Below are 54,080 nucleotides of genomic sequence, written 5' to 3' on the forward strand. Positions count from 1 at the left end.
TCGCCGACAAGAACGACTCGGTCCCCTCCGTCGGCCGGTGATACATCCACGACAACAAACCCAACGCGAACATGTTCTTGCTGCGCTCCGCCTCCTTGCGGGAGAGCCCGAACTCCTTGAGCGCCTCGACGGTCAGCGTGGTCAGCGGCACCGGATGGACACTGAACCCGTCCAGGGTGCCGTCCTCCAGCGGGCTCGACGCGTAGCCGACCTTGGTCATCGCCCGTCTGGTGAACTCGTCCGTGTTGACGATGATCTCCGCGCCGCGCGGCACGTCCGCCATGTTCGCCTTCAGTGCGGCCGGGTTCATCGCGACCAGGACGTTGGGCGCGTCGCCCGGGGTGAGGATGTCGTGGTCGGCGAAATGCAGCTGGAAAGACGAAACGCCCGGCAGGGTTCCTGCGGGCGCGCGGATCTCGGCGGGGAAGTTCGGCAGTGTCGAAAGGTCGTTCCCGAACGACGCCGTCTCGGAGGTGAAACGGTCTCCGGTGAGTTGCATACCGTCACCCGAGTCCCCCGCGAACCGGATGATCACCCGATCGAGCCGACGTACGTCCTTGTCGGCCGCCGGTTTGCGCTGTTCTCCTACGACGGCTCCGTCGGCCTGCTCAGCTGGCCTGCTGACCTGACTGGTCACTGAAGTGAACCTCCTTCGAGGCGGCTGTCCGGGGGCGGCCCTCCCGCAGGCCATCCCAGGTCCAACCCTACGTCGGGAAGGGGCGCTCGCCCCGGGACGCTCGCATGATGGACGTCGTTTCGGGACAGCTGTACATCCGTTTTTGTCACGATTGCTCCGCCCCCCCGGCGTTACCTGTGAAGACGCTCCGTGCTCATCCTTTGGTTCTCGCGCTCGCGTGCACCGGATTCCGGCCAGATTTCTGACGTGCTGTCAGGTCGGGTGCCGGGTCCGGTCTCAGACCTGGTGTCAGATCGTCAGATCTTTGCGAAACATCAGCTCGTCATCGACTCTTCGGTCCATCAGTTCGTCAGTCCGTCAGTTCGGCAATTCGTCAGCTCTTCAGGTAGGTGAGGACCGCGAGGACACGGCGGTGGTCCCCGTCGCTCTGGGACAGGCCCAGTTTCATGAAGATGTTGCTCACGTGCTTCTCGACCGCGCCGTCGCTCACCACGAGTTGCCGGGCGACCGCGGAGTTCGTCCGGCCCTCGGCCATGAGCCCCAGGACCTCCCTCTCCCGCGGCGTCAGCCCCGCGAGGACGTCCTGCTTGCGGCTGCGTCCGAGCAACTGCGCGACGACCTCCGGGTCGAGCGCGGTGCCGCCGCGGGCCACGCGGACGACCGCGTCCACGAACTCCCTGACTTCGGCTACCCGGTCCTTGAGGAGATAGCCGACGCCGGTGCTGGAACCGGCCAGCAGTTCGGTGGCGTACTGCTCCTCCACGTACTGCGACAGCACCAGGACACCGAGGCCGGGGTGCTGCTTGCGCAGTTGAACGGCCGCCTTGACGCCTTCGTCCGTGTGGGTCGGCGGCATCCTGACGTCCGCGACCACGACGTCCGGCAGCGCGTCCTGCGCCGCGAACTCGGTGATCGTCTTTATCAGCGCGTCCCCGTCCCCGACACCGGCGACCACGTCGTGCCCGCGGTCGGTCAGCAACCGGGTCAGGCCCTCCCGCAGCAGCACTGAATCCTCGGCGATGACCACGCGCACTCTGTCCTCCACGATTTTCGGCCCCCCAGCCCATCCCGGACCGCGCACCGGGTCGATCCCGCCGCCCACGCCCCGCACCCACACGCATACACACATACGCCAGCACCCAGCATCCCAGCATCGCCCCCCGAACGCGCCATGTTTCGAGGGGCAGGCCGTGGCCGCGCCCCGGGGACAGAAGGCTGCTCCTGATAAGCGATCGGGGTCCGTGTGTGACCTGACGTTCAGAGCCACGACAGGCGACCGGACATTCGGCTTTGAGGGCCGCGGCGGCATGAGGCCGGGTCCCGGGCGTTCAGCGTTCACGGCGTGCGGCCGGGTCTTTGGCGTCGAGGGGCACGGGCCACGGCCCGTCTCCCGGCGTTCAGGGTCGGGGCGTGCGGCCGGTGCTTGGGCTCTGAGGCTGCGGCATGAGGCCGGATCTCCGACTTCAGGAACACAGGCGACGGCCGGCCTTTGGCTTTTCGGGACGCGGACTTCGGCCGGCCCTTGGCTTTCGGGGGCGCGGGCTGCGGCCCGGTCTGCGATTTCCAGGGTCACGGCGTGCGGCCGGGTCTTTGGCGTTGAGGGGGATGGGCTGCGGTCCGGTTCTTGGCTTTCAAGGGTGGGGCGTACGGCCGGTTTTCGGCTTTGCGGGGCGTGGGCCGCGGTCCGGTCTTCGGCTTCAGAGGTGGGGCGTGCGGCCGGGTCTTTGGCTTTGCGGGGCGTGGGCTGCGGTTCGGATCTTCGGCTTCAGGGGCGTGGGTTACGGCCGGTCTTGTGCTTTTAGGGGCGCGGGGAACTGCGCGCTCAGCCACGAACGACCCGCACCTCCATCACACCCCGCAGCCAGCCGCCCCCGTCCAAGCCCGCAGCCAAGCGCCCCCCGTCCAAGCCCGCAGCCAAGCGCCCCCCGTCCAAGCCCGCAGCCAAGCGCCCCCCGGCCAAGCCCGCTGCCAAGCGCCCCGCAGGGGAGACCGCAGAGCCACAGAGCCAGCCCCCTTCAAGCCGCCCGCCAGGGCAACTCCGCAGTCACCCGCGTCGGCCCCGCCACCGGCGAATCCACCACCAGGATGCCGTCCACCGCCTCAAGCCGCCCGGAGAGCCCCGTGAGCCCGGACCCCGAACCGGCATCCGCACCCCCCACCCCGTTGTCGACCACCTGGATCATCAGCCGGTTCTCGATCCGCCACACATCGACCGTCGCCCGCGTGGCCCGCGAGTGCTTGCTGATGTTCTGGAGCAGCTCGGACACGGTGAAGTACGCGATCCCCTCGATGGCCGGCGCCGGCCGAGCCAGCAGATCGACCTCGACCTGCACGGGAACCGTGCAGCGGGAGGCGACCGACGACAGCGCCGCGTCGAGCCCTCGGTCCGTCAGCACGGCAGGATGGATGCCACGAGCCAGGTCCCGCAGTTCCTGAAGAGCCGTCTTCACCTCACCGTGCGCCTCGCCCACCATCCGCGCCGCCGCCGCCGGATCCTCCGTGAGCTTCTCCTTCGCCAGCCCCAGATCCATCGCCAGCGCCACCAGACGGGCCTGCGCCCCGTCGTGCAGATCCCGCTCGATGCGCCGCAGGTCGGCCGCCGCCGTGTCGACCACGACACCCCGGTCCGACTCCAGCTCCACCACCCGCGTGGCCAGCCGCGAAGGCCCGAGCAGCCCGCCCACGAGGAGCCGGTCCACCAGGGTCAGCGCCCGTACGATCCACGGCGTCGCCAACGTGAGCAGCAGCCCCACCAACGCCGTCACGGTGATCTCGAAGGGGTTGTCCAGGTAGACCCGGTGCGTCTCGTCCCCGTACAGCTGGATTCCGTCCTGCCCGGCGTACATCGGGAACACCCAGAACCACAGCGGGTACGTCAGCAGCGTCCAGCCGGTCGTCCAGAGGGTGACGGCCACCGAGAAGGCGAACACGGCCCACGGGAAGTGCAGCACCGTGTAGAGGAGGTGCCGCCAGGACGCACCGCTCTTCAGCGTCGCCCCCATCCACCCCATCACGCCCCGCTTGCGCATCCGCAGGGGTTCCGGCGCGGCGACGTCGAGGCCCAGCAGCCCCCGCGCCCGGCCCCGTTCCAGCGCGCCGAGCCCGCGGCAGCCCGCGAGCCCCGCGGCGAGCACCGGGACACCGAGGAACGTGATCAGCAGTCCCGCGCCGAGCGACATCATCGTCACGGCGAAGGTGAAGGCGACGATGCTGATCGGCAGGTTCAGCACCAGGTAGGCGAACTCCCGCAGGCTGCGGCCCTCGACCGGCGCCCGCAGCGCGGCGGGGAGCCGGTGCCACCGCTCCCCGGTACCCTCCCCGCGGAATCCGGGGCCGTCGTCCCACCCGTATCCCTGTCCGTACTCCGTGACCATGGCCGCCGTCCGTTTCTGCTCGTCCTAGTCCGCTGGTGCAACTCCACAGTGCTCTGTGCGCCGCTTCCGGACCATGGAGTGGGTCGGCGTCTGGGACGGGGGGTTTTCCCTACCTCACCTCGCCCCCGGTGCGCCGCACATCACGCGGCCCCGCACACGTGTGTACGGGGCCGCGTGATGTGGGTCGTACGGGTCATGCGGGTCGTACGACGCTACTTCCTGCCGGAGCCGGAGCCGGAGCCCTCCGTCCGGTCCCGCCACGGCAGCTCCGCCGTGATCGTCGTCGGTCCGCCGGCCGGCGAGTCGATGACGAACAGGCCGTCCACCGCGCCGAGCCGGTCCGCGAGCCCCGCCATCCCCGTACCGCCGTCGAGGGCGGCACCGCCGCGGCCGTCGTCCCAGACCTGTATGAGCAGGCGGTCGTCCGACCGCCACACGTCGACCGAGGCGGACCGCGCACCGCTGTGCTTGCTGACGTTCTGCAGCAGCTCGGAGACCGTGAAGTACGCGATGCCCTCGATGGCCGCGGCCGGCCGCGTCGGCAGTTCGGCCGTCACCTTCACCGGCACCGTGCACCGGGAGGCGACCGAGGAGAGCGCGGCGTCCAGGCCGCGGTCGGTGAGCACCGCGGGGTGGATGCCCCGCGCCAGGTCCCGCAGTTCCTGCAACGCCAGTTTCACCTCGCCGTGCGCCTCGTCGACCATCGCGGCGACGGTCTCGTCGGCCTGCCCCTCCAGCAGCTTCTCCTTTGCCAGACCGAGCCCCATCGCGAGGTTCACGAGCCGGGCCTGTGCCCCGTCGTGCAGGTCCCGCTCGATGCGCCGCAGGTCCGCCGCGGCCGTGTCGACGACCACTCCCCGGTCCGACTCCAGCTCGGCGATCCGCTTCTCCAGCTCGTCGGAGGGCGACAGCAGCGCGCGCACCATTGCCCGGTCCGCGTTGGCGAGGCCCCGCGCGATGAACGGCAGCACGGGCCACAGCACGAACAACGAGGTCAGTGTGATGGTGAAGGTGACGATGCTCCACGGCAGCCGGATGAGCTCGTACAGGAGCGTCCGCCAGCCGACCGGATCCTTCAGGGCCAGCCACAACCGCGTGAAGAACCCGCCCCGCCCGAGGAACGGCAGCCGGCTCGGCTCGTCCACCCGTACCCCGAGCAGAGCCCTGGCCCGAGCCCGCTCCAGCTTCCCCAACTGACGCGCGCCCACCAGCCCGAGCGCCAGCACGGGCAGCCCGATCACCGTCACCGTCAACCCTGCTCCCAGGAACAGCACGGTGACCACGTACGTGAATCCGACGATGGAGGCCGGCAGGTTGGCCAGGAGATGCGCGATCTCCTTCCAGGTGTGCCGGCCGTAGGCGAAGCGCGCGGGCGGCGGGCGGTCGATGCCGCCGCCCAGGGTGTCGGCGGCCAGGATGCGTTCGGTCATAGGCGCCACCTTGCCGGGCCGCGGCCCGCGGCGCCATGAGGTGGACCGCCTCCGTCTCCTGGGGAAAACCCCACCCCCGCCGACCTGCCCTGCCCGGCCCGGGACCGGCGCGGGACGGGCCTGGGACCGGCCTGGAAATCAGATCGCACGATGCCTACCCGTGACGGGCTGCTTACGGTCTCTTTAGCAGGCCCTAGACTCCGGTGCGTACAGATCGTCGAACGCGGAGCACCGCACGGCGCGCACAAGGACGCCCGCGAAGTCCTACGGGCTCGTACGGGCGTGTCGTGCGCACCTGTTGTACGGGTCCCACGCGGGCCCGCTGTACGAGGTCGTGCCAGGTCATACGAGGTCATACGAGGCCGGGGAGCGAGGGGCTGACGTGCCGGAACCGACCATGGTCGCGGCGACCGGGACCACTGGAACCGGGACCGCCGGGACCTCTCTCGCGGCGGACTACTTCCAGTCCTATTCGGTCGTCGGGCTGATCGTCGTGGTCGGCGTGCTCTTCGTCGCCGTCGCCTTCGGAGCGGGCCGCCTGCTGCGGCCGGTCGTCCCGACGCCCGAGAAGCTCATGACGTACGAGTGCGGAGTCGACCCCGTCGGCGAGGGCTGGGCCCACACCCAGGTCCGCTACTACGTCTACGCCTTCCTCTACGTGATCTTCGCAGTCGACTCGATCTTCCTCTTCCCCTGGGCCACGGTCTTCGCGGCGCCGGGCTACGGCGCGGCGACCCTCGTGGAGATGTTCATCTTCCTCGGCTTCCTGTCCGTCGGTCTGCTGTACGCATACAAGAAGGGCGTCCTCACATGGACGTGACCCGTCCGAATCCGGACGCGACCCCCACGGCCCCGTCGACTCCCTCCGCGGCTGCCGAACCCGTCCTCCTGCCGGAGCCCAAGCGGCTGGGCGCGCTCGCCCGCCTGGCCCCCGAGCCGATGAAGGTGGTCCTGAACTGGGGCCGCCGCTACTCGCTCTGGGTCTTCAACTTCGGCCTCGCCTGCTGCGCGATCGAGTTCATCGCGGCGTCGATGGCCCGGCACGACTTCATCCGGCTCGGCGTCATCCCGTTCGCACCGGGTCCCCGGCAGGCCGACCTGATGGTCGTCTCCGGCACGGTGACGGACAAGATGGCGCCCGCCGTGAAGCGCCTGTACGAGCAGATGCCCGAGCCGAAGTACGTCATCTCCTTCGGCGCCTGCTCGAACTGCGGCGGCCCGTACTGGGACTCGTACTCCGTGACGAAGGGCGTCGACCAGATCATCCCGGTCGACGTGTACGTCCCGGGCTGCCCGCCCCGCCCTGAGGCGTTGCTCCAGGGCATCCTCAAGCTCCAGGAGAAGATCGCCCGCGAGTCGCTGGGGGAGCGTTACGGATCCTCCGGCACGGACCGGCCCTCCACGGCCGCGCTGCAGAGCGGGCTCGTACGACAGCCGCCGGCCACGGGGGACACCCGATGACCGGGACGACGGGCGCGGCGGGGGCGGGTGCGACCGAGGCGACGGGGACGACCGGATGGCTTCCCGCTCCCGTGGAGGAGCTCTTCGGCCCGGACGCCACGGCCGAGGAGTCGTACGGGGTGCTGACGGTCGATGTGCCGCCGGAGTCCTGGCTCGCCTCGCTGGAGCGCGCGCGTGACGCGGTCGGCTGCACCTACTTCGACTGGCTGAGCGCCGTCGACGAACCCGGCACGGAGGCGGGCGCGGGCTTCCGCGTCTCGGCCCACGTCGTGGCGCTGGCGCCTGTACGCCGCCTCCTCGTCCGCACGACGGTTCCGCACGCCGCACCCGTCCTCCCCTCCGCCGTCGAGGTCTACGCGGGCGCCGCCTGGCACGAACGCGAGACCCACGAGATGTTCGGCGTCACCTTCGAGGGCCATCCCGGCCTGGACCCGCTCCTCCTCCCCGAGGGCTTCGAAGGCCACCCCCTCCGTAAGGACTTCGTCCTGGCGGCCCGTGTGGCGAAGGCCTGGCCGGGCGCGAAGGAGCCCGGGGAGTCGGAGCACGGCGGCCCGAAACGCCGCCAGATGCTCCCGCCGGGAGTGCCCGACCCGAACGAATGGGGCCCCCTCAAGGGCCAGCTCCCGCCGGCCCCCGCCCGCCCGGCCCGAGGCGGCGCCCGCGCGGCGGCGGGCGCGGCAGGCGACCGCCCGGCACGCCGGACCCGCACGGCGGGGGAGGGCGCGACGAGCGGTCCCCCGGCCTCGTCCACGGAGTCACCTTCCCCAGCCGTGCGCCGAGCACGGAGCGCGGGCCAGGGCTCGGCGAGCCAGCGGCCACAGCCCTCGGAGCCTCCGGAGTCCTCGGAGCCGACGGCTTCCCCCGAGCCGCCCACCCCGGCCCCGGCCCCGGCCGGACCGAAGCCCGAGCCGGACACCCCACCGGAACCGAAGTCGCCCGAGCGGGGGCCCACGCCCGAGCCGAAGGCACCCGACGCGTCGCGCGGTTCGGACGCCCCGTGGCACCACGCCCGCCCCACCTTCGACGAGCCCGAGGCTCCGGGTACTCCGGGTACTCCGGGTACTCCGGGTACTCCGGGTACTCCGGGTGATCCGGGCGAACCCGGCCCGGACGACCGCCCCGACCCCGGCTCCACAGGAGGCGCGCAGTGAACGACGCGCTCGACGTCGCCCTGCGACTGATCGTCGTCTTCGTCGTGTTCCTGACGTTCCCCCTGATCGTGGGTCAGGCCGAGCACAAGGTGATGGCCCATATGCAGGGCCGCCTCGGCCCCATGTACGCGGGCGGTTTCCACGGCTGGGCCCAACTCGTCGCGGACGGGGTGAAGTTCGCGCAGAAGGAGGACGTGGTCCCGGCGGAAGCGGACCGCCGTGTCTTCCAGCTCGCCCCGGCCGTGGCCCTCCTCCCGTACCTCGTCGTCCTCCTCGCCATCCCGATCGGCCCCGGAGAGGGCGCGGTCGGCGAGGTGGTCGACGCGGGCATCTTCTTCGTCCTGGCCGTGATGGGCGTGAGTGTCCTCGGCTCGCTCATGGCGGGCTGGGCCTCGGCCAACAAGTTCTCCCTTCTCGGCGGTCTGCGGACCGCCGCCCAGCTCCTCGCGTACGAACTCCCGATGCTGCTGACCGCCGCCTCCGTCGCCATGGCGGCCGGCACCGTCTCCCTCCCCGGCATCGTCGACGCCTTCGAGTGGTGGTGGCTGCCCTGGCAGATCGTCGGCGCGATCGTCTTCTTCGTGGCGGGCCTCGCCGAACTCCAGCGCCCGCCCTTCGACATGCCGGTCGCCGACTCGGAGATCATCTTCGGCGCGTACACCGAGTACACCGGCCTGCGCTTCGCCCTGTTCCTCCTCGCCGAGTACGCCGGAATCGTCGTCCTGTGCGGTCTGACCACCGTGCTCTTCCTGGGCGGCTGGCACGGCCCGTGGGGCGCGGACGGCCTCGGCTGGGTCTGGACCCTGCTGAAGGCGGCCGTCCTCGCCTTCGTCGTCATCTGGCTGCGCGTCACCTACCCCCGCCTGCGCGAGGACCAGCTCCAGAAACTCGCCTGGACCCTCCTCGTCCCCCTCTCCCTCGCCCAGATCGCCCTCACCGGCATCGTCAAGGTGGTGATCGCGTAACCATGTCCCCCATCCCCGGCTCAGGCCTGGCCAAGGGCCTGGCCGTCACCCTGCGCACGATGACGAAGAAGACCGTCACCGCGCAGTACCCCGACGCCCAGCCCGAACTCCCGCCCCGCACCCGCGGAGTCATCGGGCTCTTCGAGGAGAACTGCACGGTCTGCATGCTGTGCGCCCGCGAGTGCCCGGACTGGTGCATCTACATCGACTCCCACAAGGAGACGATCCCGGCCGCGGCGCCCGGCGGCCGTGAGCGCAGCCGCAACGTCCTCGACCGCTTCGCCATCGACTTCTCCCTCTGCATGTACTGCGGTATCTGCATCGAGGTCTGCCCGTTCGACGCCCTCTTCTGGTCCCCCGAGTTCGAGTACGCCGAGACCGACATCCACGAACTCACCCACGAACGCGACAAGCTCCGCGACTGGATGTGGACCGTCCCGGCCCCGCCGGCCCTCGACCCCGGCGCCGAGGAACCCAAGGAGATCGCCGCCGCCCGCAAGACCGCCGAGAAACTGGCCGCGGCCCAGGCACAGGCGTCGGCACCGGCGGAAGAACAGGCACCGGCCGGACCCACCGACCCGCGGGGAGGCGCATCGTGACTTCCGCCGCGGCCACCGCCACCGCGGTCCGGGCCACGACCGCCGCCGCCGAGACCCACGGCTTCCTCTCGCCGACGGGCGTCGAGATCGCCTTCCTCCTCGTCGGCCTGGTCACCTTCGGCGCCGCGATCGTCACGGTCACCACGAAGCAACTGGTGCACGCCGCCCTGTGGCTCGTGGTCGCCCTCGGTGGCCTCGCCGTCGAATACCTCCTCCTCACGGCCGAGTTCATCGCCTGGGTGCAGGTCCTCATCTACGTCGGTTCCATCGTCGTCCTCCTCCTCTTCGGTCTGATGCTCACCAGGGCGCCCATCGGCCGCTCCCCGGACGCCGACTCCGACAACCGCTGGGTCGCCCTCGCCGTGGCGGTCACCGCGGCAGCCGCCCTCGTCTGGGTCGTCGTCGACGCCTTCCGGACGACCTGGATCGACCTGGACGGCGCCGCGGCGGGCTCCACCGCGGTCACCGGCGCGAGCCTTTTCCAGAGCTGGGTGCTCCCCTTCGAGGCCCTCTCGGTCCTGCTGCTCGCCGCCCTCGTCGGCGCGATCGTCCTCTCCCGCAAGGCGGCGAAGGCGAAGGCGAAGGAGCCGGCCACCCCGAGCCGCCCGAGCTCCTCCAGCCCCAAGAGCCCGACGAGCCCCAAGAGCCCCGCGAGCGACGCCCCCCGGAGCGACAAGGAAGGCGCCCGCTGATGCACCTCGCCTACCCGGCCGTACTCTCCGCCCTCCTCTTCTGCACGGGCCTGTACGGAGTCCTCGCGCGCCGCAACGCGATCCTGGTCCTGATGTCCGTCGAGCTGATGCTCAACGCCGTCAACCTCAACCTCGTCGCCTTCGACGTCTGGCTCAGCAAGAGCGCCCAGGACACCCTGCACTCCGGCCAGGCCCTGACCCTGTTCACCATCGCCATCGCCGCCGCCGAGATCGGCATCGGCCTGGCGATCGTCCTCGCCGTCCACCGCAACCGCGGCACCGCGGACATCGACAAGCTCCGCGACACCGCCGAGACCGACGGCGCCGACGACGACTCCGGGCCCGCCAGGCGCGAGCCGGCCGAGAAGGCTGAGGCCACCGCGTGACCACGACCACCCTCGCCGTCCTCGTTCCCCTCCTCCCGTTCCTGGGCGCGGTGGCCGGCCTGCTCCTGGGCCGCACCGCCCCCGGTTTCGTACGCCCCCTCGCCGTCCTGCCCTCCCTCGCCGCCCTCGGACTCGCCGCGGTCGTCGCCGTGCGCCAGGGCGGCGGACAGGCGGTGGACGCGGCGACCGAACTCACCCCGACCGGCTCGGTCCCCGTCGAACTCGCCCTGCACATCGACGGCTTCGCCGCCCTCGTCGCGATCCTCGTCACCCTGGTCGCGACCTGCGTGCAGATCTACTCGACGGGCTACCTGCGCGACGACCCGCGCTACCCCTCGTACGCCGCTCTCGTCTCCCTCTTCACCTCCGCCATGCTGCTCGTCGTCTACTCCGGCGACCTGATGGTGCTGCTGGTCGGCTGGGAGATCATGGGCATCTGCTCGTACTTCCTCGTGGGCCACTACTGGGAGACCCCGGAGGCGCGCGCCGCCTCCATCAAGGCCTTCCTCGTCACCAAACTCGGTGATGTCCCCTTCCTGATCGGCCTGTTCGCGCTCGCCGCCGACACCGGTTCGTTCCGCATCACGAAGATCCTCGGCAACGTCGCGAGCGGCGGACTCGACCACCCGACCCTGATCGCCCTGCTGCTCCTGGCCGGGGTGGCGGGCAAGTCGGCGCAGTTCCCGCTCCACACCTGGCTCCCCGACGCGATGGCGGGCCCCACCCCCGTCTCCGCGCTGATCCACGCCGCGACGATGGTCGCCGCCGGTGTCTACTTCATCGCCCGGCTCCTCCCGGTCTTCGCCGCCTCAGCGGCCGCACTGGTCGTTCTCGCCGTGATGGCCGCCGTGACGATGGCAGGATCGGCCCTCGCCGCGCTCGCCCAGGACGACATCAAACGAGTCCTCGCGTACTCGACGATCGGCCAGCTCGGCTACATGACCGGCGCCCTCGCCGTCGGCGACCGCGGGGCCGCCGTCTTCCACCTCCTCACGCACGGCGCCTTCAAGGCGCTGCTGTTCCTCGCGGCGGGCGTGATCATCCACGCCGCCGACACCAACTCCCTGGCCGCCATGTCCCGGATGAAGGACCTGCGCGCCCGTGTCCCCGACGCCTACTGGACGATGACCGTGGCGCTGCTCGCCCTCGCCGCGATCCCGCCCTTCAGCGGCTTCTTCTCCAAGGAGGCCGTTCTCGGCGCCGCCGAGCACGCCGCCACCGGCCACGCCGAGAACGTCCCCGGAGCCGTGGGCTGGATCGTCCTCGTCGCCGGCCTGGTGACCGCCCTGCTCACCGCCGCCTACGCGATGCGCCTGTGGCTGCTCGCCTTCCGCGGCCACGGCACCGAGGCGCCCCACCACGGCAAGCAGCCCGTCGCCATGAACTCCGTGCTGTGGCTGCTCGCCCTCCCCTCGCTGGCTCTCGGACTCGTCACCGGTCTGCTGCCCGACTGGTTCGACGGCCGGGACCTGACCCCGACCCTCACCACCGCCGTCCTCGGCACGGGCGTCGCCCTGGTCGGCGGCATCGTCACGTACGGCGCGTGGCAGCACACCACCGTCCTGGCGGCCCGCATCCCCCTGGGCGCGGTCGCGGCCCACCCGGACGCCGACGGCGGCCTGGTCGAGGCCGAGGCCATCGCCAGCCACGAACCCGCGTACGGGAACGTGGCCTCCGCGCCCGACCCGGCGGATCCCGGCCGTCTGCTGCTCGGCCCGCTGCACCGCCACGCGGCCACCGGTTTCCACCTGGACGCGCTGTACACGGCGCTCTTCGTCCGCCCGGTCCAGGCCGCGGCCGCCCTCGTCCGGTTCCTGGACCGCGAGGTCGTCGACACCTACGTACGCGGTGCGGGCGCACTGCCCCGCTGGCTCGGCGCGGCCGTCCGGCGCGCCCAGACCGGCAATCTGCAGACCTATGTGAGCGCGCTGCTCGCCGGCACCGTCGTCCTGGTGGTCGCCGCCCTCCTCGTCGCGACCGCGGGAGCGTGAGCAGCAGTGATCGATATCAGCGAGTCCGTGATGCAGTTCCTTCTCGCGTTCATCGTCGTCGCCCCGCTCATCGGGGCCGTCGCGGCTCTCCTGCCGGCGCCGCCCGGACTGAAGGGGAAGTCGCCCGAGCAGGCCGTGCTGCGGCACGGTGTGATCGTCACCGGCGCCGTGCTCGTCGCCGCGGTCGTCCTCGCGCTGGGCTTCGACCACGGCACCCCGGCCACGGCCCACCGGATGCAGGCGACGACGGACATCAGCTGGATCCCCGCACTCGACGTGCGGATCCACCTCGGCATCGACGGCATCTCCCTCCCCCTCCTGGTCCTGACCGCGCTCCTGACCTTCCTCTGCGCGCTCTACAGCTACTTCAAGATGCCCGCGGGCCCGGCCCCGAAGGCGTTCGTCGCACTCGTCCTCGTCCTGGAGTCCGGCACCCTCGCGACCTTCGCCGTCCTCGATCTGCTGCTGTTCTTCCTGGCCTTCGAGATGGTGCTCATCCCGATGTACTTCCTCATCGCCCGCTGGGGCGGTGAGCAACGGACCAAGGCCGCCTGGAAGTTCATCCTCTACACACTGCTCGGGTCCGTCGTCATGCTGCTGGGCCTGCTCCTGATCGGAATCAAGGCGGGCACTTTCGACATGGTGGCACTCGCCACTGACAATCACCCCTCGCTGACCCCGTCGGTGCAGGTCATCGCCGTTCTGGCGATCGGGCTCGGGCTCGCGGTCAAGACGCCGATGTGGCCGCTCCACAGCTGGCTGCCGGACGCGCACACCGCCGCCCCGACCGTCGGATCGGTCCTGCTGGCCGGGGTCCTGCTGAAGATGGGCACGTACGGGTTCGTCCGGATCCTGCTGCCCGTCACACCCGACGGCATGAGCACGTTCGCCCCGTACCTCGCGGCCTTCGCGGTCGTCGGGATCATCTACGGTTCGCTGGCCTGCCTGGCGCTCGCCAGGCAGGGCGCGAAGGGCGACCTCAAACGCCTCATCGCGTACTCCTCGGTCGGCCACATGGGCTTCGTACTCCTCGGGATCGCGTCGATGACTCCGACCGGCGTGAACGGCGCGCTGTTCGCGAACATCGCCCACGGCCTCATCACCGGGCTGCTCTTCTTCCTCGTCGGCGCGCTCAAGGACCGCACGGGCACGACCGACCTCGACACCCTCGCGCGGACGACCGGCGCCGCGCTCTACGGCAGGGCCCCGCGCCTCGGCGGCCTGCTCGCCTTCGCCGCCGTCGCCTCGCTGGGACTGCCGGGCCTGGCCGGGTTCTGGGGCGAGATGCTCACGCTGTTCGGCGCGTTCGACCCGGCTGACGACCTCAGCAGGCCGGCGTTCCTGACGTTCATGGCGATCGCCGCGTTCGGCACGCTGCTCACCGCCGCGTACATGCTCGTCGTGGTCCGCCGGGTCTGCATGGGCGCCACCGCGCAGGAGGAGAGCCCGCAACTCGCCGACGTGCGGACGTACGAGTTCGCCGCCTGGACCCCGCTCGTCGTCCTGACCGTCGTCGCCGGGCTCTGGCCCAAGGCCCTCCTCGGCCTGACCGACCCGGCCGTGCAGCAGCTCCTCTCAGGAGGCACCCGATGAGCCCCCAGGCCCAGTCCCTGGTCCAGGCGCAGTCCCTGGTCCAGTCCGTCGACTGGCTCGCGATCGCGCCGCCCACCATCGCGGCGGTCGTCGCACTGGTGGTGCTCGTCGCCGACCTCTTCGTGGGCGACAAGAAGAAGGCCCTGCTCGGCTGGGTCTCCGTCGCCGGGCTCGCCGTCGCCGGGCTCGCGCTGCTGCCCCTCCTGGACGGCGACCGCTCCACGTTCTGCCTGACGGGCGACGCGGACGTGTGCAGCTATGCGGCGGACCGGTTCACGCTGGTCATCCAGTTCCTCGTCCTGGGCGGCGCGCTCCTCGCGGCGCTCCTGTCGATGACCGCCCTGAAGGACGCCGACAAGGAACTCCCCGAAGGGGAGTTCTGGTTCCTGCTGCTCTCCTCGGCCGCCGGCGCCGCCCTGCTGCCCGCCTCCCGCGACCTCGCCACCCTGATCGTCGCCCTGGAGGTCGCCTCGCTGCCCGCCTTCGCCCTCGTGGGCATCAGGCACGGCGACCGGAAGTCCTCCGAAGCGGCCCTGAAGTTCTTCCTTTCCTCGGTCACCGCGACCGCCGTGAGCCTCATGGGCATCAGCTTCGTCTACGCCTCGACTGGCACCCTGTACCTCACGGAGATCGCCACCCGGATCGAACACGTCGACAGCCAGCTGCACACACTCGCCCAGGCGGGCGTCGTCCTCACGCTCGTCGGCTTCGCCTTCAAGACGGCCGCCGTGCCCTTCCACTTCTGGGTGCCCGACACCTACGTGGGAGCCCCTCTCCCGGTCGCCGCCTATCTGTCGGTCGTCGGCAAGGCGGTCGGCTTCTCCGGCCTGATCCTCGTCACCGTGATCGCCTTCCCGTCGTACGCGGACGTCTGGGGCCCGGCACTCGCCGCCCTGGCCGCCCTGACCATGACGGTCGGCAACGTGGGCGCCCTGCGGCAGCGGACCACGCGCGCGTACAGCGCGGTACGCCTCCTCGCCTGGTCCTCCGTGGGACAGGCCGGCTACCTCCTGGTGCCGATCGCCGCCGCCGCGTACTCGGACGACGCGGAGAAGGCCATCGGCTCCACCGTCGCGTACGCCCTCATGTACGCCGCCGTGAACCTCGGAGCCTTCGCCGTGGCCGCCCTGGTGGCCCGTACGAAGCCGCTGAACCGGATCAGCGACTACCGCGGCCTGTACGCCTCACGCCCCCTCGCCGCCCTCGTCCTCGGCTTCTTCCTGCTCTGCCTGGCCGGTCTGCCGCCCGGCATCATCGGCCTCTTCGCGAAGGTCACCGTCTTCTCGGCGGCCGTCGACGCGGGTCTCGGCTGGCTTGCCGTGGTCATGGCCGTCAACGTCGTGATCGCGCTCTACTACTACCTCCAGTGGACGACCCTGCTGTTCCGCGCCCCCGAGGGCGAGCCCGAGTCGCACCGTGTCCCGGCCCCCCTCACCGCGGCGATCGCCCTGACCGCGGTCCTGGGCGTCGCGCTCTCCGGAGCACCTCAGCTCATCCTGCGCTTCTCCGACACCGGCCTCTTCTGACGGCTCCTGGCGGCACTCCCGAACCTCCCGAAGCGGTCCCACGCGCGGGTGCGGGGCGGTTGTCATATCACCCGGACGGCCGACGCGCGGGGCCGCGAGCACAAGGGAACTAGAGCCCTCCGCCTGGCGTTGACCAGTGAGGGAGGGTCCACTGGACCGTGGAGTCACGGAATGCAGTGACGTCAGAGATCGACAAGCAAGGGTTCCCCTGCCGCACCATTTGGAGGGCGTACCGTGCACCGCCGGCACAACGGGCTCAGGACCGCCGTACTCCTCGGGGGACTGTCCGCACTCATCATCGTCATCGGCAGTTTCTTCGGGCGTACAGGCCTTGTCGTCGCGCTCCTCATCGCGATCGGCACGAACGCGTACGCGTACTGGAACAGCGACAAACTGGCTCTACGCGCGATGCGCGCGCGCCCGGTGAGCGAGTTCGAGGCCCCGGCCCTCTACAAGATGGTCCGCGAGCTCTCCACCCAGGCCCGCCAGCCCATGCCCCGCCTGTACATCTCCCCGACCGAGGCACCGAACGCGTTCGCGACGGGCCGTAACCCCCGCAACGCTGCCGTGTGCTGCACCGAAGGCATCCTGCGCATCCTGAACGAGCGGGAGCTGCGCGGCGTCATCGGCCACGAACTGAGCCACGTCTACAACCGCGACATCCTCATCTCCTCCGTCGCGGGCGCCCTGGCCTCCGTCATCATGTTCCTCGTCAACTTCGCCTGGCTGATCCCGATCGGCCGCTCCAGCGACGACGACGGCCCCGGCCTCCTCGGCATGCTGATGATCATGATTCTGGGCCCGCTCGCCGCGTCCGTCATCCAGCTCGCCATCAGCCGTTCCAGGGAGTACGAGGCCGACGCGTCCGGCGCCCAGCTCACCGGCGACCCCCTGGCCCTCGCGAGCGCCCTGCGCAAGCTGGAGGCGGGCACGAAGCAGCTTCCGCTGCCGCCGGAGCCCCGTATCGAGACCGCGAGCCACATGATGATCGCCAACCCCTTCCGTCCGGGCCAGGGACTCTCCAAAATGTTTTCCACGCACCCGCCCATGGCGGAGCGCATCACCCGGCTCGAGCAGATGGCAGGTCGCCACCAGTGAAGACAATCCTCAACGTCATATGGCTGGTCCTCAGCGGCTTCTGGCTGTTCCTCGGCTACGTCTTCGCGGGCGTACTGCTGTGCATCACGGTCATCGGCATCCCGTTCGGCGTCGCGGCGTTCCGTATCGGCGGCTACGCGCTGTGGCCGTTCGGCCGGACGACGGTGGAGCGCCCTGACGCGGGCGCCCCGTCGTTCATCGTCAACATCCTGTGGCTGATCCTCGCGGGCTGGTGGCTGGCCCTCGCCCACGTCGTCACGGGCCTCATCCAGTGCGTGACGATCATCGGCATCCCCCTGGGCATCGCCAACTTCAAGCTCATCCCGGTCTCCCTGTTCCCGCTGGGACGCGAGATCGTGAGCACGGACCAGCCGTTCACGTCGTCGGTCCGGTAGGGCGGCGCCGGGGGTGCGGCGGCCGAAGTACACCCTCACGGCGTACGACGCCGACGAAGACGCGCAGGACGACGAGGTCTGGGCCCTGTGCGCGGACGCCGAGACCCTCTTCGGCGACCCGCCGGCCCCCACCCGCGGCACGTACGAACTGATCGGCTGCGCCCCCGAGGGAACGCTGGACACGGCCCTCACGCGCGCGCGTGCCGACGGCTCGGCACCCCTGGGCACCCTCGTCCTGGAAATCCTCGACAAGGACGGCGGGCGCGTCGAGGAGTGGTCCCTGGAGGACGCACGCGTCCTCGGCGACCGCCCGTGCGCCCGCGACCTGTCGCTGCGCGACCTCACCGTCGAGGCGCAGGAGTCCCCGGACAACCCGTTCGACTACCCCGGGTGCCCGCCGCTCTCCCCGGGATACCGCCTGCTCGGTGCGAAGGACGAACCATGGGGCGGCTGCCGGGACCTGGCACACGTTCCGGACGGACAGCCGGACCTCGTCGAACCACCCGTGCGGCTGCTCGGCTGCTCCCCGCGCGGAGCCCTCCGTACGGCCCTGGACGCGGGCGAGGAGGACCTCGGACACGCCAGGCTGGTACGCCTCGACAGGACGGGCCGCCCCGTCCAGCCCGCCGTCGAGGGCGAACTCGTCGCATGGATCCCCTCGGCCCGCGGCCGCGGGCTGGTCGACCTCACGCTGGAGCCCTGGTCGGACCGGCCCCCGACCGCGGCCGAGGCGGTCTGGGAGCTGTGGGACGGCGGCCGGCCCGCGGAGCCCGGTCTGTGGGCCCGCTGCGGAGCGGAAGGGCGCCGCCATTGGCTGCGGACGGCGCTGGACCGTCACGAGTCCCGAAGACCCGACGCGGAGCCCGGCGGCACGTATCACCTCGACGGCCGCCACATCGTCGACGAGCCGGGTTTCTTCTGCGCGCTCGGCGAAGCGGTCAACGGACCGGGCGGCTACTTCGGCTGGGGCCTCGACGCGCTCGCGGACTGCCTCCGCGGCCGCTGGGGCGCACTGCCGCCCCTCACCCTGGTCTGGCACGACGCCGAGGTCGCCCGCACCTGCCTCGGCCTCGTCCCACGCACCGACCACCGCCCCTGGACGTTCCAGGAACTCCTCGCGTTCCTCGTGGACGAGGGCGTCGACGTCCGCCTCGTCTGAGGTTGTCCACAGGCCGGCCCGATTGTCGGTGGCGCGCTGCATCATGAATGCATGACCGAGATCGAGCAGTTGCTGGTACGTGTCTCCGCGGAGGCACGCAACTCGCGCCCCTGGGGCTGGCCTTCGCTCCCCGAGCCCGTGGACGCGGCCACGCTCGCCCGTGCCGAGTCCGCCCTCGGATTCCCCGTCCCACCGCTGCTCGCCGCGCTCTATCTGCGGATAGGAGACGGAGGGTTCGGCCCGGAGTACGGTCTGCTGCCCCTGCTCGACAGCCCGCCCTCGGGCGAGCCCGCCGTCGTCACGCAGTACCTGACCCACCGTGAGAGCGGCCTCAAGGACCCCGACTGGCCCTGGCCGGCCGGCATCCTGCCGATATCCCACTGGGGCTGCGGGATGTACGCGTGCGTGGACTGCCACTCCTCGGACGCCAAGGTCCTCCTGTTCGAACCGAACGCAGACGACGCCGACCACGCGTGGTACGTGGACGCCCCCACCCTCACGGCCTGGCTCCACGCCTGGCTCGACGGCACCGGCTGGTACGACGAACTCAACGACGACACGGACCTGGAGCCCTGGGAGGACTTCCGCATACGTACGGGAGCGGCGCGAGCCTCGTAGCGCGGCTCCCCCCGGACCCCTCAAGGGGTGTTCAGCACCCCCGAAGGGTGTTCAGCGCGCGCCCAGCCGTCTGCGAACCCGTCTGCGCACCCCGTACGCGGCCGCGCCCAGCCCCAGCACACCGGCACCCACGGCCACGGACATCCACGGCAGGGCGAAGGCCAGCGTCAGGCACCCCACCAGCCCCGCCGCGGGCACGATCCGCGACACGGCCGCCGAACTCAGCGTCCAGGCCGAGGCATTGGCGATCGCGTAGTACACCAGCACCCCGAAGGAGGAGAAGCCGATCGCACCCCGCACATCCACCGTCGCGGCCAGCACCGCGACCACCGCCCCGACGGCGAGCTCCGCCCGATGGGGCACCCGGAAGCGCGGATGCACGACGGCCAGCCCGGCCGGCAGATGCCGGTCGCGGGCCATGGCCAGCGACGTCCGCGACACCCCCAGGATCAACGCGAGGAGGGAGCCGAGCGCCGCCACCGCGGCACCCACCCGGACCACCGGGACGAGCCCCGGCGCCCCGGCGGCGCGCACCGCGTCGGCGAGCGGTGCCGTCGCCTGCCCGAGCCCCTCGGGCCCCAGCACGGAGACGACGGCGACCGCCACAGCCGCGTACACGACCAGAGCGATACCCAGCGCGAGGGGGATCGCGCGCGGAATGGTGCGCGCCGGATCACGTACCTCCTCGCCCAGGGTCGCGATCCGCGCGTACCCGGCGAAGGCGAAGAACAGCAGCCCGGCCGCCTGAAGCACCCCGCCCGCGCCCCCGGAGACCCCCGCGTCGAGCCGCCCGGCGTCGGCGTCCCCGGAGGTCAGACACACGACCACCACGGAAGCGAGGACCGCGAGAACCACCGTCACGATCACCCGCGTCAGCCATGCGGACTTGCGCACCCCGCCGTAGTTGACCGCGGTCAGCGCCACCACGGCCCCGACGGCCACCGCGTGGGCCTGCCCCGGCCAGACGTACGCACCCACGGTGAGCGCCATCGCCGCACACGAGGAGGTCTTCCCCACGACGAACGCCCAGCCCGCCAGATACCCCCAGAACTCGCCGAGCCGCTCCCTGCCGTACACGTAGGTCCCGCCCGACGTGGGGTAGCGGGCGGCGAGGCGTGCCGAAGCGGTCGCGTTGCAGTAGGCGACAACGGCGGCGACGCCCAGGCCGAAGAACAGCCCGGATCCCGCGGCACGCGCCGCGGGCCCCAGCGCGGCGAAGATCCCTGCCCCGATCATCGAGCCGAGGCCGATGACCACGGCGTCGCCGAGGCCGAGCGTCCGCCGCAGCTCCGCCGTGTCCTGCGGTGTACCGGGCGGGGGCGAATCCGGCCGGCCGGATTCGGGTGGTGTCATGAGCCGCACCCTACTGATCGGTGCAACCGCTCACCGTGGCGCAGACGTCCTCCCTGACGACAACGAACGAACAGAAGAACGAAACAGAAGAAAGAACCAAGAGAAGCCCGCGACAGCGGAACGGCAAGAGGGCAAGACGCCAAGAGAGCGCGCGAGCGGTATGACCACAGCCTGGTGCGATCAAGATCACAGCACAGGTACAGCACGAAGGGGCAGGTTCACGGCATGGGCATCATCAGCTGGATCATTCTGGGGCTGTTGGCCGGGGCCATCGCCAAGTTCCTGCTGCCGGGACGCGATCCGGGCGGCTTCATCGGCACGACACTGATCGGCGTCGCGGGCGCGTTCATCGGCGGGTGGATATCGGCCCGCTGGCTGGACCACCCGGTCGCCAAGGACTTCTACGACGGAGCCACCTGGGCCTCCGCGATCGGAGGCGCGCTGGTTCTCCTGATCGCCTACCGCCTCCTGTTCGGCAACTCGCGCAACTGAGTACGCGCTCCCAAGACCGCAGCCAGCAGGCGAGAAGGGTGGACACCCACGGGTGCCCACCCTTTCTCGTACGCGCAGTCGGCGTCCGCGGAACAGCCGGAGGTCACCGGTAGTTGACGAACTGCAGTGCGAAGTCGAAGTCCTTGCCCTTGACGAGCGCCTGTACGGCCTGCAGGTCGTCACGGCTCTTCGAACTGACGCGCAGCTCGTCGCCCTGCACCTGCGCCTTCACGCCCTTCGGGCCCTCGTCACGGATGACCTTCGCGACCTTCTTCGCGTTGTCCTGGGAGATGCCCTCCTCGATCGAGGCGAAGATCTTGTACTCCTTGCCGGAGAGCTGAGGCTCACCGGCGTCCAGCGCCTTCAGCGAGATACCGCGCTTGATCAGCTTGGTCTCGAACACATCGAGGATGGCCTTGACCCGCTCCTCGGAGTTCGCCTCCATGAGGATCTTCTCGCCGGACCAGGAGATGGAGGCGCCCACGTTCTTGAAGTCGTAGCGCTGCGAGATCTCCTTGGCGGTCTGATTGAGGGCGTTGTCGACCTCCTGCCGCTCGACCTTCGAGACGATGTCGAAACTGGAGTCGGCCATGTCCTGTGGCTCCTTGTATCGGGGTGCGTAGTGGCGGCCGTCGAGCCCGCGTCGGTCCCGGGCCGCATCCGCATAAGCCTAGCCACCCCCCACCCTCCGGGCACCGTTCAATCGGGTGGCGAAGCACCCCCGGGCATCGGGTATCGTTTACGTCGTTGCCACGAAGTGCCGCCGAAAAGCGGTTCGAGTGGTAGCTACCACCCCGGCGGTGTGCCCGAGCGGCCAAAGGGAGCAGACTGTAAATCTGCCGGCTTAGCCTTCCCAGGTTCGAATCCTGGCGCCGCCACGCTCAGAGAAGAAGCCCTCTCTGAACTGCGAATCCGCAGTCCAGAGAGGGCTTCTTCGTGTTCGGCGTGCGCCGACGGCGAGGGCCGGCGGTTTCTTCGTACGCTGGAGCCATGTCCTCACGCCGCCGAAACTGCCCCGAGTGCCGTCGCGAGATCGCTGTCGTCGCCGGACGGTTCGCTCGGCACGACCCGCCGGGAGCGCGGGGGAGCTCGGAACTCGTGTCCTGCCCGGGGTCGCGCAGGCAGGCCGAACTCGGCGCTGCGCAGCCCGCGCTGGACGGGTACGTCGTGGCGGAGTTCCCCGGCCAGCTTCCGCTCTTCTGACCGACCGCCCCGGCGGACCGACCGCTCCGCCGGCAGGCATGGCGAGGCGTGGTGAGGCGAGCCACCCGGCCCACGACGACGGCGCGCAGCAGTCGGCCACCGGACCCGGCCACCGGACCCGTGGCGCCCGCAGTGCCTACCTTCGCCCCTGGCCCCGTACTCGCCCCGGCCCCGGCCCCGGCACCCGCACTCGCCCGGTTCTCAGTTCCCCGCCACCGACTTGACCGCCACCGACACCGGAGTCGAACCGCTGATCAGTTCCAGGGTCAGCCCGTTCGTCGCCGGGGTGTCCACCAGCTCCGCCAGGCACGCGGCGACGTCGTCGCGTGGGACGGGCCCGCGGCCCGTGGCCGCCTCCAGGCGGACGAGGCCCGTGCCCGCGTCGTTCGTCAGCATCCCCGGGCGCAGGATCGTCCAGTCCAGGCCCCGGTGAGCCCGTACGTACGAGTCGGCCTCGCCCTTGGCCCGCAGGTAGGCGTCGAAGATCTCGTCCCCCGGGTGCTCCGGATCCGCGCCCATCGCCGAGACGACCACATGGCGTCGCACCCCGGCTCGGGCCGCCGCGTCCGCGAAGAGCACGGCGGCGCCCCGGTCCACGGTCTCCTTGCGGTCCGCCCCGCTGCCGGGCCCCGCGCCCGCCGCGAAGATCGCGGCGTCCGCGCCCCGCAGATGCGCGGAGACCTCGTCCTCCGTGGCCGACTCCAGATCGCAGAGCACCGGCTCGGCGCCGGCCGCCCGCAGATCGTCGCCCTGTTCGGCTCGGCGGATGATCCCCGCCACCTCGTCACCGCGCGCGGAGAGCAACCGCTCCAGCCGCAACGCGATCTGACCATGACCTCCAGCGATAACAATGCGCATGTTTCCGACCGTACGCCCGGACGCACTCACTCGCCGCACAACCCTGTGGACAACGCGCGAGTCATGGCTCCCGCCCTCACCCCACGGACCGTATGAACCTCACACACGGACCTCACAAGCCTCATGGATCTCATGCGCCCCATCGCCCCAGCGCTCCATCGCCTCAGCACTTCAGCGCCTCAGCACTTCACGTCGATCCGCCCGTCCGCCCCTGACGAGGCAGGTCCAGCGGCGGCACGGCCACCGCCGAGGTGCAGTACTCCCGCACCGCGCTCGTCCGCGCCACCACCCGCCCCCGATGCACCACGACCCGGCTGTACGCCAGCGACAGCGCACCGTCGAGCCGGTCGCCGCGCACCGCGAGCAACTCCGCCGGGAACCCGGCCTCCACGCGGACCTCGGGCAGCCCGAGCACCCGCCGCGCCGACGCACTCACCGCGTCGTACGCGTCGACGGCCCGCCAGCCGCACCGTGAGGCCAGCAGATACGCCGCCTCCAGCGGATCCCCGCGCCCCACGGGGTTCGATACGTCTCTGAGGGCGCCGCTCCCGGCCGCGATCCGCACCCCGGCCGCCCGCAGCAGCCGTACCGGTGCCGTCCCGTGCCGGTCCATGCCCGAGCAGCCGCCCTGGGGCAGGCAGACGACGGCCACCCCGGCCGCGGCGAGCTGGTCGGCCGACCGCGCGGCCACCTCGGCGGGCAGCCGGCTCAGCCCACCGCAGGGGCCGAGCGTCACGCCGGGCCGCAATCCGCCCGCCATCGCCGCGAGGCGCCCGAGCCGCGCCGGATCGTCACCGTCCGTGTGCAGATCGACCGGGCAGCCCTGTTCGGAGGCGACCTCCAGGACCGCCTCCACGTACCCCGTCGGATCGGGGTCCAGATCCGGACAGCCGCCCACCGCGGAGGCCCCCATCTTCACCGCGTCCCGCAGCATCGCGAGGCTGTCGGCCCCGGCGAGCCCGGTCAGCAGCCGGGGCACGGCCACGACCGTCAGTTCGACCAGCCCCCGCAGCGCGCGCCGCGCCTGGAGCACCGCCGCCATCGACCCCAGCCCCTGCACATCGCCCACGCGCACATGCGAGCGGACAGCGGTCGCCCCGTGCCCGAGCTGCAGGAGAGCGGCCTCGGTCGTACGGCGCTGGACCTCCTGGGGCTCGTACGAGACCGGGCCCTCGCCGTCGGCCGACAGAGCCGTGTCGCCGTGGGCGTGGGGCTCGGCGGGGGCCGGCAGGAGCAGATAGCCGGACAGGTCCACGCGCGCGGTGTGCGCGGCGAGGCTGCCTGCCGTGCCGACCGCCTCGATCCGGCCGCCGGCCAGCCGCACGTCCACGGTCCGGCCGTCGGTGAGCCGAGCACCGCAGAGCAGCAACTCGGACGACGAGGGCGACGAGGAGGGCGAGGGCGACGAGTGTGATGAGTGCGACGAGGAGGAGTCCGACGAGGGCGAAGAAGGGTGGTGCGGCTGGCTGTCGGGCATCGCGCTCCTGGGGCTAGAGGGCCTCTGGGCTGCGGCTGCGAGGGAGAGCCGCAAGATCACGCAGCGTGAGTCGAGCCTAGGGCGACGACCGGCGCGCACCGAGGAGGATCGAGGGGGAGCGCAATAGTCGTACTGGAGCCGCACCGGAGCCCTACAGGAGTTGTACGGCGTCGGCCCGTTGTGTCGGAGGGACGGCTCGGGGGCATCCGAGGGGCGTGTGTGAGACGTGTGAAACGGCCTTGTGAGCGGCGGGAAACGGGCCCGGGAACGGGCCGGGGCAGGTGCCGCGAAACGGATTTGGGCGTTCGGTGGCCGAGCGTGTAATGTCTTCATCGCTCGCCCCAATAGCTCAGTCGGTAGAGCGTCTCCATGGTAAGGAGAAGGTCTACGGTTCGATTCCGTATTGGGGCTCTGGTGTGAGAGGTTCCCGTCGAGAGGCGGGAACTGCTCGCATCACAGCGGTGTAGCTCAGTCGGTAGAGCAAGCGGCTCATAATCGCTGTGTCACCGGTTCAAGTCCGGTCACCGCTACTGACAGTAGCCGATTGCGGGGTCGGTCCTTCGATCGGCTACTCTTTCATGCGTTAATACCTGTCCCATCCGTCCCGGCAAGGAGCACTCACGTGGCTGCCACCGACGTCCGCCCGAAGATCACGCTGGCCTGCGTGGAGTGCAAGGAGCGGAACTACATCACCAAGAAGAACCGGCGTAACAACCCGGACCGACTTGAGATGAAGAAGCACTGCCCGCGCTGCAACTCGCACACCGCGCACCGCGAAACGCGATAAACACAGGCTCGTTCACGAGGCCGTCCCCTGCAACAGGGGGGCGGCCTCGCGTCGTTAGACCAGCTGCGAACCAGGAGGTGCCGAGCCGATGGCGCTCGACCAGTCCTTCGTGGGGCGGTCCTACCCGCCCACCGACCCGTACGAGGTCGGCCGGGAGAAGATCCGGGAATTCGCGGAGGCGGTGGGGGACCCGAACCCCGCCTACACCGACCCCGAGGCCGCCAGGGCCCTCGGCCATCCCGATGTGATCGCCCCGCCGACGTTCGTGTTCTCGATCACCTTCAAGGCCGCGGGTGAGGTCGTCAGGGACCCCCAGCTGGGTCTCGACTACAGCCGCGTCGTGCACGGTGACCAGAAGTTCGTCCACCGGCGCCCGGTGCGCGCGGGGGACCGGCTCACGGTCACGTCCACCATCGAGGCGATCAAGTCCATGGCGGGCAACGACATCCTGGACATCCGCGGCGAGGTCCACGACGAGGCGGGCGAGCACGTGGTGACTGCCTGGACCAAGCTCGTGTCCCGCGCGGCCGAAGGGGCGTGAACAGATGACCGCGAAGATCTCGTACGCCGACGTCGAGGTCGGCACCGAGCTGCCGGCCCGGACCTTCGGTGTGACCCGTGCGGCCCTCGTGCAGTACGCGGGCGCCTCCGGGGACTTCAACCCGATCCACTGGAACGAGAAGTTCGCCAAGGAGGTGGGCCTCCCGGACGTCATCGCGCACGGCATGTTCACCATGGCCGAGGCGATCCGGGTCGTCACCGACTGGACCGGTGACCCGGGTGCGGTCGTCGAGTACGGCGTGCGCTTCACCAAGCCCGTCGTCGTCCCGAACGACGACAAGGGGGCCACGATCGAGGTCACCGGCAAGGTCGCCGTCAAGCTCGACGACAACACCGTCCGCGTCGACCTCGTCGCGACGAGCGCGGGCCAGAAGGTACTGGGCATGTCCCGGGCCGTCGTACGGCTGGCCTGACCCGGCCGGACCGAAGCGTGGAAGTACAGGTAAGGGGCGTCCGCCATTGTGGGCGCCCCTTACCTGTGGACGTGTGGACCTATGGATCTGTGGCCTTGCCTGTGGACCCCTTGACTTAGTTAGTGATTGAGTACTAACTTCCTCGCATGGTCAGGATGAGCGCAGGGGAACGGCGTGAGAGCGTCATTCGCGCGGCGATGAGTGAGTTCGCCCGGGGCGGCTACTACGGCACGTCCACCGAGGCGATCGCCAAGCGCGTGGGGGTCTCGCAGCCGTACCTCTTCCGGCTCTTCCCCAGCAAGAGGGCGATCTTCCTCGCGGCCGTCGAGCGCTGCCTGGACGACACCAGGCGCGCGTTCGAGGTGGCGTCCGAGGGGCTGGAGGGCGAGGAGGCCCTGCACTCCATGGCCGACGCGTACACGAGGGTCATCGCCGAGGAGCCGGAGCAGCTGCTCATGCAGATGCAGATGTACGTCGCCGTGGCGGCCGCCGAGCAGGCCGGCGACCACGAATTCGGTGAGGCGGTGCGGGCCGGCTGGATGCGGCTGTGGGACGTCGCGCATCTGTCGCTCGGCGCCGACGTGGACGTGACCACCGAGTTCCTGTCCCACGGGATGCTGATCAACTGCCTGGTGGCCATGGGCTTCCCGCCCCGGCACCGGGTGTGGGAAGGGCTCGACCCCTCGGCAGGGGCCGAGGGGTCGCTCGGGAAGTGTTGAGGGGGCGCGCGGGAGTGGGAGGGGTGGTGCGGTGTCGGCACCTCTTCGGCGCGTTTTCATGCCCGAGAAAGTTAGTCAGTAATTACTAACCAACCATCACAGTAGCGATCACCCGCTGGGGGAGCGATGTCACAACAGATGTCACAACAGCCACGACGGACGGAACAGCCGACCGAACGCCGCGGGGGGTCCGTCTGGGCCCTCGTCATCACCAGCGTCGCCGGATTCATGGCGGCCCTCGACAACCTCGTCGTCACCACCGCCCTGCCCTCGATCCGCGAGGACTTCGGGGGAGCACTCGACGACCTGGAATGGACCGTGAGCGCGTACACGCTCACCTTCGCCGTGCTGCTGATGTTCGGCGCGGCCCTGGGCGACCGCTTCGGCCGCCGCCGGCTCTTCCTCGTCGGCATCACCGTCTTCACCGGGGCGTCCGCCGCGGCGGCCATGGCGCCCGGCATCGACTCGCTGATCGCCGCCCGCGCGGTCCAGGGTGTCGGCGCGGCCATCATGATGCCGCTCACGCTGACCCTCCTCACGGCCGCCGTACCGGTCGCCAAGCGCGGGATGGCGTACGGGATATGGGGCGCCGTCAACGGACTCGCGGTCGCCTCGGGGCCGCTCATCGGCGGCAGCCTCACCGAACACCTGTCCTGGCAGTGGATCTTCTGGCTGAACGTTCCGCTGGGCCTCGCCCTGCTGCCGCTCGCCCGGCTGCGCCTCTCGGAGTCGTTCGGCTCCGGTGCCCCGCTCGACATCCGCGGCACCCTGCTCGCCAGCGGCGGTCTCTTCGGGATCGTGTTCGGGCTGGTCCGGGCGCCTGTCGTCGGCTGGAGCGACGGTGTCGTCCTGCTGGCCCTGTTCACGGGTGCGGCCCTGCTCGTGGGCTTCGTGATCCACGGCATGCGCGCCAAGAACCCGATGCTGCCGATGCGTCTCTTCCGGAGCCGGGCCTTCGCCGGGATCAACGCGGCCAGCCTGCTGATGTTCCTCGGGATGTTCGGCTCGATCTTCCTGCTCAGCCAGTACATGCAGGGCGTGCTCGGCTACTCGCCCACCGAGGCGGGGCTGCGCATGCTGCCGTGGACCGGCATGCCGATGCTCGTCGCGCCGGTCGCGGGCTACCTGTCCGACCGGATCGGCGGTCGCCCCGTCGTCGCCGCGGGTCTGTTCCTGCAGGCGGTCGGGCTCGGCTGGTTCGCCCTCGTGGTCGAGGCCGACACGGCGTACGCCACGCAGCTCCCCGCCCTGATCATCAGCGGCATCGGGATGTCCCTGTACTTCGCTCCCGCCTCCAGCCTGGTCATGTCCAGCGTCCTGCCGCAGGAGCAGGGGATCGCGTCCGGCGCCAACAACGCGCTGCGCGAGGTCGGCGGCGCCCTCGGCATCGCGGTGATGGCCTCGATCTTCTCCTCGCAGGGCGGCTACGAGAGCGCGGGCACCTTCGTGGACGGCATCCGGCCCGCGCTGTGGGTCGGCTCGGGCGCGGTGGCCGTGGCGGGGCTCGCGGCGCTGTGCATCCCGGGCCGACGGCGCGCGACCGGGACGGAGGAGGACACGCAGGCGCCCGCTCCCGCACTGGCGGCAGCCTCGCACTGAGTCCTGGGCCGAACTTCCGACCCGGGGCGACCCCGGAGCGACCCCAGTACGGCCCCGCCGACCGGCGGGGCCGTACCCGTCGGCCGTTCTCGTACCCTGGGCACGTGCAGGAACTCCACGACACCGCCCTCGCCCCGCTGACCACCTTCCGGCTCGGTGGTCCCGCCGCCCGGCTGATCACCGCGACCACCGACGACGAGGTGATCGCGGCGGTCCGCGAGGCCGACGACTCCGGTACGCCGCTGCTCCTGATCGGTGGCGGATCCAACCTCGTCATCGGTGACAAGGGCTTCCCGGGCACCGCCCTGCGCATCGCCACGCGCGGCTTTCTGCTCGACGGTACGAAGCTGGAACTGGCCGCCGGAGAGGTGTGGACCGACGCGGTCGCCCGCACCGTCGAGGCGCGCCTCGCAGGCGTCGAGTGCCTCGCCGGAATCCCCGGCTCCGCCGGCGCGACGCCGATCCAGAACGTGGGCGCGTACGGCCAGGAAGTGTCGTCGACGATCACCGAGGTGGTCGCGTACGACCGGAAGAGCCATGAGACGGTCACGATTCCGAACGAGGAGTGTGCCTTCTCGTACCGGCACAGTCGTTTCAAGAGCGATCCCGAGCGGTTCGTCGTGCTGCGGGTCCGCTTCGAGCTGGAGGACGCCTCCGGGCTGTCCTCACCCGTCAAGTACGCCGAGACGGCTCGCGCGCTCGGTGTCGGACCCGGTGACCGGGTGCCCCTGGGCGAGGCCCACGAGACCGTCCTGAAACTGCGGGCCGGGAAAGGCATGGTGCTCGACCCCGAGGACCACGACACCTGGTCCGCCGGGTCGTTCTTCACCAACCCGATCCTCACGCGCGAGGAGTTCGCCGTGTTCCACGCGCGCGTGGCGGAGCGTCTGGGCGAGGGCGTGACCCCGCCCGCCTATCCCGCGGACGACGAGCACACCAAGACCTCCGCGGCCTGGCTGATCGACAAGTCCGGCTTCACCAAGGGGTACGGCACCGGTCCCGCCCGTATCTCCACCAAGCACACGCTGGCTCTCACCAACCGCGGCGGGGCCACCACGGAGGACCTCCTCGCGCTCGCCCGAGAGGTCGTCGCCGGGGTGCACGCCGCCTTCGGGATCACGCTCGTCAACGAACCGGTGACGGTGGGCGTCAGCCTCTGAAGCCTCCGCGCCCGCGGCGGCCTCCGCGCCCGCGGTCCCGCCCCGCCGCCTCACCGCCCCGCGCCCGCTCCTTCAGACGACCGGGGCGGCCAGCCAGTCGTCGATCCCGGACAGCAGCTTCTCCCGGGTGTCGTGCGGGGCCGCGGAGCCCCGTACCGACTGACGTGCCAACTCGGCCAGTTCCGCGTCCGTGAAGCCGTTGTGGCGGCGCGCCATCTCGTACTGGGCGGCCAGTCGCGAGCCGAACAGCAGCGGGTCGTCCGCGCCGAGCGCCATGGGCACACCCGCTTCGAAGAGTGTGCGCAAGGGGACGTCCTCAGGCTTTTCGTAGACCCCCAGAGCGACGTTCGAGGCGGGGCAGACCTCGCAGGTGATGCCCCGGTCCGCGAGCCGCTTCAGCAGCCGCGGGTCCTCGGCGGCCCGCACCCCGTGCCCGATCCGTGAGGCGTGCAGGTCGTCCAGGCAGTCGCGTACGGACGCCGGGCCCGTCAGCTCACCGCCGTGCGGGGCCGCCAGCAGCCCGCCGTCCCGGGCGATCGCGAAGGCCCGGTCGAAGTCCCGTGCCATGCCCCGCCGCTCGTCGTTGGAGAGCCCGAACCCGACGATGCCGCGGTCCGCGTACCGCACGGCCAGGCGGGCCAGCGTGCGGGCGTCCAGGGGGTGCTTCATCCGGTTCGCGGCGACCAGGACCCGCATCCCGAGCCCGGTCTCGCGCGCGGCCGACTCCACCGCGTCCAGGATGATCTCCAGGGCCGGGATCAGACCGCCCAGGCGCGGTGCGTACGACGTGGGGTCGACCTGGATCTCCAGCCACCCCGAGCCGTCCTTGAGGTCCTCCTCGGCGGCTTCGCGCACGATCCGCCGGATGTCCTCGGGATCCCTGAGGCACGACCGCGCCGCGTCGTACAGGCGCTGGAAGCGGAACCAGCCGCGCTCGTCCGTCGCCCGCAGCCTGGGCGGCTCACCGCTCGTCAGCGCGTCGGGCAGATGGATGCCGTGCTTGTCGGCCAGTTCCAGCAGAGTGGTGTGCCGCATCGATCCGGTGAAGTGCAGATGCAGATGGGCTTTGGGCAGCTCAGAGACATCACGTACGTGCTCCATTCGAGGATCCTGCCGCACGCCACCGCCGTATCGGTAGCGCTTTCCCTGAACGTGGTCTTGCTCGCACGAAGACTCGAAGAAGCGGCGGGCACGAAGAAGCGGGCCGCCTCCCGGGGGAAGCGGCCCGCTCTGCCTGCTCGCGTGAGTGCGTCAGTGTGTGTGACGCGGCAGTCGTGACGTCGTGAGGAGGTCAGGCCTTGGCCTCCGCCAGCAGCTTCTGGATCCGCGAGACACCCTCGACGAGGTCCTCGTCACCCAGCGCGTACGACAGCCGCAGATAGCCCGGCGTGCCGAAGGCCTCGCCCGGGACGACCGCCACCTCGGCCTCCTCCAGGATCAGCGCGGCCAGCTCGACGGAGTCCTGCGGGCGCTTGCCGCGGATCTCCTTGCCGAGGAGGGCCTTCACCGAGGGGTACGCGTAGAAGGCGCCCTCGGGCTCAGGGCAGAGCACGCCGTCGATCTCGTTGAGCATCCGCACGATCGTCCTGCGGCGCCGGTCGAAGGCCTCGCGCATCTCGGCGACGGCCGTCAGGTCGCCCGAGACGGCGGCGATCGCCGCGGCCTGGGCCACGTTCGACACGTTCGACGTGGCGTGGGACTGCAGGTTGGTCGCGGCCTTCACCACGTCCTTGGGGCCGATGACCCACCCGACCCGCCAGCCGGTCATCGCGTACGTCTTGGCGACGCCGTTGACCACGATGCACTTGTCGCGCAGCTCAGGAAGTACTGCCGGCAGCGAGGTGAACTTCGCGTCCCCGTAGACGAGGTGCTCGTAGATCTCGTCCGTCAACACCCACAGGCCGTGCTCGACGGCCCAGCGGCCGATGGCCTCGGTCTCCTCGGCGCTGTAGACGGCGCCCGTCGGGTTGGAGGGCGACACGAAGAGGACGACCTTGGTCCGCTCCGTGCGGGCCGCCTCCAGCTGCTCGACCGAGACGCGGTAGCCGGTGGTCTCGTCCGCGACGACGTCGACGGGGACACCGCCGGCGAGCCGGATCGACTCGGGGTACGTCGTCCAGTAGGGAGCCGGGACGATGACCTCGTCGCCCGGGTCGAGGATCGCGGCGAACGCCTGGTAGATGGCCTGCTTGCCGCCGTTGGTCACCAGGACCTGGGAGGCGTCCACCTCGTAGTGCGAGTCACGCAGCGTCTTGGCGACGATCGCCGCCTTCAGCTCGGGCAGCCCGCCGGCCGGCGTGTAGCGGTGGTACTTCGGGTTCTTGCACGCCTCGACGGCGGCCTCGACGACGTAGTCCGGGGTCGGGAAGTCGGGCTCGCCGGCGCCGAAGCCGATCACCGGACGTCCGGCGGCCTTCAGGGCCTTGGCCTTGGCGTCCACGGCGAGAGTGGCGGATTCGGAGATCGCGCCGACTCGGGCGGAGACCCGGCGCTCGGTGGGAGGGATTGCAGCGCTCATGGGCCCATCGTTTCAGACCGGAAACGTACCCGGCACACTGGTTTCACAGACTGGGCAACGTGGGACGGAACCAGGGCGTGGCCGGGACAAAGTCCGTAACGGCACTTTCTGTTCGACGACCGGCCGTCGACCACGTACACTCTCACCTCGTTGGCCTTCGCAGCCGCGCCCTTCCGATGCACTCCGAGCACTCGGACCGATGCGGTACGTTGTGAAGGAAGCAAAGGGTCGTAGCTCAATTGGTAGAGCACTGGTCTCCAAAACCAGCGGTTGCGGGTTCAAGTCCCTCCGGCCCTGCTACACACTCCTTTCACCAGGATGTGTGCACAAGTACGTACTGCATTGCACCGCCGTGCGGCTCACACCGGGCGCGGCACGGCCACGACCCGGAATCAGGTGAGGACGAGTGACGGACGCCGTGGGCTCCATCGACATGCCTGATGCCCAGGATGAGGCGCCGGAGTCCCAGAAGAAGGGCCGCAAGGGCGGTAAGCGTGCCAAGAAGGGCCCGCTGAAGCGCCTCGCTCTCTTCTACCGCCAGATCGTCGCGGAACTCCGCAAGGTCGTCTGGCCGACTCGCAATCAGCTGACGACGTACACCACAGTGGTGATTGTGTTCGTTGTCATCATGATCGGCCTCGTCACTCTGATTGACTTCGGACTCGACAAGGCCGCCAAGTACGTCTTTGGCTGAGCCAAGCGCGAAGGGCGCCGTACCCGGCGCCCGCTTTCGCGTGTTCCACCCCCATGATCCAGGAAGAAGCAGCCACCGTGTCTGACCCGAACCTGAACGATGCCGTCGAGCCGGTCGAGTCCGTTGACGACGGGCGCGACATCGTCGAGGGCGCGGACGTCGAGGACGGGGTCGAGGCTGCAGACGCCGCAGCGGACAAGCCCGCCGAAGAGGCCGCCACGCACGTCGAGGACGAGTCCGGCGAGGACCCCGAAGACGACGCGGACGCCACCGAGGCTGTCACCGACGCGTCCGAGGACTCCGCCGAGACCGACGAAGCCGAGACCGACGAGGTGGAGGCGGAGGAGGCCGAGCCGGTCGACCCCGTCACCGCCCTCCGCGAGGAACTCCGCGCCCTGCCCGGCGAGTGGTACGTCATCCACACGTACGCCGGTTACGAGAACCGCGTGAAGACCAACCTCGAACAGCGCGCCGTCTCGCTGAATGTCGAGGACTTCATCTTCGCGGCCGAGGTGCCGCAAGAAGAGGTCGCGCAGATCAAGAACGGCGAGCGCAAGACCATCAAGCAGAACAAGCTCCCCGGCTACGTGCTGGTGCGCATGGATCTGACGAACGAGTCCTGGGGCGTGGTGCGCAACACCCCCGGCGTCACCGGCTTCGTGGGCAACGCCTACGACCCGTACCCGCTGACGCTGGACGAGATCGTCAAGATGCTCGCCCCCGAGGCCGAGGAGAAGGCCGCCCGCGAGGCCGCGGAGGCCGAAGGCAAGCCGGCTCCGTCCCGCAAGCTGGAGGTCCAGGTACTGGACTTCGAGGTGGGCGACTCGGTCACCGTCACCGACGGCCCGTTCGCGACGCTGCAGGCGACCATCAACGAGATCAACGCCGACTCGAAGAAGGTCAAGGGCCTCGTCGAGATCTTCGGCCGCGAGACCCCGGTGGAGCTCAGCTTCGACCAGATCCAGAAGAACTGACGTTCTTTCGGACCGTATGCCTCCGACCAGGTCAGACAGGCTCTCGCAGCCCGTCTGACCTGCTCGGTTTTTGGCCGCGCATGGATACCCGTTATCGTTGTGCGGTATGCCTCCATCCGGATGATCCGGAACGGACGGCTCGAAACTCTCACTAGGACCCGGAGAGAGCAATGCCTCCCAAGAAGAAGAAGGTCACGGGGCTCATCAAGCTCCAGATCCAGGCCGGTGCGGCCAACCCGGCGCCGCCGGTCGGCCCCGCACTGGGCCAGCACGGCGTCAACATCATGGAGTTCTGCAAGGCCTACAACGCCGCGACCGAGTCGCAGCGCGGCTGGGTCATCCCGGTGGAGATCACGGTCTACGAAGACCGCTCCTTCACCTTCATCACCAAGACCCCGCCGGCCGCGAAGATGATCCTCAAGGCCGCCGGTGTCGAGAAGGGCTCCGGCGAGCCGCACAAGACCAAGGTCGCCAAGATCAGCCAGGCGCAGGTCCGTGAGATCGCCACGACCAAGCTGCCCGACCTGAACGCCAACGACCTGGACGCCGCGTCGAAGATCATCGCCGGCACCGCCCGCTCCATGGGCATCACGGTCGAGGGCTGACCCCCACCTTCGTAGAGCACACCGTGGCAGGGCCTGCTCGGCCCCTACCACGACTCCTCAGAACACCAGGAGCAGTAGTGAGCAAGCGCAGCAAGTCTCTCCGCGCTGCGGACGCCAAGATCGACCGGGAAAAGCTGTACGCCCCGCTCGAGGCCGTCCGTCTCGCCAAGGAGACCTCCACCTCCAAGTTCGACGGCACCGTCGAGATCGCCTTCCGTCTGGGCGTCGACCCGCGCAAGGCCGACCAGATGGTCCGCGGCACCGTGAACCTCCCGCACGGCACCGGCAAGACCGCCCGGGTCCTGGTCTTCGCGACCGGTGACCGTGCCGAGGCAGCGACCGCCGCAGGCGCCGACATCGTCGGCTCGGACGAGCTCATCGACGAGGTGGCGAAGGGGCGTCTGGACTTCGACGCCGTCGTCGCCACCCCCGACCTCATGGGCAAGGTCGGCCGCCTGGGCCGTGTCCTCGGCCCGCGTGGTCTGATGCCGAACCCGAAGACGGGCACCGTGACCCCGGACGTGGCCAAGGCCGTGACCGAGATCAAGGGCGGCAAGATCGAGTTCCGCGTCGACAAGCACTCGAACCTGCACTTCATCATCGGCAAGGCGTCGTTCGACGACACCCAGCTGGTGGAGAACTACGGCGCCGCGCTCGACGAGATCCTTCGTCTGAAGCCGTCGGCCGCCAAGGGTCGCTACATCAAGAAGGCCGCGATCAGCACCACGATCGGCCCCGGCGTTCCGATCGACCCGAACCGCACCCGCAACCTCCTCGTCGAGGAGGACCCGGCCGCCGTCTGAGCCTGACGCTCACGGCAGCCGCGTCGCAGACGCGTCTTCAGGACGGGCCCCGCAACCTTTCGAGGTGCGGGGCCCGTCTCTGTCTGCGGTGTCCGTTTCCGGACCGTGTGTCGGTGCCCTGCGCTAGCGTGCGAGGCACAGGAATCGCATAGGGGGACGAACGATGAGTACAAGCGTGCGCCGCGTGAGCGTGTCGATAGCGGTGGTGGCCGCTCTGACCGCCGTGGGGGCCTGTGGTGGGTCGGACTCCGACGCGGGCTCTGGAGGGGACTCCAAGGGGGCGGGCAAGGCCAAGACGCGGGCGAACCCGATCGCGGCCCTGCGCTCCGTGGAGAAGAGCACCGACGGCGCGGACTCCGCCAAGGTCGAGTCCACCACGACCATGGGCACGATGATGTCGATGGAGGCGGACGGCGCCCTCGGCTGGGCCGACGGCCTCACCGGAAACCTGACGATCACGTACACCGGCGGCGCGATGGCCGACCAGATGCGGCAGCTGGGCACCACCTCCATGGAGGCCCGCTATCTGCCGGACGCCTACTACGCGAAGATGGGTGACAAGTTCGCCACGCAGTCCGGCGGCAAGCACTGGATCAAGTACGACTACGACGACCTGGCGAAGCTCGCCGGCGGATCGGGCGCGTACATGAAGGACCAGATGCAGAACACCACGCCGAACCAGTCGGTGAAGCTCCTGCTGGCCTCCGGGGACGTCAAGAAGGTCGGCACCGAGAAGGTGCGCGGCGAGGACACCACGCACTACTCGGGCACGGTCGAGGTCGCGGACCTCGCGGACAAGAGCTCGAACCTCTCCGCGGACCAGCTGGCCGATCTCAAGCAGCAGCTGGAGCAGGCCGGTGTGACCACCGAGACGATCGACATCTGGGTGAACGACGAGGACCTGCTGGTCAAGAAGGCCGAGAAGGGTGAGCTGGCGACCGGCGCGATGTCCTCCACGGCGTACTACAGCGACTACGGCGTGCGGGTCTCCGTCGAGGAGCCGGCCGTGGGCGACACCGCCGACTTCAAGGACCTCATGCAGAGCCAGCCGGCCCGCTGAGCAACGGCCGGCGCCCTGAAACTCGGAGGCCGGCCCGAACCCCCCTGGGATACTCTCGCGCTTTGCCTGTAAATCGCTCATCTGTTCCTAGGGGGGAACCATGAAGCTTTCCGCGCACGCGTGTGTACGCGGGTCCGTACGGCACAGAGCGACGGGTGCGGCGCTGGCCGCGCTCGTCCTCGGCGGGGGTGCCGTCGGCTGTTCCAAGGACGCCGGGAGCGAGCAGTCGCCGAACATGGCACCTGCCGCGGCCGTGGCCAAGGCGGCGAAGCAGAGCGAGGACATCACCTCCCTCAGCTATCGGATATCTGGCAGGACCCCGGAGGAGGGGCGCATCAAGGCCGAGGCCCGGATGCGCATGAAGCCCGACCTCGCCATGAGCGTGCAGGTGACCGCCCTCGACCAGGGAGCGGACGGCAGCGCCGAGATCCGCCTCGTCGACAAGGCGATGTACATCGGCGGGAACGCCGCCGTGGCCAAGGAGTTGGACGGCAAGAGCTGGATGAAGTTCGACCTGTCCGCGCTGGGGGACGACGCGTCGGGGGGCGACGCGCTGGGCGGCGGGGCCCCGGGGCTCGGCACGATCGACAGGAACCCGGCGCAGGAGTCCACCTTCCTCACCGGGTCCAAGGACGTGAAGAAGGTCGGCACCGAGAAGGTCGAAGGCGTCGAGACCACCCACTACAAGGGCACGGTCACGCTCGACGAGTTCCGCGAGTCCCTGAAGGGCGAGAGCAAGGCCACCCGTGACCAGCGGGAGAAGAGCATCGACCAGTACGAGAAGCTCGGCCTGGACACGGTCACGATGGACATGTGGGTCGACGACGAGGACCACGCCAAGCAGTTCCGTATGCGGGGCGACGCCGACAAGGGCGAGCTCGACATGACCGTCACCTTCCTCGACATCGACAAGCCCGTGACGGTCGAGGCCCCGCCGGCCAAGGACGTCGCGGACCTGGCCGACATGATGGGCGACCTGGAGGGCTGACGCCCTCGCCGGAGACGGCCAGGTATACGGATTTGCTTGGCGGTGCCCGGTTCACGTAATCTTCCACAGAAGCCAAAGACCGCTGGTCGTTGCCGTGCTCTCGCAGGAGGACGCGGTGACCGAAGGATCCGCTGAATTGCGGACGACCCGCGTAGGTGACTGTGGATGAGCTCCCGGACAGTCCCGTACTTCGTACGGATTCCGTCGGGTAGAGCCACGCCCCGTGCGCCTGCGCCGGGGCGTTTCGTTTTCCCAGTCTCCTTCTGAGCGGTCCTCATCACCCGGAAGGAGGCCACGCTTATGGCAAGGCCCGACAAGGCTGCCGCGGTAGCCGAGCTCGCGGACCAGTTCCGTAGCTCGAACGCCGCCGTGCTGACCGAGTACCGGGGTCTCACCGTGGCGCAGCTCAAGACGCTGCGTCGTTCGCTCGGTGAAGACGCCCAGTACGCCGTGGTGAAGAACACGCTGACCAAGATCGCGGCCAACGAGGCCGGGATCTCGACGCTCGACGACCTGTTCAACGGTCCGACGGCGGTTGCCTTCATCTCCGGTGACCCGGTGACGTCGGCGAAGGGTCTTCGTGACTTCGCCAAGGACAACCCGAACCTCGTCATCAAGGGCGGTGTCCTTGACGGCAAGGCGCTGTCCGCCGACGAGTTCAAGAAGCTCGCGGATCTCGACTCCCGCGAGGTTCTGCTCGCCAAGCTGGCGGGTGCCTTCAAGGGCAAGCAGTCCCAGGCTGCCACGCTCTTCCAGGCGCTTCCCTCGAAGTTCGTCCGCACCGCGGAGGCGCTTCGTGCCAAGAAGGCAGAAGAGCAGGGCGGTGCCGAGTAACTCGGCTCGCGCATTGACCGCAGCCTGAGGCGGCGGTCGCAGCGGGCCGAACGTACGCCCGCTTCACCAGTACATCCCGGCACCAACCTGCCGAATTAGTGGAAGGACGCCATCATGGCGAAGCTGTCCCAGGAAGAGCTGCTCGCGCAGTTCGAGAACCTCACCCTCATCGAGCTCGCCGACTTCGTGAAGGCCTTCGAGGAGAAGTTCGACGTCACCGCCGCCGCCGCGGTCGCCGCCGGCCCCGCCGCCGCTGCCGCCCCGGCCGAGGCCGAGGCCGAGCAGGACGAGTTCGACGTCATCCTCACGGGTGCCGGCGAGAAGAAGATCCAGGTCATCAAGGTCGTGCGTGAGCTGACCTCGCTCGGTCTGAAGGAGGCCAAGGACCTCGTGGACGGCGCCCCGAAGCCCGTCCTGGAGAAGGTCGACAAGGCCGCCGCCGAGAAGGCTGCCGAGTCCCTCAAGACCGCCGGCGCCTCCGTCGAGGTCAAGTGACCCGACGAGTCCGCCAGGACTCCTGCGACGCCGTCACAGCCGTTCTCGTAGCGCTGTAACGCTGACGCACCGAAGAGCGATCACCCATCTGGGTGGTCGCTCTTCGGCGTTCGAGGGGCCGTGCGGCGGCTGCCTTGCACTGTCGGTCGCGACGAGTAGGGTGATCTTCGTTCGTGCCTTCAGCCGCCCGTGACGGGCAGCGGGACGGGCTGCACGTGACGATGGCAGCAGCCGGTTTGGGCATGGGGGGCCTTGACGAACCGCACGCAGCGCGCAATTCTCAGGACGCGTCGTCACAACGATCCGGATCCGAGGCATGGATCGGCGGCGGAGAGGGCAGTATCGATGTGCATCGAGGGCGTGGCTTGCAGCAGGGGTTGAGAACAACGAGGGTCTTCAAAAACCCGCACTGGACATCAGTGGGCCTGGTGGCTACACTGACCCTTTGCGCTGCCTGTTAGCTGCCTCCTGCCCGTCACCAGGGGCATGCCCTCGCTTGAGCACTGTGGATCGAACAGACCCTGACCTGGTCCTTTACGGCCCGGTCGGGAGACGTCCGGCTCTGTGCCCCGCTTGGGACCGGTACGCGCGTAGTGAGTCCGAGCCCTCGGAAGGACCCCCTCTTGGCCGCCTCGCGCACTGCCTCGACCGCGAATACGAACAACGGCGCCAGCACCGCCCCGCTGCGCATCTCCTTTGCAAAGATCAAGGAGCCCCTCGAGGTTCCGAACCTTCTTGCGCTGCAGACCGAAAGTTTTGACTGGCTGCTCGGCAACGACGCGTGGAAGGCTCGTGTCGAGGCTGCTCTGGACAGTGGACAGGACGTCCCCACCAAGTCCGGTCTCGAAGAGATCTTCGAGGAGATCTCTCCGATCGAGGACTTCTCAGGGTCGATGTCCCTGACGTTCCGCGACCACCGTTTCGAGCCTCCGAAGAACTCCATCGACGAGTGCAAGGAGCGCGACTTCACGTTCGCCGCCCCGCTCTTCGTCACCGCCGAGTTCACCAACAACGAGACCGGCGAGATCAAGTCCCAGACCGTCTTCATGGGTGACTTCCCGCTCATGACGAACAAGGGCACCTTCGTCATCAACGGCACCGAGCGTGTCGTGGTGTCCCAGCTGGTCCGCTCGCCGGGTGTCTACTTCGACTCCTCCATCGACAAGACGTCCGACAAGGACATCTTCTCCTCCAAGGTCATCCCGTCCCGGGGTGCCTGGCTGGAGATGGAGATCGACAAGCGCGACATGGTCGGTGTCCGCATCGACCGCAAGCGCAAGCAGTCCGTCACCGTCCTGCTCAAGGCTCTCGGTTGGACGACCGAGCAGATCCTGGAGGAGTTCGGCGAGTACGAGTCCATGCGCGCCACCCTGGAGAAGGACCACACCCAGGGCCAGGACGACGCGCTCCTCGACATCTACCGCAAGCTGCGTCCGGGTGAGCCCCCGACCCGTGAGGCCGCGCAGACGCTGCTCGAGAACCTCTACTTCAACCCCAAGCGCTACGACCTCGCGAAGGTCGGCCGCTACAAGGTGAACAAGAAGCTCGGCAGCGAGGCGCCGCTCGACGCCGGGATCCTGACCGTCGAGGACATCATCTCGACGATCAAGTACCTGGTGAAGCTGCACGCCGGTGAGACCGAGACCGTCGGCCCCAACGGCGCCTCGATGGTCGTCGAGACCGACGACATCGACCACTTCGGCAACCGCCGTCTGCGCAACGTCGGCGAGCTCATCCAGAACCAGGTCCGTACGGGCCTGGCGCGGATGGAGCGCGTCGTCCGTGAGCGCATGACGACCCAGGACGTCGAGGCGATCACGCCGCAGACCCTGATCAACATCCGGCCGGTCGTCGCCTCCATCAAGGAGTTCTTCGGCACCAGCCAGCTCTCGCAGTTCATGGACCAGAACAACCCGCTGTCGGGTCTCACCCACAAGCGCCGCCTGTCGGCTCTTGGTCCGGGTGGTCTCTCCCGTGAGCGGGCCGGCTTCGAGGTCCGTGACGTGCACCCCTCGCACTACGGCCGCATGTGCCCGATCGAGACCCCTGAAGGCCCGAACATCGGCCTGATCGGCTCGCTCGCCTCCTACGGCCGGGTCAACGCGTTCGGTTTCGTCGAGACGCCCTACCGCCGGGTCACCGACGGTTTCGTCACCGACGAGGTCGACTACCTGACCGCCGACGAGGAGGACCGCTTCGTCATCGCCCAGGCCAACGCGCCGCTGAGCGAGGACTTCCGGTTCGAGGAGGCCCGCGTCCTGGTCCGCCGTCGTGGCGGAGAGGTCGACTACGTCCCCGGTGACGACGTCGACTACATGGACGTCTCGCCGCGCCAGATGGTGTCGGTCGCGACCGCCATGATCCCGTTCCTGGAGCACGACGACGCCAACCGCGCCCTCATGGGCGCGAACATGATGCGCCAGGCCGTGCCGCTGATCACCGCCGAGGCTCCCCTCGTCGGTACGGGCATGGAGTACCGCTGCGCCGTCGACGCCGGTGACGTCATCAAGGCCGAGAAGGCGGGTGTGGTCCAGGAGGTATCCGCGGACTACGTCACCGTGGCCAACGACGACGGCACCTACAACACCTACCGGGTGGCCAAGTTCTCCCGCTCCAACCAGGGGACCTCGGTCAACCAGAAGGTCGTCGTCGACGAGGGCGACCGGGTCGTCGAGAACCAGGTTCTCGCCGACGGTCCGGCCACCCAGGAAGGCGAGATGGCGCTGGGCAAGAACCTGCTCGTCGCCTTCATGCCGTGGGAGGGTCACAACTACGAGGACGCGATCATCCTGTCGCAGCGCCTCGTGCAGGACGACGTCCTCTCCTCGATCCACATCGAGGAGCACGAGGTCGACGCCCGTGACACCAAGCTCGGCCCCGAGGAGATCACCCGGGACATCCCGAACGTCTCCGAGGAGGTCCTCGCCGACCTCGACGAGCGCGGCATCATCCGCATCGGTGCCGAGGTCGTCGCCGGTGACATCCTGGTCGGCAAGGTCACGCCCAAGGGTGAGACCGAGCTGACCCCGGAGGAGCGCCTGCTCCGTGCGATCTTCGGTGAGAAGGCGCGCGAGGTGCGCGACACCTCGCTGAAGGTGCCGCACGGCGAGATCGGCAAGGTCATCGGCGTCCGCGTCTTCGACCGTGAAGAGGGCGACGAGCTGCCGCCGGGCGTGAACCAGCTGGTTCGGGTCTACGTGGCGCAGAAGCGCAAGATCACGGACGGCGACAAGCTGGCCGGCCGGCACGGCAACAAGGGTGTCATCTCCAAGATCCTGCCGATCGAGGACATGCCGTTCCTGGAGGACGGCACCCCGGTCGACATCATCCTCAACCCGCTGGGTGTCCCGTCTCGAATGAACCCGGGACAGGTCCTGGAGATCCACCTCGGCTGGCTCGCCAGCCGCGGCTGGGACGTCTCGGGGCTCAGCGAGGACTGGGCGCGGCGCCTGCAGAGCATCGAGGCCGACAAGGTCGACCCCGGTACGAACGTCGCCACCCCCGTCTTCGACGGTGCGCGCGAGGACGAGCTCGCGGGCCTGCTCCAGCACACCATCCCGAACCGCGACGGCGACCGCATGGTGCTGCCGTCCGGCAAGGCGAGGATGTTCGACGGCCGCTCCGGCGAGCCGTTCCCGGAGCCGGTCTCGGTCGGCTACATGTACATCCTCAAGCTCCACCACCTGGTCGACGACAAGCTCCACGCACGGTCGACCGGTCCGTACTCGATGATCACCCAGCAGCCGCTGGGTGGTAAGGCCCAGTTCGGTGGCCAGCGCTTCGGTGAGATGGAGGTGTGGGCGCTGGAGGCTTATGGCGCCGCGTACGCCCTCCAGGAACTGCTGACCATCAAGTCCGACGACGTGACCGGCCGCGTGAAGGTCTACGAGGCCATCGTCAAGGGCGAGAACATTCCTGAGCCCGGCATTCCCGAGTCCTTCAAGGTGCTCATCAAGGAAATGCAGTCGCTCTGCCTCAACGTGGAGGTGCTGTCCTCGGACGGCATGTCCATCGAGATGCGCGACACGGACGAGGACGTCTTCCGCGCCGCGGAGGAGCTCGGTATCGACCTGTCCCGGCGCGAGCCGAGCAGCGTCGAAGAGGTCTGACGGGTCTGGCCGGGGCTCACCGAACAAGAGCCCCGGCTAACCCCGGACCCCAGTCAGACCAGTGAAGAATCGACCCCGAAAGAGGGATTGACGACAAGTGCTCGACGTCAACTTCTTCGACGAGCTGCGGATCGGCCTTGCTACCGCTGACGACATTCGTCAGTGGTCCCACGGTGAGGTCAAGAAGCCGGAGACCATCAACTACCGCACCCTCAAGCCCGAAAAGGACGGACTCTTCTGCGAGAAGATCTTCGGTCCGACCCGGGACTGGGAGTGCTACTGCGGTAAGTACAAGCGCGTCCGCTTCAAGGGCATCATCTGCGAGCGCTGCGGCGTCGAGGTCACTCGCGCCAAGGTGCGTCGTGAGCGGATGGGCCACATCGAGCTGGCCGCTCCCGTCACCCACATCTGGTACTTCAAGGGTGTTCCGTCACGCCTTGGCTACCTGCTCGACCTCGCCCCGAAGGACCTCGAGAAGGTCATCTACTTCGCCGCGTACATGATCACGTACGTGGACGACGAGCGTCGTACGCGCGACCTGCCCTCGCTGGAGGCGCACGTCTCCGTCGAGCGTCAGCAGGTCGAGAACCGTCGCGACTCCGACCTGGAGGCCCGCGCCAAGAAGCTCGAGACCGACCTGGCCGAGCTCGAGGCCGAGGGTGCCAAGGCCGATGTGCGCCGCAAGGTGCGCGAAGGTGCCGAGCGGGAGATGAAGCAGTTGCGCGACCGCGCGCAGCGCGAGATCGACCGTCTCGACGAGGTGTGGACCCGCTTCAAGAACCTCAAGGTCCAGGACCTCGAGGGTGACGAGCTGCTCTACCGCGAACTGCGCGACCGCTTCGGTACGTACTTCGACGGATCGATGGGTGCCGCGGCGCTGCAGAAGCGCCTGGAGTCCTTCGACCTCGACGAGGAGGCAGAGCGCCTCCGCGAGATCATCCGTACCGGCAAGGGCCAGAAGAAGACCCGTGCGCTGAAGCGGCTGAAGGTCGTGTCTGCCTTCCTGCAGACCTCCAACAGCCCCAAGGGCATGGTCCTCGACTGCGTCCCGGTCATCCCGCCGGACCTTCGCCCGATGGTGCAGCTGGACGGTGGCCGCTTCGCGACCTCCGACCTGAACGACCTGTACCGCCGTGTGATCAACCGGAACAACCGTCTGAAGCGGCTTCTCGACCTCGGCGCGCCCGAGATCATCGTGAACAACGAGAAGCGCATGCTCCAGGAGGCCGTGGACGCCCTCTTCGACAACGGTCGTCGTGGTCGCCCGGTCACCGGTCCCGGCAACCGCCCGCTGAAGTCCCTGAGCGACATGCTCAAGGGCAAGCAGGGTCGTTTCCGTCAGAACCTGCTCGGCAAGCGTGTGGACTACTCCGCGCGTTCCGTGATCGTCGTCGGTCCGCAGCTGAAGCTGCACCAGTGCGGTCTGCCGAAGGCGATGGCGCTGGAGCTCTTCAAGCCGTTCGTGATGAAGCGCCTGGTGGACCTGAACCACGCGCAGAACATCAAGAGCGCCAAGCGCATGGTGGAGCGCGGCCGCACGGTCGTGTACGACGTCCTCGAAGAGGTCATCGCCGAGCACCCGGTTCTGCTGAACCGTGCTCCCACCCTGCACCGCCTCGGCATCCAGGCCTTCGAGCCGCAGCTGGTCGAGGGCAAGGCCATCCAGATCCACCCGCTCGTCTGCACCGCGTTCAACGCGGACTTCGACGGTGACCAGATGGCCGTGCACCTGCCGCTCTCCGCGGAGGCGCAGGCCGAGGCACGCATCCTGATGCTGTCCTCGAACAACATCCTCAAGCCCGCCGACGGCCGTCCGGTGACGATGCCGACCCAGGACATGGTCCTCGGTCTGTTCTTCCTCACCACCGACGGCGAACTGCGGGACGTCAAGGGCGAGGGCCGGTCCTTCGGCTCCTCGGCCGAGGCGATCATGGCGTTCGACGCCGGCGAGCTCTCGCTGCAGTCGCGCGTGGACATCCGCTTCCCGGTGGGCACCATCCCGCCGCGCGGCTGGACCCCGCCGGCCCGTGAAGAGGGCGAGCCGGAGTGGCAGCAGGGTGACACCTTCCGCCTGAACACCACGCTGGGCCGCGCGCTCTTCAACGAGCTGCTGCCCGAGGACTACCCGTTCGTCGACTACGAGGTCGGCAAGAAGCAGCTCTCCGAGATCGTCAACGACCTCGCCGAGCGCTACCCCAAGGTCATCGTGGCGGCGACGCTCGACAACCTGAAGGCGGCGGGCTTCTTCTGGGCGACCCGTTCCGGCGTCACCGTGGCCATCTCCGACATCGTCGTTCCCGACGCGAAGCGCGCGATCGTCAAGGGCTACGAGGACCAGGACGAGAAGGTCCAGAAGCAGTACGAGCGTGGTCTGATCACCAAGGACGAGCGCACGCAGGAGCTCATCGCGATCTGGACCAAGGCGACCAACGAGGTCGCCGAGGCGATGAACGCGAACTTCCCGAAGACCAACCCGGTCTCCATGATGGTGAACTCGGGCGCTCGCGGAAACATGATGCAGATGCGTCAGATCGCCGGTATGCGTGGTCTGGTGTCCAACGCCAAGAACGAGACGATCCCTCGTCCCATCAAGGCGTCCTTCCGTGAGGGCCTGTCCGTCCTGGAGTACTTCATCTCCACGCACGGTGCCCGTAAGGGTCTGGCGGACACCGCTCTGCGTACCGCCGACTCGGGTTACCTCACCCGTCGTCTGGTCGACGTCTCCCAGGACGTCATCATTCGCGAGGAGGACTGCGGCACCGACCGCGGCCTGCGTCTGGCGATCGCCGAGCGGGACGCCGAGGGCGTGCTGCGCAAGGCGGAGAACGTCGAGACCAGCGTGTACGCACGTGCGCTGGCCGAGGACATCACCGTCGACGGGCGGGTGCTGGCCCCGGCCAACACCGACCTCGGCGACGTCCTCATCGACGAGCTCGTCAAGCACGGCATCGAGGAGGTCAAGACCCGTTCGGTCCTGACCTGCGAGTCCGCCGTCGGTACCTGCGCCATGTGCTACGGCCGCTCGCTGGCCACCGGCAAGCTGGTCGACATCGGTGAGGCGGTCGGCATCATCGCCGCCCAGTCCATCGGTGAGCCCGGTACGCAGCTGACGATGCGTACCTTCCACACCGGTGGTGTGGCAGGTGACGACATCACCCAGGGTCTGCCCCGTGTCGTCGAGCTCTTCGAGGCTCGTACGCCCAAGGGTGTCGCCCCGATCTCCGAGGCCTCCGGCCGCGTGCGGATCGAGGAGACCGAGAAGACCAAGAAGCTCGTCGTCACCCCGGACGACGGCAGCGACGAGACGGCGTTCCCGATCTCGAAGCGTGCCCGTGTCCTGGTCAGCGAGGGCGAGCACGTCGAGGTGGGCCAGAAGCTCACCGTGGGTGCCACCAACCCGCACGACGTGCTGCGCATCCTGGGTCAGCGTGCCGTCCAGGTCCACCTGGTCGGCGAGGTCCAGCGGGTGTACAACTCGCAGGGCGTGTCGATCCACGACAAGCACATCGAGATCATCATCCGGCAGATGCTGCGCCGTGTGACGATCATCGAGTCGGGCGACGCGGAGCTGCTGCCCGGCGAGCTCGTCGAGCGGTCGAAGTTCGAGACCGAGAACCGTCGTGTGGTCCAGGAGAGCGGTCACCCCGCCTCCGGCCGGCCGCAGCTGATGGGTATCACCAAGGCCTCGCTCGCCACCGAGTCGTGGCTGTCGGCGGCGTCCTTCCAGGAGACGACCAGGGTTCTGACGGACGCGGCGATCAACGCCAAGTCCGACTCCCTGATCGGCCTCAAGGAGAACGTCATCATCGGTAAGCTCATCCCGGCCGGTACGGGTCTGTCCCGCTACCGCAACATCCGGGTCGAGCCGACCGAGGAGGCCAAGGCCGCGATGTACTCGGCCGTCGGCTACGACGACATCGACTACTCGCCGTTCGGCACGGGCTCCGGCCAGGCCGTTCCGCTGGAGGACTACGACTACGGTCCGTACAACCAGTAAGCGGGTCGCTCGATCCGAAGGGCGGTCACCTTCCGGGGTGGCCGCCCTTCGGCGTGCGCGGCCACAGGCCGGCCAGAGCCGGTGCGGCCGTGTCGGGTACTCCTGATATGAGTGGTGCGGGAACCTGTGCCGGAAATGGCACGTTGGAGCATGATGGAGAGCCAGTCCGTCCGGGGGGAGGTGCTCCCAATGTCGTATCCGTCGCCTTGGCAGCCGGGGCAGGGGCAGGGGTGGAATCAGCCGCGCCCCTGGCAGGAACAGGCCGGTCAGTCGATGCTCGCCTCGACCGCCGACCGGGAGCGCGCCGTGGACGTGCTCAGAGCGGGGTTCGGCGAGGGCCGCATGCAGCAGCCCGAGTTCGAGAAGCGCGTGGCGCGGGCGTACGAGGCCCGTACGGTGGGCGAGCTGGCCGTGCTGGTGTCCGACCTGCCGCAGGGCCCCGTACCGCTCCCTGCGCTCTCAGGGCCCGTCCCGCGGACCTTCCTGCCGGCCCCCGCCCCCGCCCTGGGGCGCAAGACGAACGACAAGGCCGTGGGCGCCGCGGTCTGCGGCTGGCTCTGCCTGCTGACGGCCGGTCTCACCGCGATCCCCGCGGTGATCCTGGGGCACACCGCCCGCTCCGAGATCCGGCACACGGGTGAGGTCGGCGAGGGTCTCGCGCTCACCGGACTGGTCTTCGGCTGGGTGTCGATCGCGGGCTGGACACTGCTGATGACCTTGGCGTTCGCCGTGGCCCTGGTGACCTGACGAAGATCACGGACGGGGCGGGGGCTTGGCATGGTCCGCTCAGTGGTGCCACCGCGTTCCATTTGTTTTGACCGCAGCCTATGAGGTAGGTACGCTCAGACCTTGTGCCTGGGGTGTGCCCTGGCTTCCGTGCGTGCCTTCAACCGCACTAGGGAAGCCTTCGTCGGCCACCGCAATCTGCGCCCCTCTCGCCTCACGGCGGGAGTCCGCAGTGTTCGACACACCCGACCGCGTGGGTCGGCGGTGTGTTCCAGGTTAGCTTCACCATTCGGCACACAGAAACCGGAGAAGTAGTGCCTACGATCCAGCAGCTGGTCCGGAAGGGCCGGCAGGACAAGGTCGAGAAGAACAAGACGCCCGCACTCGAGGGTTCGCCCCAGCGGCGCGGCGTCTGCACGCGTGTGTTCACGACCACCCCGAAGAAGCCGAACTCGGCCCTGCGTAAGGTCGCGCGTGTGCGTCTGACCAGCGGGATCGAGGTCACTGCTTACATTCCGGGTGAGGGACACAACCTGCAGGAGCACTCGATCGTGCTCGTGCGCGGCGGCCGTGTGAAGGACCTGCCCGGTGTTCGCTACAAGATCATCCGCGGTTCCCTCGACACCCAGGGTGTCAAGAACCGCAAGCAGGCCCGCAGCCGCTACGGCGCCAAGAAGGAGAAGTAGAAATGCCTCGTAAGGGCCCCGCCCCGAAGCGCCCGGTCATCATCGACCCGGTCTACGGTTCCCCTCTGGTGACCTCTCTCATCAACAAGGTGCTGCTGAACGGCAAGCGCTCCACCGCCGAGCGCATCGTCTACGGCGCCATGGAGGGCCTGCGCGAGAAGACCGGCAACGACCCGGTCATCACGCTCAAGCGCGCTCTGGAGAACATCAAGCCGACCCTCGAGGTCAAGTCCCGCCGAGTCGGCGGTGCGACGTACCAGGTCCCGATCGAGGTCAAGCCCGGTCGCGCGAGCACCCTGGCGCTGCGCTGGCTGGTCGGTTACTCCCGCGCCCGTCGCGAGAAGACCATGACCGAGCGTCTGCTCAACGAGCTCCTCGACGCCTCCAACGGCCTCGGTGCCGCTGTGAAGAAGCGCGAGGACACCCACAAGATGGCCGAGTCCAACAAGGCCTTCGCGCACTACCGCTGGTAGTCGTCACCCACATCGAGACCGAGAGAAGACCGAAGCCTTATGGCTACCACTTCACTTGACCTGGCCAGGGTCCGGAACATCGGGATCATGGCCCACATCGACGCGGGTAAGACGACCACCACAGAGCGGATCCTCTTCTACACCGGCGTCAGCTACAAGATCGGTGAAGTCCACGACGGCGCTGCCACCATGGACTGGATGGAGCAGGAGCAGGAGCGTGGCATCACGATCACCTCTGCTGCTACCACCTGTCATTGGCCCCTCGAGGACAACGACTACACCATCAACATCATCGACACCCCGGGCCACGTGGACTTCACGGTCGAGGTGGAGCGTTCGCTCCGCGTCCTCGACGGTGCGGTCACCGTGTTCGACGGTGTCGCGGGTGTCGAGCCGCAGTCCGAGACGGTGTGGCGTCAGGCCGACCGTTACGGCGTGCCGCGCATCTGCTTCGTGAACAAGCTCGACCGGACCGGCGCGGAGTTCCACCGCTGCGTCGACATGATCTCGGACCGCCTCGGTGCGCAGCCGCTGGTCATGCAGCTCCCGATCGGTGCCGAGGCCGACTTCAAGGGCGTCGTCGACCTCGTCACCATGAAGGCGTTCGTCTGGTCCGCCGAGGCGGCCAAGGGCGAGATGTACGACGTCGTCGACATCCCGGCCACGCACGCCGAGGCTGCCGAGGAGTACCGCGGCAAGCTCGTCGAGGCCGTCGCGGAGAACGACGAAGAGATCATGGAGCTGTACCTGGAGGGCCAGGAGCCCACCGAGGAGCAGCTGTACGCCGCGATCCGTCGTGTCACCATCGCGTCCGGCAAGTCCAACGACACCACGGTCACCCCGGTGTTCTGTGGCACCGCGTTCAAGAACAAGGGCGTCCAGCCCCTGCTCGACGCGGTCGTGCGCTACCTCCCGACCCCGCTTGACGTCGAGGCCATCGAGGGCCACGACGTGAAGGACCCCGAGGTCGTGGTGAAGCGCAAGCCGTCCGAGGACGAGCCGCTCTCCGCGCTCGCGTTCAAGATCATGAGCGACCCGCACCTGGGCAAGCTCACCTTCGTCCGGGTCTACTCGGGCCGCCTGGTGTCCGGCACCGCCGTGCTGAACTCCGTCAAGGGCAAGAAGGAGCGCATCGGCAAGATCTACCGCATGCACGCGAACAAGCGTGAGGAGATCGAGGCGGTGGGCGCCGGCGACATCGTCGCCGTGATGGGCCTGAAGCAGACCACCACCGGTGAGACGCTCTCGGACGACAAGCACCCGGTGATCCTGGAGTCCATGGACTTCCCGGCGCCGGTCATCCAGGTCGCCATCGAGCCCAAGTCCAAGGGTGACCAGGAGAAGCTGGGTGTAGCCATCCAGCGTCTCGCGGAGGAGGACCCCTCCTTCCAGGTTCACTCGGACGAGGAGACCGGCCAGACCATCATCGGTGGTATGGGCGAACTGCACCTCGAGGTGCTGGTCGACCGTATGCGCCGTGAGTTCAAGGTCGAGGCCAACGTCGGTAAGCCGCAGGTCGCCTACCGTGAGACGATCCGCAAGGCCGTCGAGCGCGTGGACTACACCCACAAGAAGCAGACCGGTGGTACCGGTCAGTTCGCCAAGGTGCAGATCGCGATCGAGCCCATCACCGAGGCCGACGGCCCGGCGTACGAGTTCGTGAACAAGGTCACCGGTGGCCGTATCCCGCGGGAGTACATCCCGTCGGTGGACGCCGGTGCGCAGGAGGCCATGCAGTTCGGCATCCTCGCCGGGTACGAGATGACGGGTGTCCGCATCACGCTTCTCGACGGTGGCTACCACGAGGTCGACTCCTCCGAGCTGGCGTTCAAGATCGCCGGTTCGCAGGCCTTCAAGGAGGGCGCGCGCAGGGCCAGCCCCGTGCTGCTCGAACCGATGATGGCCGTCGAGGTCACCACGCCCGAGGACTACATGGGTGAGGTCATCGGCGACATCAACTCCCGCCGCGGCCAGATCCAGGCCATGGAGGAGCGTGCCGGCGCTCGTGTCGTGAGGGGCCTCGTGCCGCTCTCGGAGATGTTCGGCTACGTCGGCGACCTCCGCAGCAAGACATCGGGTCGCGCGAGCTACTCGATGCAGTTCGACTCCTACGCCGAGGTTCCCCGGAACGTCGCCGAGGAGATCATCGCGAAGGCCAAGGGCGAGTAACACACACCGTTTACACGCTTTAGGCTTGACACCGACCGCCGGGGTTTCACACCCGGCCTAGGGACGAGCGATCGTCCCCGGGACAGATCCCCGGCGGGCGGCATCCCAGCAAAGATCACCCTGGCGCCGATGAGTAAGGCGTACCAGAACCACTCCACAGGAGGACCCAGTGGCGAAGGCGAAGTTCGAGCGGACTAAGCCGCACGTCAACATCGGCACCATCGGTCACATCGACCACGGTAAGACGACCCTCACGGCCGCCATTACCAAGGTGCTGCATGACGCGTACCCCGACCTGAACGAGGCCTCGGCCTTCGACCAGATCGACAAGGCTCCTGAGGAGCGCCAGCGCGGTATCACGATCTCCATCGCGCACGTCGAGTACCAGACGGAGACGCGTCACTACGCCCACGTCGACTGCCCCGGTCACGCGGACTACATCAAGAACATGATCACGGGTGCGGCGCAGATGGACGGCGCCATCCTCGTTGTCGCCGCCACGGACGGCCCGATGCCGCAGACCAAGGAGCACGTGCTCCTGGCCCGCCAGGTCGGCGTTCCGTACATCGTTGTCGCGCTGAACAAGGCCGACATGGTGGACGACGAGGAGATCCTGGAGCTCGTCGAGCTCGAGGTCCGTGAGCTGCTCTCCGAGTACGAGTTCCCGGGCGACGACCTTCCGGTCGTCAAGGTCTCGGCGCTCAAGGCGCTCGAAGGCGACGCCGAGTGGGGCAAGTCCGTCCTCGACCTGATGAAGGCCGTCGACGAGTCCATCCCGCAGCCCGAGCGTGACGTCGACAAGCCGTTCCTCATGCCCATCGAGGACGTCTTCACGATCACCGGTCGCGGTACGGTCGTCACCGGCCGTATCGAGCGTGGCATCCTCAAGGTCAACGAGACCGTCGACATCGTCGGTATCAAGACCGAGAAGACCACCACCACGGTCACCGGCATCGAGATGTTCCGCAAGCTGCTCGACGAGGGCCAGGCCGGTGAGAACGTCGGTCTGCTCCTCCGTGGCATCAAGCGCGAGGACGTCGAGCGCGGCCAGGTCATCATCAAGCCGGGCTCGGTCACCCCGCACACCTCGTTCGAGGCGCAGGCGTACATCCTGTCCAAGGACGAGGGCGGCCGTCACACGCCGTTCTTCAACAACTACCGTCCCCAGTTCTACTTCCGCACGACGGACGTGACTGGTGTGGTGACCCTCCCCGAGGGCACCGAGATGGTCATGCCGGGCGACAACACCGAGATGACCGTCGAGCTCATCCAGCCCGTCGCCATGGAAGAGGGCCTGAAGTTCGCCATCCGTGAGGGTGGCCGGACCGTGGGCGCCGGCCAGGTCACCAAGATCAACAAGTAGGTTTCACACCTGCGGGTTGGGCTTGATGCCTGGTAGATCCAGCGTCAGCTGAGCTTGTGAAAGGGCCCGTACGACTTCGGTCGTACGGGCCCTTTTTGCTGTGCGCTCGGGAGGGGAGGGGTTGGGCTGGGCTGGGCGGTGAGTGGTGAGGTCGGCGGTTCAGGGTGTTGCCGGGTAGCGCGGCAGGTCGGCGGTGGAGATGGTCCACTCGGCGATGGTGACGTCCTCGCCGTAGACGAAGTCCTTGCGGGTCGAGTAGCGGGGGCCGTCGGGGGTGGGGTGGATGTCGGAGTGGACGGCGCCGGTGCCGGTACGGGGGTCGAAGATCGCGTAGACGGGGATACCGAGCAGAGGGTAGTCGCGGGCCTTGCCGACCCAGTCGTTGTCCGGGTTGGAGCGGCTGACGACCTCGATGGCGGCGATGAGGGTACGGGGGTCGAAGGCGCCGTCGCCCTCCATGTCCGCCATCGCGATCACCATCACGTCGGGATGGCGCATGATGCCTTTGGACTCGGCTTCCACGTCAGGCTTTCCCGTGTGGGCCACCAGCTCTTCCGGCATGACCTTCTCCAGGCGGCGGCTGACGAGTGCTGCCGTCACCTCATGGGCCCCAGTCGGCGACATCATGTCGTGGACGATGCCTTCTTTGGTGATCTCGAATTTCCCGGGAAGCGTGTCGTCCATCGACTCAAGGAATTCACGCATTGCCCGGTAGTGGTGGTGAGCGCGGGGCTGTGTGTCGTCCGAGGCGATGGTCATGGTGCTCGCTCTTTGTGATGTGTGCCTGAGGGCAAGGATCGTCCCTGTCACGCCAAGTGGCTTCCAATGGGTTGGATCGCTCGGACCGACAGCGGCAGCGACAGCGACAGCGGCAGCGGCAGCGGCAGCGGCGACGGCGGTGGTCGGCGGACGGTGGTGCTGCAGCGGGTGAGTTTGTGCTGAGGTCCCTTTTTCCGCTGCGTGGCGGCGGCAGAAGGTGTCTGCGTCGCAGTGCTGGGATCGCTCCAGATGGCGCGGCCTGGCTTCGGTGCGGCGGCGGGCTTCGACGTACTCCCACTCCCAGCTCACGCGCGCGCAGTTTTCATCGCTTCGTCCAGGACGCTGCTCAGTTCTCGCAGGGCGTCCTGTGCGGTGGCCGGGTCTCCGTGCTCCAGATTGCTCGCCGCGTCGGCGTAGCGGGTCGACAGAGCGGGGCGGCGGGCGATCTCGATCTCCCTGGCCCAGATCAGGACCCAACTCCGCACCGGAGCCAGGGACTGCCACTCGACCGCTTTGGCGAAGGCTTCGTCCTTCCCGGCCTGCATCTCAGCCAGACGATGGGGAGCGATGACGGCGAGGGCTGTGCGCAGGGCTTCCGGGGTTCTTCCGGGACGGGGGATCAGTTCGTCGTACCCGTTGTAGGTGTTCATGCTGCGGCCTCACAGGGATCGGTGCCGACGGAGCGGCAGTCGCGGCAGCGGAGGCCCGGTTCCGGGGAGCGGAAGGCGCGGTCGCAGCCGTCGCAGTTCTGCAGGGGGAAGGGGTGCGCGGGGCGTACGGCTACGCCTGTCGGGGGTTTCGCACAGGTGGGGAGTGGTGGTGGGAGGAGTTCCGCGAGGCGGTGGGCCAGGAGGCCGGCCGGGTGGTGCAGGGGGCCCTCGGGGAGGCCCGCCGTCAGGGTGCGGCGTACGGCTTCGGGGGCGGCGCCGCGGTCCAGCCAGGCGGTGACGGCGGGGGCGAGGCGGGTCACGTCCCGTTGGGGGAGGAGGAGACGGGGGTCGTCGTGGCGCAGGCGGGCGAGGAGGGCGGCGGCTGGGCCGTTCGCGTCTGTGGCCGAGGTCTGAGCTCGGGGCTCGGCTGGTGGCGGGGGAGTGAGGGTGGGTTCGGCGGGTGTGGGTGCGGGCCCGGAT

49 protein-coding genes, 4 tRNA genes and 1 pseudogene are annotated in these 54,080 nt (G+C 69.0%); 41 read left to right on the forward strand and 13 right to left on the reverse strand.

Features of this window, described 5'->3' with window-relative positions; all coding sequences use genetic code 11:
• From ACLVWQ_RS35310 to ACLVWQ_RS35325, 4 genes are all read right to left on the reverse strand, one after another.
• On the reverse strand, positions 1-637 hold a 637-nt coding region (locus ACLVWQ_RS35310), incomplete at its 3' end, for a 2-oxoacid:acceptor oxidoreductase family protein (protein WP_414113355.1).
• Between the two features lie 373 nt (positions 638-1,010).
• Positions 1,011-1,682, reverse strand: coding sequence for a response regulator transcription factor (locus tag ACLVWQ_RS35315; protein WP_414113356.1), 672 nt, complete (start codon positions 1,680-1,682; stop codon positions 1,011-1,013).
• A 970-nt stretch (positions 1,683-2,652) separates the two neighbouring features.
• Positions 2,653-4,011, reverse strand: coding sequence for a sensor histidine kinase (locus ACLVWQ_RS35320; RefSeq protein WP_414113357.1), 1,359 nt, complete (start codon positions 4,009-4,011; stop codon positions 2,653-2,655).
• 212 nt (positions 4,012-4,223) lie between these two features.
• Positions 4,224-5,441, reverse strand: a complete 1,218-nt coding sequence (locus ACLVWQ_RS35325; protein WP_414113358.1) for a sensor histidine kinase — start codon at positions 5,439-5,441, stop codon at positions 4,224-4,226.
• Positions 5,442-5,823: 382 nt separating this feature from the next.
• On the opposite strand from ACLVWQ_RS35325, the gene ACLVWQ_RS35330 reads away from it, so the two are divergent.
• From ACLVWQ_RS35330 to ACLVWQ_RS35395, 14 genes are all read left to right on the forward strand, one after another.
• Entirely contained in the window at positions 5,824-6,261 is a 438-nt protein-coding gene (locus ACLVWQ_RS35330; RefSeq protein ID WP_414113359.1) for an NADH-quinone oxidoreductase subunit A, read from the forward strand.
• Positions 6,252-6,902: an NADH-quinone oxidoreductase subunit B gene (locus ACLVWQ_RS35335; protein WP_414113360.1), complete on the forward strand. Its 651-nt coding sequence runs from the start codon at positions 6,252-6,254 to the stop codon at positions 6,900-6,902. The genes ACLVWQ_RS35330 and ACLVWQ_RS35335 overlap by 10 nt, the downstream gene beginning before the upstream one ends.
• Positions 6,899-8,053, forward strand: coding sequence for an NADH-quinone oxidoreductase subunit C (locus ACLVWQ_RS35340; protein WP_414113361.1), 1,155 nt, complete (start codon positions 6,899-6,901; stop codon positions 8,051-8,053). Before ACLVWQ_RS35335 ends, ACLVWQ_RS35340 begins: the two co-directional genes overlap by 4 nt.
• Complete coding sequence (locus ACLVWQ_RS35345) at positions 8,050-9,018, forward strand: complex I subunit 1/NuoH family protein (protein WP_414113362.1); 969 nt, start codon at positions 8,050-8,052, stop codon at positions 9,016-9,018. Before ACLVWQ_RS35340 ends, ACLVWQ_RS35345 begins: the two co-directional genes overlap by 4 nt.
• A gap of 2 nt (positions 9,019-9,020) precedes the next feature.
• A complete protein-coding gene (locus tag ACLVWQ_RS35350; protein WP_414113363.1) occupies positions 9,021-9,617 on the forward strand; it encodes a NuoI/complex I 23 kDa subunit family protein in 597 nt (198 codons plus the stop codon).
• Complete coding sequence (locus tag ACLVWQ_RS35355) at positions 9,614-10,309, forward strand: NADH-quinone oxidoreductase subunit J (protein ID WP_414113364.1); 696 nt, start codon at positions 9,614-9,616, stop codon at positions 10,307-10,309. The genes ACLVWQ_RS35350 and ACLVWQ_RS35355 overlap by 4 nt, the downstream gene beginning before the upstream one ends.
• Positions 10,309-10,695, forward strand: a complete 387-nt coding sequence (gene nuoK / locus ACLVWQ_RS35360) for an NADH-quinone oxidoreductase subunit NuoK (protein WP_414113365.1) — start codon at positions 10,309-10,311, stop codon at positions 10,693-10,695. The genes ACLVWQ_RS35355 and nuoK overlap by 1 nt, the downstream gene beginning before the upstream one ends.
• The gene (locus ACLVWQ_RS35365; RefSeq protein ID WP_414113366.1) at positions 10,692-12,686 is read left to right on the forward strand and encodes an NADH-quinone oxidoreductase subunit L; all 1,995 of its coding nucleotides are present in this window, start codon (positions 10,692-10,694) and stop codon (positions 12,684-12,686) included. Before nuoK ends, ACLVWQ_RS35365 begins: the two co-directional genes overlap by 4 nt.
• A 6-nt stretch (positions 12,687-12,692) precedes the next feature.
• Positions 12,693-14,279: an NADH-quinone oxidoreductase subunit M gene (locus ACLVWQ_RS35370; protein WP_414113367.1), complete on the forward strand. Its 1,587-nt coding sequence runs from the start codon at positions 12,693-12,695 to the stop codon at positions 14,277-14,279.
• A complete protein-coding gene (locus ACLVWQ_RS35375; RefSeq protein ID WP_414113368.1) occupies positions 14,276-15,805 on the forward strand; it encodes an NADH-quinone oxidoreductase subunit N in 1,530 nt (509 codons plus the stop codon). The genes ACLVWQ_RS35370 and ACLVWQ_RS35375 overlap by 4 nt, the downstream gene beginning before the upstream one ends.
• Before the next feature lie 234 nt (positions 15,806-16,039).
• Positions 16,040-16,903 (forward strand): zinc metalloprotease HtpX, encoded by an 864-nt coding sequence (htpX, locus tag ACLVWQ_RS35380; protein WP_414113369.1) that lies wholly within the window; start codon positions 16,040-16,042, stop codon positions 16,901-16,903.
• Entirely contained in the window at positions 16,900-17,298 is a 399-nt protein-coding gene (locus ACLVWQ_RS35385; RefSeq protein ID WP_414113370.1) for a YccF domain-containing protein, read from the forward strand. The genes htpX and ACLVWQ_RS35385 overlap by 4 nt, the downstream gene beginning before the upstream one ends.
• A gap of 13 nt (positions 17,299-17,311) precedes the next feature.
• Positions 17,312-18,457, forward strand: a complete 1,146-nt coding sequence (locus tag ACLVWQ_RS35390) for a barstar family protein (protein ID WP_414113371.1) — start codon at positions 17,312-17,314, stop codon at positions 18,455-18,457.
• Between the two features lie 51 nt (positions 18,458-18,508).
• Positions 18,509-19,075 carry an SMI1/KNR4 family protein gene (locus ACLVWQ_RS35395; RefSeq protein WP_414113372.1) on the forward strand — a complete coding sequence of 189 codons (567 nt, stop codon included), beginning with the start codon at positions 18,509-18,511 and terminating at the stop codon, positions 19,073-19,075.
• A 51-nt stretch (positions 19,076-19,126) separates the two neighbouring features.
• Here the strand turns inward: ACLVWQ_RS35395 and ACLVWQ_RS35400 are convergent, their stop codons facing one another.
• Positions 19,127-20,428, reverse strand: coding sequence for an APC family permease (locus ACLVWQ_RS35400; RefSeq protein WP_414113373.1), 1,302 nt, complete (start codon positions 20,426-20,428; stop codon positions 19,127-19,129).
• 225 nt (positions 20,429-20,653) lie between these two features.
• On the opposite strand from ACLVWQ_RS35400, the gene ACLVWQ_RS35405 reads away from it, so the two are divergent.
• Positions 20,654-20,920, forward strand: coding sequence for a GlsB/YeaQ/YmgE family stress response membrane protein (locus ACLVWQ_RS35405; RefSeq protein WP_414113374.1), 267 nt, complete (start codon positions 20,654-20,656; stop codon positions 20,918-20,920).
• Positions 20,921-21,023: 103 nt separating this feature from the next.
• Here ACLVWQ_RS35405 and ACLVWQ_RS35410 read toward each other — a convergent pair whose 3' ends face one another.
• The gene (locus ACLVWQ_RS35410; RefSeq protein WP_414113375.1) at positions 21,024-21,512 is read right to left on the reverse strand and encodes a YajQ family cyclic di-GMP-binding protein; all 489 of its coding nucleotides are present in this window, start codon (positions 21,510-21,512) and stop codon (positions 21,024-21,026) included.
• A 204-nt stretch (positions 21,513-21,716) separates the two neighbouring features.
• Here ACLVWQ_RS35410 and ACLVWQ_RS35415 point away from each other — a divergent pair.
• Both ACLVWQ_RS35415 and ACLVWQ_RS35420 read left to right on the forward strand, forming a co-directional pair.
• Positions 21,717-21,798 (forward strand) — tRNA-Tyr (locus ACLVWQ_RS35415).
• 112 nt (positions 21,799-21,910) lie between these two features.
• The gene (locus ACLVWQ_RS35420; RefSeq protein WP_414113376.1) at positions 21,911-22,123 is read left to right on the forward strand and encodes a hypothetical protein; all 213 of its coding nucleotides are present in this window, start codon (positions 21,911-21,913) and stop codon (positions 22,121-22,123) included.
• 201 nt (positions 22,124-22,324) lie between these two features.
• On the opposite strand, the gene ACLVWQ_RS35425 is transcribed toward ACLVWQ_RS35420, so the two are convergent.
• The gene (locus ACLVWQ_RS35425) at positions 22,325-22,981 is read right to left on the reverse strand and encodes an NAD(P)H-binding protein (RefSeq protein ID WP_414113377.1); all 657 of its coding nucleotides are present in this window, start codon (positions 22,979-22,981) and stop codon (positions 22,325-22,327) included.
• Between the two features lie 187 nt (positions 22,982-23,168).
• Positions 23,169-24,458 (reverse strand): amidohydrolase family protein, encoded by a 1,290-nt coding sequence (locus ACLVWQ_RS35430; RefSeq protein ID WP_414113378.1) that lies wholly within the window; start codon positions 24,456-24,458, stop codon positions 23,169-23,171.
• A 338-nt stretch (positions 24,459-24,796) separates the two neighbouring features.
• On the opposite strand from ACLVWQ_RS35430, the gene ACLVWQ_RS35435 reads away from it, so the two are divergent.
• The 8 genes from ACLVWQ_RS35435 to ACLVWQ_RS35470 all read left to right on the forward strand — a co-directional run bounded on the left by ACLVWQ_RS35435 (position 24,797) and on the right by ACLVWQ_RS35470 (position 29,697).
• Positions 24,797-24,869 (forward strand) — tRNA-Thr (locus tag ACLVWQ_RS35435).
• A 46-nt stretch (positions 24,870-24,915) separates the two neighbouring features.
• Positions 24,916-24,988: transfer RNA gene (locus ACLVWQ_RS35440), tRNA-Met, on the forward strand.
• Positions 24,989-25,080: 92 nt separating this feature from the next.
• Complete coding sequence (rpmG, locus tag ACLVWQ_RS35445; RefSeq protein ID WP_003956487.1) at positions 25,081-25,245, forward strand: 50S ribosomal protein L33; 165 nt, start codon at positions 25,081-25,083, stop codon at positions 25,243-25,245.
• An 88-nt stretch (positions 25,246-25,333) separates the two neighbouring features.
• Positions 25,334-25,786 (forward strand): MaoC family dehydratase N-terminal domain-containing protein, encoded by a 453-nt coding sequence (locus ACLVWQ_RS35450; protein ID WP_414113379.1) that lies wholly within the window; start codon positions 25,334-25,336, stop codon positions 25,784-25,786.
• A gap of 4 nt (positions 25,787-25,790) precedes the next feature.
• Positions 25,791-26,219, forward strand: coding sequence for a MaoC family dehydratase (locus tag ACLVWQ_RS35455; RefSeq protein WP_414113380.1), 429 nt, complete (start codon positions 25,791-25,793; stop codon positions 26,217-26,219).
• Between the two features lie 146 nt (positions 26,220-26,365).
• Positions 26,366-26,938 (forward strand): TetR/AcrR family transcriptional regulator, encoded by a 573-nt coding sequence (locus tag ACLVWQ_RS35460; protein WP_414113381.1) that lies wholly within the window; start codon positions 26,366-26,368, stop codon positions 26,936-26,938.
• A 126-nt stretch (positions 26,939-27,064) separates the two neighbouring features.
• On the forward strand, positions 27,065-28,537 hold the full coding sequence (locus ACLVWQ_RS35465) for an MFS transporter (RefSeq protein WP_414113382.1): 1,473 nt from the start codon (positions 27,065-27,067) through the stop codon (positions 28,535-28,537).
• Between the two features lie 104 nt (positions 28,538-28,641).
• A complete protein-coding gene (locus tag ACLVWQ_RS35470; RefSeq protein ID WP_414113383.1) occupies positions 28,642-29,697 on the forward strand; it encodes a UDP-N-acetylmuramate dehydrogenase in 1,056 nt (351 codons plus the stop codon).
• Between the two features lie 72 nt (positions 29,698-29,769).
• Here ACLVWQ_RS35470 and ACLVWQ_RS35475 read toward each other — a convergent pair whose 3' ends face one another.
• Together ACLVWQ_RS35475 and ACLVWQ_RS35480 are read right to left on the reverse strand one after the other, a co-directional pair.
• Positions 29,770-30,798: an adenosine deaminase gene (locus ACLVWQ_RS35475; RefSeq protein WP_414113384.1), complete on the reverse strand. Its 1,029-nt coding sequence runs from the start codon at positions 30,796-30,798 to the stop codon at positions 29,770-29,772.
• Positions 30,799-30,988: 190 nt separating this feature from the next.
• Positions 30,989-32,215 carry a pyridoxal phosphate-dependent aminotransferase gene (locus tag ACLVWQ_RS35480; RefSeq protein ID WP_414113385.1) on the reverse strand — a complete coding sequence of 409 codons (1,227 nt, stop codon included), beginning with the start codon at positions 32,213-32,215 and terminating at the stop codon, positions 30,989-30,991.
• A 224-nt stretch (positions 32,216-32,439) separates the two neighbouring features.
• Here ACLVWQ_RS35480 and ACLVWQ_RS35485 point away from each other — a divergent pair.
• From ACLVWQ_RS35485 to tuf, 16 genes are all read left to right on the forward strand, one after another.
• Positions 32,440-32,512 (forward strand) — tRNA-Trp (locus ACLVWQ_RS35485).
• A gap of 109 nt (positions 32,513-32,621) precedes the next feature.
• Positions 32,622-32,909 carry a preprotein translocase subunit SecE gene (gene secE / locus ACLVWQ_RS35490; protein ID WP_055517385.1) on the forward strand — a complete coding sequence of 96 codons (288 nt, stop codon included), beginning with the start codon at positions 32,622-32,624 and terminating at the stop codon, positions 32,907-32,909.
• Positions 32,910-32,986: 77 nt separating this feature from the next.
• Positions 32,987-33,883, forward strand: coding sequence for a transcription termination/antitermination protein NusG (nusG, locus tag ACLVWQ_RS35495; RefSeq protein WP_414113386.1), 897 nt, complete (start codon positions 32,987-32,989; stop codon positions 33,881-33,883).
• Between the two features lie 170 nt (positions 33,884-34,053).
• Positions 34,054-34,488, forward strand: a complete 435-nt coding sequence (gene rplK, locus ACLVWQ_RS35500; protein ID WP_414113387.1) for a 50S ribosomal protein L11 — start codon at positions 34,054-34,056, stop codon at positions 34,486-34,488.
• Positions 34,489-34,565: 77 nt separating this feature from the next.
• Positions 34,566-35,291: a 50S ribosomal protein L1 gene (rplA, locus tag ACLVWQ_RS35505; protein WP_414113388.1), complete on the forward strand. Its 726-nt coding sequence runs from the start codon at positions 34,566-34,568 to the stop codon at positions 35,289-35,291.
• 163 nt (positions 35,292-35,454) lie between these two features.
• Positions 35,455-36,351, forward strand: coding sequence for a hypothetical protein (locus ACLVWQ_RS35510; protein ID WP_414113389.1), 897 nt, complete (start codon positions 35,455-35,457; stop codon positions 36,349-36,351).
• 100 nt (positions 36,352-36,451) lie between these two features.
• Complete coding sequence (locus ACLVWQ_RS35515; RefSeq protein ID WP_414113390.1) at positions 36,452-37,339, forward strand: DUF1396 domain-containing protein; 888 nt, start codon at positions 36,452-36,454, stop codon at positions 37,337-37,339.
• Between the two features lie 300 nt (positions 37,340-37,639).
• A complete protein-coding gene (rplJ, locus tag ACLVWQ_RS35520) occupies positions 37,640-38,173 on the forward strand; it encodes a 50S ribosomal protein L10 (protein WP_414113391.1) in 534 nt (177 codons plus the stop codon).
• A 114-nt stretch (positions 38,174-38,287) separates the two neighbouring features.
• Entirely contained in the window at positions 38,288-38,668 is a 381-nt protein-coding gene (gene rplL / locus ACLVWQ_RS35525; RefSeq protein WP_414113392.1) for a 50S ribosomal protein L7/L12, read from the forward strand.
• Positions 38,669-39,291: 623 nt separating this feature from the next.
• Entirely contained in the window at positions 39,292-42,777 is a 3,486-nt protein-coding gene (gene rpoB, locus ACLVWQ_RS35530; RefSeq protein ID WP_414113393.1) for a DNA-directed RNA polymerase subunit beta, read from the forward strand.
• Positions 42,778-42,874: 97 nt separating this feature from the next.
• Positions 42,875-46,774, forward strand: a complete 3,900-nt coding sequence (locus ACLVWQ_RS35535) for a DNA-directed RNA polymerase subunit beta' (RefSeq protein WP_414113394.1) — start codon at positions 42,875-42,877, stop codon at positions 46,772-46,774.
• 189 nt (positions 46,775-46,963) lie between these two features.
• Complete coding sequence (locus ACLVWQ_RS35540) at positions 46,964-47,521, forward strand: DUF1707 and DUF4190 domain-containing protein (protein ID WP_414113395.1); 558 nt, start codon at positions 46,964-46,966, stop codon at positions 47,519-47,521.
• 293 nt (positions 47,522-47,814) lie between these two features.
• Positions 47,815-48,186 (forward strand): 30S ribosomal protein S12, encoded by a 372-nt coding sequence (gene rpsL, locus ACLVWQ_RS35545; RefSeq protein ID WP_003948652.1) that lies wholly within the window; start codon positions 47,815-47,817, stop codon positions 48,184-48,186.
• Between the two features lie 2 nt (positions 48,187-48,188).
• On the forward strand, positions 48,189-48,659 hold the full coding sequence (gene rpsG / locus ACLVWQ_RS35550; RefSeq protein ID WP_081218873.1) for a 30S ribosomal protein S7: 471 nt from the start codon (positions 48,189-48,191) through the stop codon (positions 48,657-48,659).
• 39 nt (positions 48,660-48,698) lie between these two features.
• Positions 48,699-50,828, forward strand: a complete 2,130-nt coding sequence (gene fusA, locus ACLVWQ_RS35555; protein ID WP_414113396.1) for an elongation factor G — start codon at positions 48,699-48,701, stop codon at positions 50,826-50,828.
• A 169-nt stretch (positions 50,829-50,997) separates the two neighbouring features.
• A complete protein-coding gene (tuf, locus tag ACLVWQ_RS35560) occupies positions 50,998-52,191 on the forward strand; it encodes an elongation factor Tu (protein WP_362775216.1) in 1,194 nt (397 codons plus the stop codon).
• Positions 52,192-52,350: 159 nt separating this feature from the next.
• Here the strand turns inward: tuf and ACLVWQ_RS35565 are convergent, their stop codons facing one another.
• The 3 genes and pseudogenes from ACLVWQ_RS35565 to ACLVWQ_RS35575 all read right to left on the reverse strand — a co-directional run.
• Entirely contained in the window at positions 52,351-52,950 is a 600-nt protein-coding gene (locus ACLVWQ_RS35565) for a Uma2 family endonuclease (protein ID WP_414113397.1), read from the reverse strand.
• Positions 52,951-53,255: 305 nt separating this feature from the next.
• The gene (locus ACLVWQ_RS35570) at positions 53,256-53,600 is read right to left on the reverse strand and encodes a hypothetical protein (protein WP_414113398.1); all 345 of its coding nucleotides are present in this window, start codon (positions 53,598-53,600) and stop codon (positions 53,256-53,258) included.
• A pseudogene (locus tag ACLVWQ_RS35575) lies at positions 53,597-54,080 on the reverse strand (helix-turn-helix domain-containing protein); the annotation flags it as partial. The pseudogene ACLVWQ_RS35575 and the gene ACLVWQ_RS35570, both read right to left, overlap by 4 nt.

The organism is Streptomyces sp. CWNU-52B, assembly GCF_047444975.1.
GTDB lineage: Bacteria > Actinomycetota > Actinomycetes > Streptomycetales > Streptomycetaceae > Streptomyces.

What these genes read in the sequence shown, in the direction of transcription:
- rplJ (WP_414113391.1), top strand. Translation starts at nt 37,640, where the DNA reads ATGGCAAGGCCCGACAAGGCTGCCGCGGTAGCCGAGCTCGCGGACCAG.
- fusA (WP_414113396.1), top strand. Translation starts at nt 48,699, where the DNA reads ATGGCTACCACTTCACTTGACCTGGCCAGGGTCCGGAACATCGGGATC.
- ACLVWQ_RS35400 (WP_414113373.1), bottom strand. Translation starts at nt 20,428, where the DNA reads ATGACACCACCCGAATCCGGCCGGCCGGATTCGCCCCCGCCCGGTACA.
- ACLVWQ_RS35460 (WP_414113381.1), top strand. Translation starts at nt 26,366, where the DNA reads ATGGTCAGGATGAGCGCAGGGGAACGGCGTGAGAGCGTCATTCGCGCG.
- ACLVWQ_RS35350 (WP_414113363.1), top strand. Translation starts at nt 9,021, where the DNA reads ATGTCCCCCATCCCCGGCTCAGGCCTGGCCAAGGGCCTGGCCGTCACC.
- ACLVWQ_RS35515 (WP_414113390.1), top strand. Translation starts at nt 36,452, where the DNA reads ATGAAGCTTTCCGCGCACGCGTGTGTACGCGGGTCCGTACGGCACAGA.
- ACLVWQ_RS35540 (WP_414113395.1), top strand. Translation starts at nt 46,964, where the DNA reads ATGTCGTATCCGTCGCCTTGGCAGCCGGGGCAGGGGCAGGGGTGGAAT.
- ACLVWQ_RS35475 (WP_414113384.1), bottom strand. Translation starts at nt 30,798, where the DNA reads ATGGAGCACGTACGTGATGTCTCTGAGCTGCCCAAAGCCCATCTGCAT.
- ACLVWQ_RS35320 (WP_414113357.1), bottom strand. Translation starts at nt 4,011, where the DNA reads ATGGTCACGGAGTACGGACAGGGATACGGGTGGGACGACGGCCCCGGA.
- ACLVWQ_RS35465 (WP_414113382.1), top strand. Translation starts at nt 27,065, where the DNA reads ATGTCACAACAGATGTCACAACAGCCACGACGGACGGAACAGCCGACC.
- ACLVWQ_RS35395 (WP_414113372.1), top strand. Translation starts at nt 18,509, where the DNA reads ATGACCGAGATCGAGCAGTTGCTGGTACGTGTCTCCGCGGAGGCACGC.
- ACLVWQ_RS35340 (WP_414113361.1), top strand. Translation starts at nt 6,899, where the DNA reads ATGACCGGGACGACGGGCGCGGCGGGGGCGGGTGCGACCGAGGCGACG.
- ACLVWQ_RS35430 (WP_414113378.1), bottom strand. Translation starts at nt 24,458, where the DNA reads ATGCCCGACAGCCAGCCGCACCACCCTTCTTCGCCCTCGTCGGACTCC.
- rplL (WP_414113392.1), top strand. Translation starts at nt 38,288, where the DNA reads ATGGCGAAGCTGTCCCAGGAAGAGCTGCTCGCGCAGTTCGAGAACCTC.
- ACLVWQ_RS35455 (WP_414113380.1), top strand. Translation starts at nt 25,791, where the DNA reads ATGACCGCGAAGATCTCGTACGCCGACGTCGAGGTCGGCACCGAGCTG.
- ACLVWQ_RS35425 (WP_414113377.1), bottom strand. Translation starts at nt 22,981, where the DNA reads ATGCGCATTGTTATCGCTGGAGGTCATGGTCAGATCGCGTTGCGGCTG.
- ACLVWQ_RS35565 (WP_414113397.1), bottom strand. Translation starts at nt 52,950, where the DNA reads ATGACCATCGCCTCGGACGACACACAGCCCCGCGCTCACCACCACTAC.
- rpsG (WP_081218873.1), top strand. Translation starts at nt 48,189, where the DNA reads ATGCCTCGTAAGGGCCCCGCCCCGAAGCGCCCGGTCATCATCGACCCG.
- ACLVWQ_RS35420 (WP_414113376.1), top strand. Translation starts at nt 21,911, where the DNA reads ATGTCCTCACGCCGCCGAAACTGCCCCGAGTGCCGTCGCGAGATCGCT.
- ACLVWQ_RS35480 (WP_414113385.1), bottom strand. Translation starts at nt 32,215, where the DNA reads ATGAGCGCTGCAATCCCTCCCACCGAGCGCCGGGTCTCCGCCCGAGTC.
- ACLVWQ_RS35450 (WP_414113379.1), top strand. Translation starts at nt 25,334, where the DNA reads ATGGCGCTCGACCAGTCCTTCGTGGGGCGGTCCTACCCGCCCACCGAC.
- nuoK (WP_414113365.1), top strand. Translation starts at nt 10,309, where the DNA reads ATGCACCTCGCCTACCCGGCCGTACTCTCCGCCCTCCTCTTCTGCACG.
- ACLVWQ_RS35570 (WP_414113398.1), bottom strand. Translation starts at nt 53,600, where the DNA reads ATGAACACCTACAACGGGTACGACGAACTGATCCCCCGTCCCGGAAGA.
- ACLVWQ_RS35325 (WP_414113358.1), bottom strand. Translation starts at nt 5,441, where the DNA reads ATGACCGAACGCATCCTGGCCGCCGACACCCTGGGCGGCGGCATCGAC.
- rplK (WP_414113387.1), top strand. Translation starts at nt 34,054, where the DNA reads ATGCCTCCCAAGAAGAAGAAGGTCACGGGGCTCATCAAGCTCCAGATC.
- ACLVWQ_RS35405 (WP_414113374.1), top strand. Translation starts at nt 20,654, where the DNA reads ATGGGCATCATCAGCTGGATCATTCTGGGGCTGTTGGCCGGGGCCATC.
- ACLVWQ_RS35410 (WP_414113375.1), bottom strand. Translation starts at nt 21,512, where the DNA reads ATGGCCGACTCCAGTTTCGACATCGTCTCGAAGGTCGAGCGGCAGGAG.
- ACLVWQ_RS35375 (WP_414113368.1), top strand. Translation starts at nt 14,276, where the DNA reads ATGAGCCCCCAGGCCCAGTCCCTGGTCCAGGCGCAGTCCCTGGTCCAG.
- ACLVWQ_RS35510 (WP_414113389.1), top strand. Translation starts at nt 35,455, where the DNA reads ATGAGTACAAGCGTGCGCCGCGTGAGCGTGTCGATAGCGGTGGTGGCC.
- ACLVWQ_RS35335 (WP_414113360.1), top strand. Translation starts at nt 6,252, where the DNA reads ATGGACGTGACCCGTCCGAATCCGGACGCGACCCCCACGGCCCCGTCG.